Here is a 55,585-nt window from a genome sequence, read left to right as displayed (position 1 = left end):
CTGTTGATTGGGGGGGGGCTGGCGCCGCCGGACGACCGGCACCGCCTCGCAGGCCGCTGATTGCTTTTGCCGTTTCGCCGCTGGCGCCCCGGCGCTAGGGTCCGCGCATGAACGACACCGATCTCGACCGTCCCATGCTGGGCATTGCCCTGATGCTGGCATTCTGCCTGCTGGCCCCCTTTGCGGATGCGCTGGCGAAACTGCTGGGGTCCGAGATGGCGGTTGGTCAGTTGGTGACGCTGCGCTTTGCGTTTCAGGCGGCGATCCTTGTCCCGCTGAGCATCGCGACGCGCCGGGTCTGGCGGATGGATGGGCGCATCCTGTTCTTCGTCACCCTGCGCACGCTGCTGCATATCACGGGGATCTCGCTGGTCTTCACCTCGCTGCTGTACCTGCCGCTGGCCGATGCCATTGCCATCGCCTATGTCATGCCGTTCATCCTGCTCTTGCTGGGGTTCTGGTTCCTGGGCGAGGAAGTGGGCTGGCGGCGGCTGGCGGCCAGTGCGGTGGGTTTTGTCGGCACCTTGATGGTGGTTCAGCCTGCCTTTTCCGAGGTTGGCTGGCCCGCGCTGCTGCCGCTGGGTGTCGCCGTGGTGTTTGCGCTGTTCATGCTGGTGACGCGGCGTATCGCCGGAGAGACAGATCCCATCGCGATGCAGGCGGTCTCTGCCTTGATCGCCCTGGTGATCATGGTGCCGGTCATGGCGCTGACCCCGTCTGACACGGTCGAGGCTCTGTCATGGGTCGCACCCTCGGCCCGCGGTTGGTGGCTGATCACCGCGATGGGGGCGGCGGGGACGCTGGCGCACCTGCTGATGACATGGTCGTTGCGCTATGCGCCGGCCTCGACCCTCGCGCCGATGCAGTACCTGGAAATCCCCTTTGCCACCGCCGTGGGCTATGTGATCTTCGGCGACCTGCCGGGGCCGCTGGCGACGCTGGGAATCGGTGTGACCATCGCCGCCGGGCTGTACATCGTCATGCGCGAGCGGGCCATCCACCGGGCGCGTCCGCCAGTCCCGAAAGCAGTACATTCAGGCATTCCGCCGGCAGGATGAGCAGCATCTGCGGCCCGTCCATCGACAGGCGCACCGGCCCGGTCACCTCGTTCGAGGTGCCCACGGGGCCAGTTGGCGCAAAGTTCAGCCCGTCGATCGGCCAGCGAAGCCCCTGTGACCGCCCGGTGACCGGCGCCATCGGAAAGAGCGACAGCCGCGTGCCCGGCGCAAGGTCCAGCGCCAGGTCGGGCGGGCAGAGCATGGTCACGTCCTCGGCCCCGATCAGAATGCAACGCACGTCGCAGCGCGCGGCCAGCACCGTCATGGCCGCCAGTTGATGATCCAGCCGCTTGCCCAGGAACCCGTAGCCAAAGACCAACGGCGCCGAGATATGGCGCAGGCACTTGTCGAAATCGGTGCTGTCCTGTTCCGCGATGGGCCGCAGAACGCCGGGATCCAGCCGGGTCTGCACCTCTGGCGCCAGCGAATCCATGTCGCCATAGACGGCATCCGGCATCCGGCCCTGCGCCAGCACCGTTTCGGCGCCGCTGTCGGCCGCTACGACCACCTCCGCCGCCTGAACCGCCCGGGCCAGAACCGCGTTGTCGACTTCGCCGCCCCCCACGAGGAGGACTGGCGTGTCGCTATGAACAATTTTAGACTTCATGGCGAATTAATGGCTTTTTGGGAAACAGACCACAATCCGGTCACGAAATGATACCCTTCCGGGCACAGATTCGATCAGCTTTCGTCCCGGTCAGCGTGGTAAACACACTGTTGCAGAACGATAGAAAGTGAGCAGCACTATGGTGAGTTCGAGCAAGATCCTGACCGTGTCCTACGGCACCTTCTCCTGCACCGCCGAGGGGTTCGACGATCCGTTGGACGTGGTCAAGGAAGCCACGCATTTTTTCCGCGGCGTCGTCGGCGAGGACCGGTTCTTTGGCGCCGAACCGCCGCAGTTCGATCCCGAACTTGCCTCGGAATACCTGCGCGACCGCCTGGCCGAGCCGGGCAGCGGCACGCTGTCCATCGGCAGCCCGCCGCGCGTGATGGCCGCCGCCGCCTCTGCCGGGGCGATGGCCGCCGCGATGTCGGGCCGCGAGCAGGACGCCGTTGCCGATGACATGCTGCCCGATGACGATACCATCGAAGCCACCGCCGTTCTGACCGAAAGACCGGAGCCTGCGACCGCCGACCTCGTGCACGAGGCCGCGCCGGACGACGTGGCCCCCGACGGGACGGAGGCTGCGCCTGCTCCGCGGCCCTCCGCTCCCGACGATATCACCGCCAAGCTGGACCGGATTCGCGCCGTCGTCGCCTCTGCCGAGGAAGAGGACGAGGATGACGCACCGCAGGCCACGCCGGAGGACACACCGGAAGAGGCCCCCGAAGGCGAGGCGCTGGAAACTCTGCTGGATGAACTGGTCGTCGAAAGCGGCGACACCGAGGCGGCAGAACTGGACGAGACGCTGTTTGCCGACAACGAGGAGGACTCCGATCTGGCGGCGGACCTGAACGTCAACCTGGACGCGCCGGAAGAGGATCACGACAGCGCGCTGGATGCCGCCGTTGCCAGCCTGATGGCCGAAGACGACGACAAGGAAGACGCCCCCCTGCGCCGGACCGCGGCGACCGCCGCCGCTGCCGCGCTGGCCACCGGCCCGATGCGCCCGGATGCCGAGCCCGACGAGAGCGATGACATCGCCGAAGCGCCCGAGGATGACCCCGAGGCGGCGCTGGACCTGGCCCGGACGGCAGAGACGGCGCCGGAACCGGAGGCCGAGGGCCCTGCCCCCGCGCCCGTCGACGCGTTGCCCGCCGAGGATCAGCCCGAACCGGCCCCGGTGCGTGCCCGCATCGTCAAGGTCAAGCGCGCCGCCTTTGAACAGGCAATCGACGAGGGCACGCTGGAAGAGGTTCTGGACGACACCGCGCCTGGCGGTTTCACCCCGGAAGAAACCAGCAGCCTCAGCCCCGAGGAAGAAGCGGAACTGGCCCGGGAACTGGCCGCAGTAAAGGCGGAACTGGCCAGCGACTTCGGCGCCTGGGACGAGGACGACGATGCCGCGCTGTCCGATACCTGGGACACCGTCACGGACGAGGATGAAGACGAAGCTTTGGCGACTGCCGCGCCAGATGTGGACGCTGCACCGCTGCGCCTCGACAACCCGATCACCGCCCCCGAGGCAGAGCCTGCCCCGGACCTGGAAGACACGGTTGCCGAAGCGATTCAGGACAACGCGCGCAAGGCCGTCAAGCTGGCAAGCCCGGCCCGCGCCATGCTGACCGAGGGAGAGGTCGGCGACGGCGACACCTCGCGCCTGCTGGACCAGACCAACACCGAGATGGACGAACCCGAAGGCAACCGCCGCCGCAGCGCCATCGCCCACCTGCGCGCCGCCGTTGCCGCCACCAAGGCGGATCGCCACCTGAGCAAGAAGGCGGATGCCGCCGAGGAACAGGAACCCTACCGCGAGGATCTGGCCAGCGTGGTGCGCCCGCGCCGTCCGCAAAGCGTGAGCCACCCCAGCGCGCGCCCCGCGCCCCATGACGATGCGCCGACGCCGCTGAAACTGGTGGCGGAACAGCGTGTCGCCGCGGCCTCCGACGCCGGCGAGCCCGGCCCTGTCCGCCCGCGCCGCGTGCGCCGCACGGTTCCCGCGCCCGAAACCCACAGCCCGGCACAGGCCGGCACGGCCTCGGGCTTTGCCGCCTATGCCCAGGACGTGGGCGCCGCGGAACTGCCCGAATTGCTGGAGGCCGCCGCCGCCTACATGTCCTACGTCGAGGGCCGCGACCAGTTCTCGCGCCCGCAGTTGATGACGACGCTGCGCCAGGCCGAGGTCACCGACAGCTCACGCGAGGACCGGCTGCGCAGCTTTGGCCAGCTGCTGCGCGAGGGCAAGATCCGCAAGACCTCGGGCGGCCGGTTCACTGCCGCCGAGACGATCAGCTTCAAGCCTGCCGCCAACGGCTGATCCCGTCCATAGAAAACCCCCGTACCGGATCCCAGCCACCTGTCAGCTGTGACGAACGTCCAGCCGAACAACCTGAGGGCCATAAATGAACGCGCGCTTGCAGAAATCTGCGAGCGCGCTGGCCCATCGCGTGTCGGGTATGCCGGCATCCTGCCGTTCGCCTCGGACACTCCTTTCTCGCCGCGCAAGTGAAGGGCGTGGAAGGGGCGGATCGTGTTGAAAATCTCGGCCTTGATCGAGGAAGATTTGGTTGGTTCAAAACAGCGGGTAGGAGGATCGGCCAGGATGGGACCGCTTCTGGCGCTGTTCCACAAGGTCTCGCTCGAGGATCACATGCCGCAGGATCACCTGCTTCGCTCCATCGACCGATACGTGAACAACTCCGGGCTCCGCAGCCATCTCGCTGATTTCTGCGGCCAAACCGGAATCAACACTCGTGGTTACAACCCCTCAACAAAGAAGAATTTGAACAAAGCGCCTTCTTCAAACCTCCTCCTATCTGGTTTCGGCAGGCGATTGACGAACACGGTAAATCCAAGTGGGTAAACCAGCCGGAAAAAGGAGACGTAAAACGCCAGCCCAAGGAGCGAACTCAATAGGAGTTCACCTTTGGATGTTGGAAGATATATGAAAATATTTAAATCCACCCCACAAGAAGACCGAAACAGCCAGATTTCGCCGCAATGCACAGAGTTGGCGCAGACGCTACGTCACGGTGAGGGATTTCGCGGGGGGCAGGTTACCTTAGTGTGTCGCGTCTGGCTATTCTGGAGCTTCTGTTCGAGATCAAAGCAATGACGGTTGTTTGAAGCGTAAAAAGAATGGCCATTCGAAACATCAAATCGAATGGCCACCATATCCTGCATTTCTGACCTGTGGGCGGTCAAAATACTCCAGCAAGGCACGATCAGCACCACATCTGCCAAGGTCACCTGCCGCGCTCACCGCAAGCCTCAAGGAACGGAAAGCTGGGCACTGCTACCGCGGCCGACGAGCGTCCAGACCGCCGTCACTCCCTGTCATCGGGGTCGGCCTGGCCGACGCCCATGAAGATCGGCTTCAGCGGCAGGATCCAGGCCACGCCGAAAAAGACGTAGATCACGAATTCCACCGCCACCGGCAGGTGCCACAGGTCAAGGCGGCTCAGCACGCCCCAGGCCACCACGATATAGAGCGGGAACCCCACCAGCAGCACGAAAAGGGACCAGCGCCTGCGCGCCTTGTAGCTGAGTGCCATGTCTTGCTCCTTTCCGATCCTGCGAATGCAGTTAGTCCGCGAAGGGGTCCGTGACCAGAATCGTGTCATCACGCTCGGGCGAGGTGGACAGCAGGGCCACCGGACAACCGATCAGCTCTTCGACACGGCGGACGTATTTGATCGCCGCGGCCGGCAGATCGGCCCAGCTGCGCGCGCCTTCGGTCGATTCGCTCCAGCCTTCCATCTCTTCGTAGACCGGCACGCAACGCGCCTGTTCCTCGGAGGCGAAGGGCAGGTAGTCCAGAACCTTGCCGTCCAGCTCGTAGCCGACACAGATCTTGAGCGTCTCGAACCCGTCCAGCACGTCCAGCTTGGTCAGCGAAATGCCGTTCACACCCGAAGTCGCACAGGTCTGGCGCACCAGCACCGCGTCGAACCAGCCGCAGCGGCGCTTGCGGCCCGTGGTGGTGCCGAACTCATGGCCGCGCTCGCCCAGGCGCTGACCGTCCGCATCGTCCAACTCGGTCGGGAACGGCCCCTCGCCCACGCGGGTGGTGTAGGCCTTGACGATGCCCAGCACGAAATCGATGGCGCCAGGGCCGATACCGGTGCCGGTGGCCGCCTGCCCGGCGATGACGTTCGAGGAAGTGACAAAGGGATAGGTGCCGAAGTCCACGTCCAGCAGCGCGCCCTGGGCTCCTTCGAAGAGAATACGCTCACCGGCGCGGCGCTTCTCGTTCAGGATCTTCCAGACCGGGGCCGCGTATTGCAGGATCTCCTCGGAAACCTGCCGCAGCTGCGCGATCAGCGCGTCGCGGTCCACCGCCTCGATTCCCAGGCCACGGCGCAGCGGGTCGTGATGCGCCAGCGCCCGGTCCACACGCGCCTGCAGCGTGGCATCATCGGCCAGGTCGGCGACGCGCACGGCGCGACGGCCCACCTTGTCCTCGTAGGCCGGGCCGATGCCGCGACCGGTGGTGCCGATCTTGGCGCCCGGACGTGCGGCGGCCTCGCGGGCGCGGTCCAGCTCGCCGTGGATCGGCAGGATCAACGGCGTGTTTTCGGCGATCATCAGCGTTTCGGGCGTGATTTCCACACCTTGCGCGCGGATCGTCTCGATCTCGGACACCAGGTGCCAGGGGTCCAGCACCACGCCATTGCCGATGACCGACAGCTTGCCCCGGCGCACCACGCCAGACGGCAGCGCGTGCAGCTTGTAGACCGTGCCATCGACGACCAGCGTGTGCCCGGCGTTGTGGCCACCTTGGAAACGGCAGATCACATCGGCCCGGCTCGACAGCCAGTCGACGATCTTGCCCTTGCCTTCGTCACCCCATTGCGCGCCAACCACGACGACATTTGCCATCACATTCCCCTTTACGGCGTTGCAAACCCGCGCGTGTATACGCGCGCAATGCCGCCTGCGAAACCGCAAAATCGCCGCAAGAGACTGGACAGGCGCGCGCCGTCAGGGCAGCAAGGCGGCAAACCTCTGGAGGTGCCCATATGAGTTTCCTGCTGCGCTGGCTCTTTGCCTTCGTCCTGCTGGCCGCAACCTACAACCCGAGCCAGGTCAACTATGTCCGCTGGGCCATGAACAATGTCGACGGGAACCTGCCGCTGGTGGTGCTCTTCGGGATCGTGCTGCTGATCGGCTATATCATCTACCTGCGGGCGACGCTGCGCTCGATCGGGGTTTTCGGCATGGCGTTGGTGCTGGGGCTGGTCGCCGCGATTCTCTGGGCGCTGGTCTATTATGGATTGCTCGACCTGTCGGACCCCAAGCTGTCGACCTGGATCGGGATATTTGCCCTGTCGCTGGTACTGGGCGTGGGCCTCAGCTGGTCGATCATCCGACGTAAGCTGTCGGGCCAAATCGACATGGACGACGTCGAGGAGTAAGGCGCCAGCGGCGGCTCAACAGCCGTCGCGCCCCACCACCATGACCCAGCTGTCATTGGAACTGCGCACGAGCCCGTATTCCGTGGCACCCTGGGACAGCATGGTGCGCCGGTGTCCGGGCGACCCGGCCCAATCAGACATCACCTCGCCCAGCGTGCGCTGCCCCCGGGCGATGTTTTCCGCGATCACGCAGGGCCGGTAGCCGGCCCTTTGCACGCGGCTCATCGGGTTGCTGCCGTCCGGGCCGACATGGTCGAAAAAGCCCTTGCGGTCCATGTCCTGCGCGTGGCGGCGCGCGGCCTCTTCCAGCCGGGCGGAGCGCGTCAGTGGCGGCAGGCCGTTTTCGGCCCGAAAGGCGTTCAGCGCCGCGCCGCCCTGCCCTTCGGCAAAGCCGCCAAAACCGCGCGAGGCCGGTTCGGCGCGCATCGCGCCTTGTCCGGAAAACCGCCCCTGCGGCACCCAGCCGCAAGAAGCCACCGCAGCGCAGAGCGCCATCACCCAGACCAGCCGCATGTCATTTCCCCCTAAAGCGCCTCGGCCAGCTTGCGCGCCAGCGCGTTCTGCCGCGCCACCGCCGCGTCGATGTCAAAGCTGACGATCCGCCCGTCCTCGACCACCAACCGGCCTTCGACCAAAAGATACCGGACGCGCTGCGGTCCGGCCAGCAGCAGCGCCGCCGGATCCCAGCTACCGGCGCTTTCCAGCCCACCAACGTCCCAGAGCGCGATATCCGCGCGCTTGCCCACCGCGATTTGGCCGCAATCCTCGCGCCCCAGCACCTGTGCCCCGCCGCGCGTGGCGATCCACAGCGCTTCGCGCGCGCTCATGGCGTCGGCGCCGCGCGAAACCCGCTGCAACAGCATCGCCTGTCGCGCCTCTGCCGCGAGGCTCCCGGCATCGTTGCTGGCCGATCCATCCACGCCCAGCCCCACGCGCACACCCGCGTCTCGCATCGCCCGCACCGGGGCGATTCCGCTGCCGAGGCGGCAATTGGAGCAGGGGCAATGGGCCACGCCGGTTTTCGAACGGGCGAAGAGGTCGATCTCTTGCCCGTCGAGTTTCACGCAATGGGCGTGCCAGACGTCCTCGCCGGTCCAGCCCAGATCCTCGGCGTACTGGCCGGGACGACAACCGAACTGCGCCTGGGAATAGGCAATGTCCTCTTCGTTTTCGGCCAGGTGGGTGTGCAGGCGCACGCCCTTGTCGCGGGCCAGGATCGCCGCGTCGCGCATCAGCTCTCGGCTGACGGAAAAGGGCGAACAGGGGGCGACACCGACGCGCAGCATCGCGCCCTCGGCAGGGTCATGAAAGGCGTCGATCACCCGGATGCAATCGTCGAGAATCGCCGCCTCGCCTTCGACCAGCGGATCCGGCGGCAGGCCGCCGTCGCTTTCGCCGATACTCATGGCGCCGCGCGTGGGGTGGAACCGCAATCCCACCTCGCGCGCCGCGGCAATCGTGTCGTCCAGCCGGGCGCCATTTGGGTAGAGGTACAGGTGGTCCGAGGACATGGTGCAGCCCGACAGCGCCAGTTCCGCCAGCCCCACCTGGGCCGAGACGAACATCTCGTCAGGACCGAAGCGCGCCCAGATCGGGTAGAGCGTCTGAAGCCAGCCGAACAGCAGCGCGTCCTGTCCGCCGGGCACCGCGCGGGTCAGCGTCTGGTACAGGTGGTGGTGCGTGTTGACGAGACCGGGCGTGACCACGCAGGAGCCCGCCTCGACGATACGCCCGGAGGTTGTCAGCCCCTGCCCGATCTGCGTGATCACTCCGTCGCGGATCAAGATGTCTGCGTCGGTCAGTTCACTCGCGTCGTCGTCCATGCACAGGACGGTCCGCGCGTTGCGGATCAGGATTTCAGGTTGTGGATTTGTGGAATGTGCCATGTCAGCCCCTCACGAAAGCCCTTTTCGGTGAGAGACAGGGTGCGGCACGCCAGAAAAGGGAAGGACACGTGACCGCCCGGCCGCACATTAGCCCGCGTTGCGCAACAGGTCCAGCGCGGTGGCGTGCAGTTCGGGCGTCGCGGCGGCAAGAGCGCGGCCACCGTCATGCACCGGTCCCCCCTCCCAGTTCGTGACGATCCCGCCCGCCGCCTCGATCACGGCGATCGGGGCCTGGATGTCATAGGCCTGGAGGCCCGCCTCGATGACCAGGTCGATCTGGCCTGCCGCCAGCAGCGCGTAGGCGTAGCAATCCATGCCATAGCGCACCAGTCGCGTCCGGGCGGCGACGCGTTCGAACCCGGCGCGATCTTCGGGCGTGCCGACCTCGGGGAAGGTGGTGAAGAGAACGGCCTCGTCGATGGCCTGCGTGCCGCGCACGCCCAACGGACCCGCGCCATGCGGTCCGGTGAAGTCCGAGCGCGACAGTCCGCCGCGGAATCGTTCCTGCGTGTAAGGCTGGGCGATGATGCCGTAGACCGGGCCAGAGTCATCGCGGACAGAAATCAGCACCCCCCAGGTCGGGGTTCCGGCCAGAAAAGCGCGTGTGCCATCAATGGGATCAAGGACCCAGGTGAAACCGGAGGTGCCGGTCTGCGTGCCGTATTCCTCACCCAGGATCGCATCGCCGGGGCGCCGGTCGGCCAGGACCGCGCGCATGGCCTGCTCGGCGGCGCGGTCGGCTGCGGTCACCGGGTCGAACCCGGAGCCCGCGTCCTTGTTTTCGGCTGTCAGGCCGCGCTGGCGGAAAAAGGGCAGGATCGCCTTGCCAGCCGCGTCGGCCAAAGCCTCCGCCGTTTCGATCAGTTCTTGAGCTAGCTCTAACGAGATCCGGTCCATGCGCCCCTCCTGCAACCCTTGTGCGGGCTACAGCAGCGGCGCAAGGGGCTCAAGCCACGTCGGACAGAACCCGCGCCAGTTCGAAAAGGCGGCGGCGCTGGTTTTCAGGGATCGCGTAGTAGGAGCGAACCAGGTCCAGGGCTTCCTTGTCGCCCATGATGTCTGCGGGCACGGATTCCGCAGCCCCCTCTTCGGCGGCACTCTCGTTTTCGATGCCTTCGAAGAAAAAGCTGACCGGCACGTCCAATGCCTCGGCGATATCCCAGAGCCGCGAGGCGCTGACGCGGTTCGCGCCGGTCTCGTACTTCTGGATCTGCTGGAACTTGATGCCAACGCATTCAGCCAGTTGCTGCTGCGTCATGCCGACGAGCCAGCGACGGTGCCTGATGCGTTTGCCGACATGAACGTCAACGGGGTGCGCCATCTGTGTCTTCCTGTACTATGGGTGTGACCAGATGAGCCGGGACCGTACCCCAAATCCCCCAGAACCAGCATCATCCTACACGCTATAATCAAACGTGGTACATCATAACCATGTTCAAAATCAAGTCGTATGACCACCTACTGATGGTGCGCAGCGGGGAAAAACACGACAAAGTTGAACTTGACCGGAAAGCATTCGGTTACACTTTGTTTCAGCTGGACCACGGGCACAGGTACTTTGCCTTGGACGCAAACTCGGCTAGGCATTTGAAAACCCTATGCAGAGGATGGTATGCGCGCCTTTTTCCTGACCGATCACGACACGCCGGCCCGCCTGAGCGAGATTGCCGTGCCCGACCCGGCAGAGGGTCAAATCCGCCTTCGAATCGCGGCCTGCGGACTGAACTTCGCGGATCTTCTCATGCAGAAAGGCACCTATCAGGACACGCCGCCCCTGCCTTTCGTGCTGGGGATGGAGGTTGCGGGAATCGTGGATGCAACGGGACCCGGGGTTGAAGGATTCTCCGAGGGTGACCGAGTCGCGGTCTTCGGCGGCCAAGGCGGGCTTGCGGACTACGGCTGTTTTTCGGCCTCGCGCGCGGTCAAGCTGCCCGACACGATGGGATGGACCGATGCCGCCGGTTTCCAGATCGCCTATGGCACCAGTCACCTGGCGTTGGACCACCGGGCACGCCTGCAACCCGGTGAGACGCTGCTGGTGCTGGGCGCCGCGGGGGGCGTCGGACTGACCGCGGTCGAAATCGGCAAGCTGATGGGCGCCCGTGTCGTGGCCTGCGCCCGCGGCGCTGACAAGCTGGCGGCGGCGCAATCTGCCGGGGCCGATCACCTGATCGATGCCGAGACCGGCGACATCCGCGCCGAGATGAAGGCGCTTGGCGGGGCCGACGTTGTCTATGATCCGGTGGGTGGCGAGCAGTTCACCGCCGCCTTCCGATCCTGCAACCCCGAGGGCCGCTTGCTGAGCATCGGATTCGCAAGTGGAGACGTGCCGCAGATCAAGGCCAATCACCTGATGGTCAAGAACCTCTCTGTCATGGGTCTGTATTGGGGCGGCTACCTGGCCTTCCGGCCAGAGGTGCTGACCGGATCGCTGGCGCAGCTCATGGCCTGGCATGGCGAGGGTCGGTTGAAACCGCATATCAGCCACGTCCTTCCGCTGGAGCAGGCCGCCGAAGGGATGGAATTGCTACGCAGCCGCAAATCGACCGGCAAGGTGGTCATCAGCATCGCTGATCTCTGACGCCCGGCATTCTGCATCAAAAGAGAGGGCGGCCCTGCTCACCGGCCGCCCTCCCGGCCTCAGAACCGCAGGCTTGCGGTGAGGGAAATCGTCCGGCCCGGCTCGCTCAGGGGAACGACATTGCCAAGGCCAAGGCCGTCGGCGCTGCGGCTGGCATAGGTCTGATCAAAGAGGTTCTCGACGTCCAGCCGCACCTCCAGCCCCTCGACGCTTTTCGGCTTGTAGGCCGTATAGACGTTCACCACCTCGTAGGCCGGCAGGGTGACTGACCCCAGATCGTTTTCCAGCGCGATTTCGGCATTGCCACCAACGCGCCACTCTGACGTGACGTCGTACCCGGCCTCAAGCCCGATCAAATGCCCCACCGGCCGGCCGAAGTAATAGGCGGTCGACCCGATCGGTGCGCCGTCCAACTCGACATCGGCGAAGGTGTAGTTCACCCGCGCAAAGCCTCTTGTCCCGGTATACCCAACCGACCCGTCGAAGCCCTGCGAGGTCAGGTCCGCCAGCGTGCCCCGAGCCCCGCCCGAGGGCAGGACCGCCGCGATGTCGCGGATCTCTGTGTGAAAGACCGCGCCGCTGATCGCCCAGGGACCGCTTTCGTAGCGCAGGCCAAGGCGCGCGGTGTCCGAACGCGACGAGGCAAAGCCGGTATAGTCCCAGTCGCCGCCAAAGTTGATCAGCGCCGCCTCGCCCAGTTCGAACCCGCCCCAGCTGGAGGCAAGACCGGCGTTCAGCGACAGCGTATCGGACAGCGTTACGTCAACTGCCCCGTTGACGCTCAGGCCGTTTTCCTCGAACCGCGCCCCGTTCGCGCCCTTGAATTCCTGGTGATCGAGACGCGCGCCGTAGGAGACCGACAGGCGGTCGCTGAGATCCTGCCGCGCCTGCGCAAACAGGCCGATGCTGGACAGAGTCTCTTCGCCCGAGGAGCCGAAGGCACCCGGGCCGAGGCCCCGGCCCTCGGCGGTTTCATAGAAGAAGTCCAGCCCCGCGGTAAGGGTGCCGTTGCCCAATTGCCATTCGTTGCGGGCGATGCCGCTGAGGCTGGTGTTCAACCCCCAGACGCCGGATGCGTCGATTTCCTGTTCGTTGTAGCTGAGTTGCAGAAACGGCGCGAACCAGCCCTGCGGCGCCTCGTCCTGGTAGGTCAGCGTGTAGGAGGTTCGGCGCGACAGCCCCTCGACAAAGACGCTGGGCCGCCCGACGACCTCGGCGAAGTCGGGACGGGTAAAGAGAATCCCGCCAGGACCGGCCTGGGCCGACCGGCGGCCGGTGTCCTCGGTGTCCGAGGCCGAGAAGGACAGGCGCTTGCCGCTGTCCGAGGTAAAGGCGAACTTGAAAACGTAGGCCGACAGATCCGCCTCTGTCCCCGCCACGGTCTTGCCGTCGCCGTCCTTGTAGTCGTCACCGGTCTGACGGGTGCCGCTGAGCAACCATTCAAAGCCTTCCTCCTGCCCGAACAGGGTCAGCGAGCGCCGAAAGCCCTGACCGTTGCTGCTGCCGCGCAGCGTGGTCAGCCCGCCCATGCGTTCGCCCGGCTCCAGGAAGTCGCGCGCGTCCTTGGTGGTATAGGCCAGCCCGCCGGCCAGGGCATTCGGCCCGGCATCGGCGGGCGCGATGCCCTCGCTGACCTCGACCGATTTCAGCAATGCCGGGTCAAAGAGGATGTTGCCGGTATGGTGAAAGGCCGACTTGTTCTGCCGCGCGCCGTCGATGGTGACAGAGAGCAGGCTTTCCTCGATCCCGTTGACGAAGACCTTTTGCGCGATGGCCGCGCCACCGCTGACGGCGACCGAGGATTCGCCCCGGAACACATCGGCGACCGAGGCCGGGTTGCGCTGCTCCAGCTGTTCCTCGTCGATCTTGTGGTTGCCCAGCAGCGTCTGGGCGGATTCGGAGATGATCCGAAGCGTGCCCAGAAAGACCGGGTCCGTATCCTGCGCGGCAGAAGGTGTTGCAAAAGAAAAAAGGCAAGTGCCCAGCAGCAAGGCGCCGCGGCCAGTCGGTCCGGTCATGTTGTCCCCTCGGATCGTGATGTTCGAGCGGCTGGATGACCTTCAGGGACAGGCTGTCTGGCGTGCTATCTTGTTTCCCGGGCAAGTAGTCGACAAAAAGAGTCAAGTCAAGGAGGCCCGGGGCTCTGTCCGTGCTGGCCCCTGCCCCCGGGCGTGTTGGCAAATTCGATCAACCGCGCTCTTTGGCCCAGACCATGTCGATCATCGCCTGGGTCCCGCGCGAGAACTCCAGCGGACAGGGATAATGCGCCTTGTCCAGAATGCTGGTGTTGAAGGCCTCGACCTGGTGGACGTAGTGGTTGTCCGCCGGAAAGCGGTGGACCGTCTCGACCAGGTCCCGAGACTGCACGATGACACGCGCCTCACCGTAGACCTGGGCATTGAAAGGCGCGGTCAGCTTCATCACGCCCTCTTCGCCGTGAAAGACCACCTCTTGCCAGGGCGCCATCCGCATCGAGACCACCCCGGTATAATGGAACGACGGGAAGCGCGCGGTGATATGGGTCCAGACGTCCACGCCGTTCTCACGCTCGACCACGGCCGAGAGGATCTTTTCCGGTTCTTCGCCGGTCACGAAACGCGTCGCGCCGTAGATATAGACGCCGATGTCCGGCACCGCGCCGCCTCCGGTGTCAGGCCGATTGCGGATGTTCTGAACGTCGCTGCGGTTGTCGTAGGAAAAGGCCGCCGAGACACGCACCAGCTTGCCGATGGCCCCCTCCTGGTACAGTTGGCTCGCCTTTTGCCACTGGGGGTGGTGCACGATCATGAAGGCCTCTGCAGCCAAGAGACCGGTCTCATCGCGCTTGGCGATCACGGGGGCGAAATCTGCCGCCGTCATCGCAAACGGCTTTTCAGCCAACACATGCTTGCCGGCCTCCAGCGCCTTGAGCGCCCATTCGACGTGCATGTGGTTGGGCAGCGGGACATAGACGGCGTCGATCTCGGGATCGGCCAGCAGCGCGTCATAGTTGTCATGCACGGCCAGGCCCGGTGCCAGTGCCGCAAAGGGCGCGGCCTTGTCGGGCGAGGAGGTCGCCAGCGCCGCAAGCCGACCACGGCGGCCCATGTGAATTGCCGGCCCCATGTGTTCGCGCGCGAATTTTGCCGCGCCCAGAATGCCCCAGCGAACGTGATCGGTCATGTCTCTCTCCCAGATTTGTTAGCGCCAAACCTATCCCAAGCGGAGGGGACTGAAAACGCCGCATTGACCTCTGGCGGCGGCCACGGCATCCGATCTGAAATCGCCGATTGCTGAGGGCCTGACCATGCTGCGTAAACTTTTCATTGCCCTGTCCATCGTCGCGGGCAGCGTCGCCGGAACCGCCGGGGCGCAGGACTGCCTGCCCATTGGCGACAGTTGCATTTCGCCCGAGGACAGGCGGATCATCCTTGGTCCGGCGGAACTGGTCGAACTGCCGAAACTGCCCGGAGCCACATGGGTTCAGTCGCTGGAACTGGCCGGCAATGGCGATCCCGCCCTGGTCGTCGATCTGGCCGCGCTGAACGTGCTGAAAGACCTTGGCCACCTACGGGTTCAGGACCTGCCCGGCGCGCGCTGGGACGATCTGGACCTGCCCGCGCTGCAGGCCCTGAGGCTGCAGGACAACGACATCACCGATTTCACCTTTCTCGACGGGCTGCCTGCGCTCAGGGCGCTCTGGCTGAAAGACTCCCACGGTCTGTCGGACCTGCCCCGGGCGACGTTGGGCCGGGTCGAGAACCTGCGCCTGAACGGTCCGGACCTGCACGACATTCGTGCTGATGGTGCGATGACCAACCTAAAGATCCTGGGGTTCAACGATGTGTCCCTGCCCGACCTCTCGGGCCTTGGCCCGACCCCGGCGCTGGAACTGCTCAACATCGAGGGCGAGGACATCACCAGCCTCGACGGGCTGATCGTCGGTCCGGCCTTCCGCGAGCTATGGGCCGAAGGCGCCAGCCTGACGGACATTTCGGCCCTGGCTCCGGCGGAAAACCTGGAGATGCTCCGGGGAAAGAACAGCCGTATCGGGGATATTTCCGCCCTCGCGGGCAAGACAAAGCTGCAAACACTGTTCCTGACTGGCAGTCAGGTCAGTGACCTCTCGCCTCTTGCCGGCTTGCAATCACTGCAATTGCTCAGCTTTTCGGACACGCCCGTGACCGACATTTCCGCCCTGTCCAACCTGCCCGAGCTCGTCGCCATCTACATGAACGTGACGCGGGTCACGGATTTCACGCCGCTTCTGGACACGCCGACGGACATCATGCTGCGGATCAACAGCGACCGCATCCTGATGAGCAGCAAATTGCTCGGCTTCATCGCCGAGGAAGGCTGGAAACGCGGCCCGCTCTACGAGGAATGACCCCTAACCAGGGCGGCTGACATGAGAAAGGCGGGGCATGGCCCCGCCTTTCGCGTTCAACGGAGGGAGGAGCCCGTCAGAGGGCCGAAAGCATTCCCTGTTCCTTGGCAAGATCGCGCATCCGCTTTTGCAGTTTCTCGAACGCGCGCACCTCGATCTGGCGAATGCGCTCGCGCGACACGTCGTACTGGCCCGAAAGTTCTTCAAGCGTGACCGCCGATTCCGCCAGCCTGCGCTGGGTCAGGATGTCCTTTTCCCGGTCGTTCAGGACGTCCATCGCCTCTGCCAGAAGGGCGCGGCGCGCCTCCAGCTCGTCGCGTTCGGCGTAATCCTCGGCCTGGTCGGCATCCTCGTCCTCCAGCCAGTCCTGCCACTGCATGGTGCCTTCGCCCTCGGACCCCACGGTGGCGTTCAGAGAGGCATCGCCGCCCGACAGGCGCCGGTTCATGCTGATCACCTCGTCCTCGGTCACGCCGAGGTCGGTGGCGATCTTCTCGACATGTTCGGGGCGCAGGTCGCCATCTTCCAGTGCGCCGATGCGGCTTTTGGCCTTGCGCAGGTTGAAGAACAGCTTTTTCTGCGCGCTGGTGGTGCCCAGTTTCACAAGGCTCCAGGACCGCAGGATGTATTCCTGGATCGAGGCACGGATCCACCACATCGCGTAGGTCGCCAGGCGGAACCCCTTTTCCGGATCAAAGCGTTTCACCGCCTGCATCAGGCCTACGTTGGCCTCGGATATTACTTCGGCCTGCGGCAGGCCGTAACCGCGATACCCCATGGCGATCTTGGCCGCCAGGCGCAGGTGCGAGGTGACCATCTTGTGCGCGGCCTCGGTGTCCTCGTTTTCGACCCAGCGCTTGGCCAGCATGTATTCCTCTTCCGGCTCCAGAAGCGGGAACTTCCGGATTTCCTGGAGGTAGCGGCTCAGACCCGCCTCCGGCGAGGGCGCCGGGAGATTTGCATAGTTCGACATCTTGTCTGTTCCCTCCGTTCGGACCCGCATGTTACGGGCTTTAACATCAGGTAGGAACCTGAACCGAACAGTTCAAGTCCCGCATCCGTTGGTGTTGGTGCAGTTAAGCTCGATAGGTGACGGCGTCATCCTTTATGTCATAGCGTCACAGAGACGTGCTCGGTTCCCGATGAATTGAAACATATACGTTTACGCATGATTATAGTGCATATTTTGCGAATAATCAATTTTATTCGCATGGGATAAGAGGGCGCATCCGCCCATCGCCAAGAAGGACGCCGCCATGCAAGCCCTCGCTCCCTCACCTGTTCATGTCCGCACAGCCGGTGCGCTCTACCTCGTCATCATCCTCTGCGGCCTGACCGCAGAAATCGCCCTGCGTGGACCTTTGCTTGCCGGTGCGCCGGCAGAGATCGCCGGGGCCATCTCCGCGAACCTGCCGCAGTTCCGGCTGAGCCTTCTGGCGGATGTCGTCATGCTGCTGGCGGATATCGCGCTGGCGCTGCTGTTCTTCGCCCTGCTGCGCGACAGGGCCGAGGGACTGGCCCGCGCCGCGATGGTCTTTCGCCTGGGGCAGGCGGTGCTGATCGGCGCCAGCCTGATCGCCCTTGCCAGCGCCCCTGCCCTGCTGGCCGACCTGCCGCGCATGGCCGTCCACATGACCGACATGCATGCCCTGGGCTATGATATCGGGCTGATCCTCTTCGGCGTGAACAGTCTCTTGATGGCGCGCCTGCTGTCCCTCGGGGCCACGCCCCGGATCATCGCGCTTGGCATTGCGGCGGCGGGGCTTGTCTATCTCACCGGCAGCCTTCTGCGTCTGACCGCGCCCTTGCTGTCAGAGGCCTTTCAGCCCGCCTACCTTGTCTGCATCCTGGCAGAAAGCGCGCTCTGCCTCTGGCTCCTGATCACGGGGCGGCTCTGAGCGCGGCCAGCAGGCCCGCCATGTCCTCCGGCAGTTCGCTGTGGAACATCAGCGCCTCGCCGGTCACCGGATGGTCGAACCCCAGTTCCGCCGCATGCAGCGCCTGCCGATCAAAGCCCTTCGCAAGGTCAAATGCCGTGCCCAGCGCCTTTTCCGACAGTTTCCGCCGCCCGCCATAGACCGGGTCACCAATCAGCGCATGGCCCGCATGGGCCATATGCACGCGGATCTGGTGCGTGCGCCCGGTTTCCAGCCGGCATTCCACAAGGCTGACGCAGGGCGGAGTGCCAAACCGTTCCAGCAGCTTCACATGGGTGATCGCGTGCCGCCCCTGCCCGTCGAAATAGACCGCCTGCCGCTGGCGGTCGGTCTTGTGCCGCGCCAGCCCGCTGGTGATGGTCACGCCGCCTTCAGCCCCGACGGACACGCCCCGCGTGTTCAACAGGCGCGGATCGGCCAGGTCCGGCACCCCGTGGGCCAGCGCCACGTAGGCACGCCGAACGGTATGTTTCTCGAATTGAGCGGCCAGGCCGTGATGCGCCCGATCGGACTTTGCCACAACCAGCAAGCCGGTGGTTTCCTTGTCGATCCGGTGCACGATGCCGGGCCGCTTTTCACCTCCCACGCCGGACAACGCCCCACCGAAATGATGCAGCAGCGCATTCACAAGCGTTCCGTCCGGGGATCCGGGCGCGGGGTGCACCACCATGCCGGCGGGCTTGTCCACGACGATCAGGTCTTCATCTTCCCAGATAACCGTCAGCGGAATGTCCTGGGCGACAACGTCATACTCCTGCGCCTCGGGCACAGTGATCTCGATCTCGTCGCCCTCGGCGACCCGTGCCTTGGGGTTGGTCACGGTAACCCCGCCACAGCTGACCGCGCCCTCGGCGATCAGCCGGCCCAACCGCGTGCGAGAGAGGGCCGCAGCCTCTGGCACATCCCGCGCCAGCGCCTTATCAAGACGCACCGGCGGATCCGCCGAAATCACGATACGAAGGATGGTCATGGCCTCTCCCGATCCCGAAGACGATCTGCCCGAACCGCCCTCCCTGCGCTTCCTGCGCATTCTGGTCACGGTTCTGACGGCGGTGATGATTGCCGGGATCATCGGGATCCTCGGCTTGATCTGGAACCGCTATAGCAACGCGCGCGCCCCGCTGCCAGAGGTCATCACGCTGCCCGACGGCACCACGGCCAGCGCCTACACGCAGGGAACGGACTGGTACGCGGTGATCACTGCCGACGACCGCATCCTGATCTTCGACCGTGCCACCGGCAAACTGCGTCAGGATATGCAGATCGAACCGGCCGAGTGACAGATCGCAGCCGGGGTTGCCCGATTGGATTCAACTCATGAAATCCGTTGCCATCATGTCCTGCCCCCAGCCAGTTCCCGGATGACCGTGGCGGCCAGCATCACGTCGTCCCGGGTGCAGTCGAACTGCCCCACCTGAAAGCGGATCACCTTGCGCCCCGCGTGCATGCCCTGCGTGACATAGATCCGTCCGTCCGCATTGATCGCATCCACAAGCGCCTGTTGCGCCTCATCATCGCCCGGCCCACGGAAAGTGAACAGTGACAGGATCGGCTCCGTCACGATCTCGAATCCGTCCCGCCGCAACTCCTCGCATAGCTCGCCGGCCCAGGTCACATGGTTCCGGATCCGGCTCCGCAGCCCTTCCAACCCGTAGTAGCGGATCAGGAACCACAGCTTCAGCGCCCGGAACCGCCGGCCCAGCGGGATCGTCCATTCCGAGTAGTTCACCACCTCCGAACCAGAAGTCTTGAGATACTCCGGCTCGATCTTCAGCGTGTCGATCTGGCTCTTCGGGTCCTTCAGGAACTGCACCGAGCAATCGAACTGCGCGCCCAGCCACTTGTGCGGGTTGAAGACGATGCTGTCGCAGCCGTCCACCCCCGCCCAGAACCGCGCCCGCAACTCCGGGCAGATCATCGCCGACCCGGCCCAGGCCGCATCCAGATGCAGGTACAGCCCCTCGTCCCGCGCGATCTGCACCAGATCCGGCAAACGATCCCATGCGCCGACCCCGGTGGCCCCGGTCACGGCGATGATCCCGGCAGGCACATGGCCGGCGGCCCGGTCCTCTGCGATGCGCGCGCGCAGGGCATCCGCGTCCACAGCGAATTCCGGTGCGCCCCGCGTCGGCAGCTTCACCAGGTTCTCCTGACCGATCCCCGCCACCCAGCAGGCCCGATCGATTGAACTGTGCACCTGGTCCGAACAATAGATCCGCAATCGCCCCTTCGCCGACAGCCCTTCGCGGTTCCCGGTCCACCCGGTCGCCCTTTCGCGCATGGTCAGCACCGCCGACAGGGTCGCCGACGAGGCGGAATCTTGGATCACCCCGGAGAACCCCTGCGGCAATCCCAGCGACTGGCGCAGCCAGTCGATCATGACGCCTTCCATCTCGGTCGCCACCGGAGAGGTCTGCCACAACATGCATTGCGGGGCGAGCACGCTCACCAGCATCTCCGCCAGCATGGACACCGGCGCCGCGTTGGCCGGGAAATAGGCAAAGAAGCGCGGGTGCTGCCAATGGGTCAGCCCCTCGGGCACGATGCGCTCGAAATCCTCCCAGATCGCGCCCATCTCCTCGCCAGCTTCGGGCGGGACCGAGGCCAGCCGCGCCGCAAAACGCCCCGGTGCCATCGCCGGTCGCACCGGCCGTTCCCGCAGTCCCTTGTGATACCCCGCGCCGAATTCCGCCGCCTTCGCCCCCCAGGCCGCAAACTCATCCCAGTCCATCGCTGTCTCTCCACTCACCTGCGGCCCGTGTTTCTTTGGACCCAAAATACCTCCGGGGAAGCCCCGAAGGGTTTGGCGCTGCGGCCCCTTCAGATCCCCGCGGGCGGGCTCCATTCCCGGATCGACAGTCTGAATGTCGGAACAACAGATCTCGATCCAGTCCCCCCGGACCACGGACATACAAGAACAAGCATTGGAAATCCCGTGCCGCCACAGCCCGCGCTCGATTTCGTCGAGATAGCCGGTGGTCGATATCAGGTCCAGCAGGTCGATGACGTTCAGAGGCGTCGCCCCAAGGTCATTCCGGCGCGCATATGATCCTCCTCCGAGACAGTCTTGCAGGGCACGGAAGGCACGTCCGCCACCTCCGCCTTGCGTGCGGCCATGCAGTGATGACCGCCTACGACATGACTCAACCGCACAATGTTGAACTGCGGGCAATGGTTCTGTCCAGGGCTCCTGTGCACCCCATTCGCAAAGCTGACGCCGACGGTGTCCGCGCCGAAATCCAAAGACCATTCACCGCCACCGCCAGCGGAAAAACGCTGGTAGCCGGCATGACCACATGCAGGACGCCGCAGTGCTCTTGTATGTTGGCCAGCATCTCGAGACCCGGCGAATGCTCTCGCTTCAAATGCGGCAGGCTGCGCCCTCTTTCGCCAATTGGTTTGTGAATCGTTAATCTGACTGGCAAAGGAGGCTTCGATGACCCGATCCAGAGACGAACTTCCGTTGTCAGAAACGCAACGCACTTTGCCCATCGCGCTCTTGCGGGCCCGTGAGGCGGTGATGGAACGATTTCGACCGATGCTACGCGACATCGACGTGACAGAGCAGCAATGGCGCGTGCTGACCGTCGTACGGGAAGCCGAGGAGATCGACGCCACGCAATTGGCCCGCGCCGCATGCGTCCTGGCGCCATCGCTGACGCGGACCCTCAAATCGCTGGAGTCACGCGGCCTGATCACCCAGGGGCGGGACAAGAATGACCGGCGACGCACACTGGTCCGCATGACCGAAGCAGGCGACGCGCTGCTGCACCAAGCCGAGGTGGTCAGCGCCCGGATCTACGCCGACATCGAGGCGAAGCTGAGCGCGAAGCGGATTGCGCAGCTTCTTGAAGCGCTGGAACGCTTGACCGAAGACCTGAGGACGCAGGAAAACGCCCGGTCCGGCGACTGACCGCGTCACTGCCCCCTCACGACAGCCCACCCGGCCCGCCTCAGGCGGAGCGAGTCACGCGAGCAGCAAGACAAGAATGAATACGTTTGCAAATTTTCCGGAAACCCTTAGTATGCGCCCGCATAGACCATGCTTCTGAACACGAAAGGACAGAACGTGCCAACCTCGCAACCTCCGGTCGCTGGCGTCACCTGGCTCCGCGCACCGAGGCTTTCTTCCGAAAGCGGAACATCGGAGATTCAGAAAACTGTTTCAACAATATTATCAGAAGTTAAAGGCAAAGGAGACGCCGCTGTCGCCGACTTCGCCGCCCGGTTCGACAAAAGCAACCTGACCACCTTCGAAGTCACCGATGCAGAGCGGGAAGCCGCACTGAAAGCGCTCGACTCACAGACCCGTGCGGATACGGAGTTCGCAATTGCAAACGTAACCAAATTTTCCGAGGCGCAGCTTGCCACGATGCTGCCGCTCGAGGTCGAAATCCGCGACGGCGTGCACTTGGGCCATCGCATCATCCCGCTGGAACGGGTGGGCTGCTATGTGCCCGGCGGGCGATACCCGTTGCTCTCGGCCCCGGTGATGACCATCGTTCCCGCCAAGGTCGCCGGCGTGGATGAGATCATCGCCTGCCTGCCCCCCAATGCTCACGAGGCAATGATCGCCGGATGCCACCTGTCGGGGGCGGACCGGATCTTTCGCATCGGCGGCGCTCAGGCAATCGCCGCCATGGCCTATGGCACCGAGACGGTTCCTGCGGTCAACAAGATCGTCGGCCCCGGCAATGCCTTCGTCAACGAGGCCAAGCGCCAGGTTTTTGGCCCTATCGGCATCGACCAGCTGGCCGGCCCGTCCGAGATCTACACGCTGGCTGACAGCACCGGCGACGCGGCGATGATCGCCACCGATCTGCTGGCACAGGCCGAGCATGACGTGCGCACCCGTGTCGGCCTGATCACCACCGATGCCAAGCTGGCCGAGAGGGTCGAAGCCGAGGTGACCCGGCAGTTGGAAGAGCTGAAAACGGCAGAGACCGCACGGCAAGCCTGGGACGACTACGGCGAAATCGCCGTCTGCGCGGATGAAGCCGCGATGATCGCCTATTCCGATTACATCGCCGCCGAACACCTGCAGGTCCACACCGCCGACCCAAAGGCATTTGCGCTGAAACTGCGCAACTACGGCTCTCTCTTCATCGGTGAACTGGCAAGCGTGGTCTATTCCGACAAGTGCTGCGGCACCAACCACACGCTGCCAACCATGGCCGCCGGGCGCTATACCGGCGGGCTCTGGGTCGGCGCCTATGTCAAGGTGGCGACGCACCAATGGATGGAGCCCGAGGGTGTCCGGCAGGTGGCCCCGCCCGCTGTCCGCCAGAGCGCCAGCGAGGGGCTGGACGGCCATCGCCGCGCCGCGCAGTTGCGGCTTGACCGACTTCAGGCCAGCGGCGGCTGAAGAACGGAGTGATCGGTCGCCGCCTCGAAGGCGGCGCCGATCCGCAGGATGGTATTCTCGCCGCCTTTCGGTCCGACGATCTGCAGGCCCAGTGGCAAGCCATCGACAAAGCCCATCGGCACCGACAGGGCCGGATGGCCGGTCATGTTGAAGGGGATCGTGCGCATCGCCGTCCAGACGGGCTTGCCCGCCGCAAAGGCGGCAAAGAGCGGCGCCGGGGCCAGCGTGGTCGGCAGGAGCAGCGCCGCGTGCTCCGCAAACAGCGCATCCAGCGCCTCTGTCAGCGGTTTCACACAGGCACGCGCCTCGGCAAGCCTCTCGGCTGTCACCTGTTTGCCGCTGCGCAGGCTGGCGCGCGCCATGTCGCCAATGGCCGCCGGGTCGGCCTCGACCGTTGCGCCAAGCGCCGCCCACCCTTCGGCAAGCAGGATATCCGATCCCGCGGCCTCGACCGGGGCGTAGTCCGGCAGGTCAACCGGCGTGATCCATGCACCACATAGGCTAAGCGCCGAGGCGGCCTCATCCAGCATCGGCAAAAGCGCCGGATGCGCCGCCGCATCCTCGGCCCAGCCACGGCCATAGGCCAGCGACATCCCGTCGATGCCGCCCCCCTGCCACTCTTCCCCGGTCAGGGCCGCAAAGGCCAGCGCCGCGTCGCCCACGCTGCGCGCCAGCGGGCCGACGCAATCGAGCGAGGGGGAGAGCGGCATCACGCCCTCGCGTGAGACGGCATCATAGGTGGGCTTCAACCCGACCACCCCGCAATATGCGGAGGGGCTGCGCACCGATCCGCCAGTGTCCGTGCCCAATGCAATGCGCACCAGCCCCGCCGCCACCGCTGCCGCCGACCCAGAGGAGGATCCGCCCGTGATATGAGCGGCATTCCAGGGATTGACCGGAGCACGCCCTAGGGCCGTGCCATCCGGACCGACGGTCGCCATTTCGTAGGTCGCCACGACACCCAACGGGACCGCCCCCGCATTCAGCAATGCCGTGACGGCCGGGGCGCTTGCAGGGGCAATCCGCCCCGCCTCCGCGCGTGATCCCCATCGGATCGGCCAGCCCGCCACGTCAATGATGTCCTTGACCGCAAAGGGGATGCCGTGCAGCGGCCCCCGATCCCTGCCCTCTGCCAACGCCCTGTCCGCAGCCTCTGCCGTGGCCAACGCCTCGGCCTCGGCCACATGGGTGAAAGCGCCGATCACACCGTCGCGGCTGGCGATACGATCCAGATGCGCACGCGTCAGCGCCACGGAGGTCAGTCCGCCGTCGCGCAGGGCGGCGCCGGCCTCGGCAATGCTCAGGTCGCAGGGGTTGGTCGCAGGCACGTCAGGTCCGGGCTTTCTCGAATGCGGCCCAGGCCGCCTCGAACTTGGCGAAATCGAACCCCTCTTCCCGAGCAGGCCCAAGCACAAGGTCTTCGGTGCTCTGCATTTTTTTGATCGCCGCGCCGATCCTTGTGACGATATCCGCCGGGATCACCAGAGCGCCATGCCGGTCCGCATGGACCAGATCGCCGGGGTTTACTGTCAGCCCGAAAACCTCGACCGGAGTTCCCAACTCCGTCACATGCACGAACCCATGGCTTGGCCCGATGGATCCCGCCACTACCGGAAAGCCCGGCGCAAGGTCCCCCAGGTCGCGCATCACGCCGTTGGTCAGCGCGCCAGATACCCCGAAACCCTTGTGAACGGTCGTGTTGACCTCACCCCAGTAGGCGCCGATGCAGTTCGGATAGTCGATGTCTTCGACCACCGCGACAGAGGGTTTCGGCCCTTCGGCCATCGCCTTGTAATAGGCCATGCGGCGCGCGCGGATCACGTCCGCCGGTTCCGTCGGCGGGGCGAGGGCCGAGATCTTCGCCGTCACCGCGTAGCCCACCATCGCGCCGCCCTCGGGATCAGAGCACAGCATCGTGCCACGGGTGAAGCCGTCGAAGCCGCGCTTGCCCTGGGCAACTTCGATGGCATTGCAGACGGTTGGCGTGTCGACGCCGCGCAAGAGCGTCAGAAGGGTGTCATCCATCACATCTCTCCAGCCAGGCCGCCAGGGCGGCGCCGGTTTCTTCGGGTTGTTCCAGGGTGGGCAGATGCCCCGCGTTTTCGATCACGCGCAGGGTGCTGCCCGCGATCAGGTCATGCATCAGATCGTGCCGCGCGACAGGGCACAGGGCATCGTCACGCCCGCAGAGCACCAGAGCAGGGCCGTCATAGGCGCGCAGCGTCTCCTGCTGGTCGGGACGCCCGGCCAGCGCGCGGGACTGGTTGAGAAAAACCTCCGCCCCTAGCGACAGCGCCATATCCATGCACAGATCCAGGATCTCGGACCGATGCGGTCCATCGGTGAGGTAATTCGGCTTCATCTCGTCGCGCATCACCGCGTCCAGCCGCCCTTCGCGCACCTTGTCCATCTGCGGCACGCGGCGGGCGCGCACATCTTCCAGTTCCGCCTTGGGGTTGGTGTCGAGCAGCGCCAGCCCAACCACCCGGTCAGGCGCCTGCCGCAGGACCTCCATCGCGACGATGCCCCCCATGCTGAGACCCGCCAGCGCAAAGCGCGGCGGGGCATGGGCCAGCACCTCGGCCGCCAGGTCCGACATGGTGTCATGCGCACCGATCGGTGCACATTGAACCGTTCGCCGACCCGACAGCGCGGCGATCTGCGGCGCAAAAAGCCGCGCGTCGCACATCATGCCCGGCAGCAGGACAAGCGGGGTCATGAAACGCGCTTCGCCCCCTCGGACAGGGCCGAGAGCTTGGCATATGCGATGTCGGGATCGACCGCGCCAAAGCCCGCGAAGGTGCCAAAGCCGCAATCGGACCCGGCAATCACACGGTCGGCGCCGACGATATCGACAAAGCGCTGGATGCGCTGCGCCACAAGGTCGGGATGTTCGACGAAGTTGGTGGTCGTATCGACGACGCCGGGCACCAGCACCTTTCCTTCGGGGATGTCTGCCTTGCGGTCGCGGAACACGGTCCATTCGTGGCCGTGGCGGGGGTTCGAGGTCTCGAACAGGACGTATCGCGCCTTCGCCGACATCAGTGTGTCGAACATCTGCGCCATCGGAATGTCGCAGACATGCGGCCCCTCGTAGTTGCCCCAGCAGATATGAATGCGCACCTTGTCCTCTGGCACATCCGACAAAGCGTGGTTCAGCGCCTCGACATGGGCGGCGGCCACCTTGACGAATTCCGCGTCACTGAGTTCGGTGAACAGCATATGCCGCGACAGCGCGAGGTCGGGACAGTCCAGCTGCAGGTCAAGGCCCGAGGCGACGATGGTTTCGTATTCCGCCTTCATCGCATCGGCCAGCGCGGCGAGGTAGGCCTCGCGCGTCTTGTAAAAGTCGTTCTGCAGGAACAGAGAGATCACCCCGGGCGAAGCCGCGTTCATGAACCCCCGCTCCACCCCGTGCGCGGCCATCGCGGCCTGAAGGTTTGCGATGTCCTTTTCCAACTCTCCCTGGCCTTTCGATTTCACCTCTCCGACGCACATCGGGCGCGCGTATTGCGGCGTGCCACCATCGTCGGCGATGCGCTTGAGGAAAGAGGGAAACAGCTTCAGGTCGGCGGGCGCATTGCGCGGGCTGTCACCGTCGAAACCGGTGTAGCGGTCCTTGACGTAGGTCGCATAGCTGATCTTCGAGGTCTCGCCGTCGGAAACGATGTCGATCCCTGCGTCGGCCTGCTTGCGCACGGTCTCTCTCACCGCCTCTGTCATGGCGGCATCGAAGGCACCGGCGTCGTAGTCCTGCCCCTTTTCGCGGGCAAAGATGAAATCCACCACCTTTTGGGTACGCGGCAAGGACCCGACGTGCGTTGTCTGGATGGGCATAGTGCTGGCTCCTTCCGTCCCGGACTTGGCCGGGACCTCATGGTTCGAAAGAGAAGCCCCGGGTCAGGCCCGGGGCCGGTCCGTGCCGTGGCTCACCCCTTCCAGGTCTGGCCGGCCGGATCCTCGGTGGCGATCACCTTGTACATCGCGGCCTCGCCGGTCATCGAAGGCACGGCGGAATGCCCAAGATTTTCGGGAACGCTCATTGTGTCGCCCGGCGCCAGGATGGCGCTGCCGCCCTCCCAGTCGACGCGCCAGTGTCCCTTGACCGGCATCAGGACCGAGGGTTTGTCATGCGCGTGTTTTTCCGTGGCGGCATTGGCTCGGGTCAGGAAATCGACCTCGAACCCCGGCTTGTCGCGGATGATGCCGGTTTCGCCGATCACCTTGACGGCCCCGTCATTGGCCAGGGCCACCATGTCGAGATAGCGCCGGACGTAACCGCCGATCACCTGCGCCGTGGTCGGGCAATCTACCTTGGCCAGCTCCTCCTTTGTCAGAAGCGGCATCGGTTTGACGCCCTCGGGCAGGCTCTCGCCCTTCTTGCTGTCGTAGAGCTTGCCGTTCTCGCCCAGGATCAGCCCGTGATCCTTGGCATCCTCGATCACATGCGGCGCCCAGATCACGCCGCCACCGGCGTCGTCGCCGCCGAGGATCGCCATGATCATCCCGTAGTCGGTGCCGATGTTCTCGAACCCGCGGAAGATATTGGTGGGGATGTTGAAGATATCCCCTTCTTCAAGGATCACCTCGCCGGCATCGCCTTTTTCCCCCCAGAAGAAGCGCCAGCGCCCGGAAAGGATGAAGAACACCTCTGCCGTGCGATGGTTGTGCATCGAGTTGCGGCACTTCGGCGGCTGCCCCGCCGCGCCTATGTTGAACCCGTGCGGGATGGTGATGTGGACGTGCTGGTCTGGCGACTCGGAGACGCCGCCGCCGATGATGGTAAAGTTTTCCTTCTGATCAGAGCCGGGCGTATGGGCGTCGATGAAGGCGGTCTTGCAGGGTTGAAGTTCGCCGTAGCGAACGATGCGCGCGGCCATGTCTTGCGGTGTCATGTGGGTCTTCCTCTGGTTGCCGCGCAATGTCAGGCGCGGCGGGTTGAACAAATCCGGTGAGATCTGTTCAGCGCCCCCGGCGGGCGGTTGTTCAACCGCCGCGCGCGGCGGCTGGCCAGGAACCCGTGCAGGGGCCGCAGACGGTGCGCCAGGGCGATCATGTCCCGCGCCTTGGGTCCGGCCCCCGACAGACACCCCTCATATGAAGGGACGGCCGTCATCCCGCCTCTGCCAGCGGTGCAGCTCGGCAGGTCACGTCGCCGGTGTGAAGGTGGATCTGTTTCCAGATCGCCACCTCGTCGATCAGGGTGAATTCGCGGCGCAGGCCCCATTCGCCCCACTCGGCATGGGTGATGCCCATGACGTGCACCTCGGCCCCGGTGGGCGCCCCGAAATAGCCGTGTCCGGAATGTGTGCCGGTCAGCGACCAGCGCACGGCGGCGCGGTTGGGCGTGCCGGGGTCCGATCGGCCGATCTGGTGATGGATCTCGAATGTTGCGGTCGGAAAGGACGAGCGCAGGCGCATCCAGTCGGTTTCGGCAAAGTCATAGGACCAGCCGCCCCGCGCCCCCCAGTGCTCGGTGCGCACCGCGCGGTCGTACTCCTGCCGGATGACGGTGAAATCCTTGTCCATCATCCGGGTCAGGATGTCGGTCAGGCGCGCGCCCCATTCGTTGTCATTGCCGCGGCCGGTGTAGGGGCCCTGCACATCGTGGCTGGGATGGAAGGGGCGCTGGCAGGCATCCGGCCCGCCCTCTGTCTCGATCTGATAGCGGGCATAGTCCGCCGGGTCGTGGCCAAGCTGGCGCGCGATACCGCCGACGTCGCGGATCAGCCATTCATCGTCGATCACGTCCCCCTTGGCAGCGCAATCGGCGATGGCCCGAATGACAAAGCCGCGCCCCGTAGGCGCACCAAAGGCCCCGTGGCCGGTATGTGTGCCCATCGTCACCAGCCGGTGCGAGGACAGGTAGCGCCCCTCTTCCGGCCCTTCGGACCAGATCACGTCCTCGCCCAGCAACTGCCGGTCGGGGAACTCGGCCAGCGTGGCCAATGTCCCGTCGATGACACCGGCATTGCCGGTCACAAGCCCCGAAGGAAAGCGCATGGGGATGTCGCGGCCATAGTAGTGGTGCAGCGTGGCCAGCCCACGGTCTTCCCAGATTTCCCTAGTGATCTTGAGAATGTAATCGGGAAGGTCGCTGAACTTGTCGGAAAACCCCTTCATTCATGTGCTCCGGTTTGCAAGAGGATCTGTTTCCAGATCGCAGTTTCGTCGATCAGGGTGAATTCGCGGCGCACCGTGGGGTCCCCCCATGTGCCGCTGCCCGCGAAGGGGCCGAATTCCGCGTGACTGATGCCCATGATGTAGACCTCGGCGCCCGTGGGCCGCCCAAAGCGGCCCCATCCGGAATGCGATCCGTGCAGGCTCCACCGGACGGCAGCGCGCGGCGGCATCAGCGGGTCCTCGCGGCCCACGATATGCTCGATCCGAAACTCTGCCGAGGGAAAGGCGGCGCGCAGGCCCATCCAGAACCGATCCGCATCGCCCCAGCCAAGGCCATCCTGCCCGCCGGGGTAATGCAGGTTCACACCACGGTCGTAGGCACGGGGGATCACGTTCATGTCGGCGGCCATGATCGTCGAGAGCACATCGGCGTAACGCTGGCCCCATTCGTTCTCGTTGCCGCGCCTGTCATAGGGGCCGGCCACATCCGTCGCCGGGGTCATCGGTTGCACGCAGGCTTCTGGCCCGCCCTCGCGCGCGATCAGGTCACGGGTCCAGTCGATCACGTCAAAACCCATCTGGGCCACGATGGCGGACTGGTCGCGCACCAGCCATTCGTCATAGACGGCGTCGTCGCGGATCGCGCAATCGGCCAGAATGCGATAGGCCACGCGCCGCCCGGTGGGCGCGCCGTACATGCCGGGGTGGCTATGGGTGGCGGTACAGATCAGCCGGTGAGAGGACAGGAAAGCATCCGAGGTCTCGGTCGCCCCATCCGGATCCTCGCACCAGATCACGTCCTCGCCCAAGAGTTCACGATCGGGAAATTCGGCCAGCGTGGCCATCGTCGCGGCGATGACGTTGGAATTATCCACCACGACCGAGGCCGGAGAACGCACGATCAGCCCCGGCGCATAGCGGTGCCGCAGCGAACCGATTTCCCGATCCTCCCAGATCTCCTTGGTGATGCCGATGATGAAATGCGGCACGTCCTGCCATTTCGGATCGAATCCGCGCATTCAGGTCGCTCCAATGTTCTTGGTCGAGCCGCGCAACTTCAACTCGCCGTCCAGCGTGATGCGCTCGGGCGGTGTGTCACGGTCCTCGATCCGGCGCAGAAGGACCTTCACCGTCTGCGCGATCATGCGATTGATGGGCTGGCGGTAACTGGTCAGGTCATAGGCCGGCCAGGCGGCGATGGGCACATCGTCAAAACCCGCCACGGCCACATCGTCAGGGACGCGCAGGCCCAGCTTGAACCGGATCACGTCCATCGCGGCAAAGGCCATGTGGTCGTTGCAGACGAAGACCGCGTCGGGATAGTCGCGCCCGGCGAACATTTCCAGCGCCGCAGCCCGGGTCTGGCCATATTCGAAGTTGCCCAACTCGCGCGCCGACAGGGACAACCCCGCCTCTTCCAGCCCGTCGCGAAAGCCTGCCTCACGGTCGCGCTGCGTCGTGGCCTCTTCGAGCCCGGCGATATAGCCGATCTTTTGGTGCCCCGCGGCCGCAAAATGCGCGGCAACCGCGCGTCCGCCGAGATAGTTGTTCGTGGTCACGGAAGACATGCTCGGATCGTCCTGCTCGCGATTGAACAGGACCACAGGAATCCCGTGATCGTGGCAGCGCCGTGCCAGCACCGAGGACATCGAGACGGAGGCCAGAACGATGCCGTCCACCTGGTAATCGAGGATCTCGCGCATCACGTCCTGAACGTCGCCAACCGTGGGCGAGGACATGAAGACGAGGACGTGATAGCCCTCGTTCTGCAGCGCCACGGACAAGCGCTCGACCACTTCCGGGTAGAACTGATTTTCAAGGTAGGCGACGACCAGGCCGATGATGCGCGACCGGCCGGTGATCATGGCGCGGGCCAGGACGTTGGGCCTGTAGCCCAACTCCTCCGCCGCACGCAGCACCTTTTCCCGCGTCGCCTTGGACACGCTGGCGCCGGGTGTAAAGACCCGGCTCACCGCCGATTGGCTCACCCCGGCGCGTCGCGCCACCTGTATCGAAGTCACCCGTTCACTTGCCATCAGTCCGCCGTCCAGCCTCCGTCAATCAACATGGAGGTGCCGGTTACCAGAGCTGAGGCATCGGAGGCCAGATAAAGCACGGCCCCCATGATATCCTCGACCTCGCCCACCCGGCCCAGCTTGATCTTTTCCTCGATCCAGGCGACACGCTCGGGGTTGTCGAAGGTGCCTTCGGTCAGCGGCGTGCGGATGAATGTGGGGCAGATCGAGTTGATGCGGATCCGCTGCGGGCCCCATTCGATGGCCATTGCCTTGATCATGCCCTCGAGGCCGTGTTTCGACGCACAATAGACCGCCCGGTCAATGCCGCCGACATGGCCCATCTGGCTGCTGATGTGGATGATCGAGCCGCCGCCCTCGGCCATGGCCTTTGCCGCCGCCACCGACAGGAAGTAGGCCCCGCGCAGGTTGACGCTCATGACCGCGTCGTAATCCGCCGGGGTCGTCTCCAGCGCCGGGCCGTGGCGGGCGAGGCCCGCGGAGTTCACCACCACGTCGAGCCGTTGCCCCGCCAGGGCCGCCTGCATCGCGTCCAGGTCGCCGACGTCCAGCGACAGCGCCTCGGCGCTCCAGCCTTCGGCCCGCATCTCGGACACGGTCTCGTTCAGTCGGTCCGTCCCGCGGGCGGCGCAGACGACATGCGCGCCGGCCTCGGCCAGCGCCACGGCGCAGGCCTGACCGATGCCCGAAGAGGCCCCCGTTACCAGAGCGCGCTTGCCGTCGAGGCGCAGCGAAGGTGTGCGCGGCAGGGTCATTCCGCCGCTTCCACCAGGTGCGCGGGCGCACCGTAGGGCACATTCACCCCACCATATCGACGGACCCGGACGTTGCACTGTTCCGCATGGCCGACAAACCCTTCGAGCAGGCAGAGGCGCGAGCCATAGGCGCCGATCCGGGCTGCGGCCTCGTCGGTCAGGACCTTCTGATAGCTGTGGGTCTTCAGGTACTTGCCCACCCAGAGCCCGCCGGTATATCGGCCGGCCTTCTTGGTCGGCAGCGTGTGGTTGGTACCGATCACCTTGTCGCCGTTGGCCACGTTGGTGCGCGGGCCAAGGAACAGCGCGCCGTAGCAGGTCATGTTCTCGAGGAACCAGTCGTCGCGGTCGGTCATCACCTGGACGTGCTCGCTGGCGATCTCGTCAGCCATCTGCAGCATCTCGTCATAGGTATCGCAGACGATGACCTCGCCGTAGTCCTGCCAGCTGACTTTCGCGGTCTCTGCAGTGGGCAGGATCTCCAGGATGCGGTCGATCTCTGCCAGTGTCTCGCTTGCCAGCTTTTCGGAGTTGGTGATGAGAACACAGGGGCTGTTGTACCCGTGTTCGGCCTGCCCCAGCAGGTCGGTCGCGCACAGTTCCGCATCGGCGGCGCTCTCGTCGGCGATCACCATCGTCTCGGTCGGCCCGGCAAAGAGGTCGATACCGACGCGCCCGAAAAGCTGGCGCTTGGCCTCGGCGACAAAGGCGTTGCCGGGGCCGACCAGCAGGTGCACCGGGGCGATGCTCTCGGTGCCCAGCGCCATCGCGCCCACCGCCTGGATGCCGCCCAGCACATAGATCTCGTCCGCGCCGCCCAGGTGCATCGCGGCGATCACGCCCGGGTTCGGTTCACCGTTGAAAGGCGGCGTGCAGGCCACGATGCGCGGCACGCCCGCTACCTTGGCCGTGGCCACCGACATATGCGCCGAGGCGACCATCGGGAACTTGCCGCCGGGCACATAGCAGCCGACCGACTGCACCGGGATGTTCTTGTGGCCTAGGATCACGCCGGGCAGCGTCTCGACCTCGATATCCAGCATCGAGTCGCGCTGCGCCTGGGCAAAGTTCCTGACCTGCTCCTGCGCGAACTTGATGTCTTCGAGATCCTGCGGGCTGACCTTGGCGATGATCGCCTCGATCTCGGCCTCGGACAGGCGATAGCTTTCGCGGTCGTACTTGTCGAACTTCACCGCCAGTTCGCGCACGGCCGCGTCGCCACGCGTCTCGATGTCCTTGAGCGTAGAGGCCACGACGGACGCGGTCTTTGCGTCGTCCTCGGCACGATCCGCCTCGGGTTTGCCACGCTTGAGATAGGTGATGGTCATGTCGTTTCCTTTTCTGCACTCGGCGGCGTGAGCGTGCCGTCGTCAAAATGCTCCCAGCCTTGCCCATCGAAAACGTCCCGCCCCAGCTGGGCGAGGACAGAGGCGAAATCGACCGACACCCAATTGTCGGCGATGCGCCCCTCGGTCACCTTCCAGAAATCCATGTACGGGATCTTTACCCGCTTGCCGGTGGGCGCGATGCCCATGAAGGTCCCGGAATGGGTGCCCTCGATATGACCGAAACAGGACGCCCATTCACCTTCACAGATGAATTTCTCGGTCTTGTACTCCCGTTCGGTAAAGGCGGCGCGCAAGGGCAGCTGCCAGTTACGGCGGAAGGCGTCCAGCCCCGGTTTCGTGCCGCAACCCTGATTGCCCATCCAGCGGAAGTCCTCATGGAAATGCTGATCCATGTCGTTGGAATTGGCGCCCAGCGCCTCTTCCATGCGGATGATGACCTGGCGTGTGGCCTCGGCCTGTTCCTCGGGGGTCATTGTTGTGCGATCCTTTCTCCGCTTGCGGTGTCGAAAAGGTGGCAGATCCCGGCCGGGATGCTGGCGTTCACCGTGTCGCCGATCTCGGCCCGGTATTCCTTGTTGGTCTTGATCGAGACGAGCGATCCGCCCAGCCGCCAGGTGATCATCGAGGCCTCGCCCAGGAGCTCGATGGAATACATCGGCGCGGAAATCTCGCCCGCGCCCTCGACGATCTCGGCATCCTCGGCGCGGAAGCCGAGGGTCACATTGCCGGACGGGCCGGCAGCCAAGCCCTCGACCCGGATGCCGTCGCCCTCGAAGACGCCGTTTTCCAGCCTGCCTTCAACCAGGTTCATCGCCGGGGAGCCGATGAAACTGGCAACGAAGGTATTGGCCGGGTTGTCGTAGATGTCCGTGGGCGTGCCAACCTGCTGGATCTTGCCCTTGTTCATGACGACCACCCGATCCGCGAGGGTCATGGCCTCGATCTGGTCATGGGTGACGTAGACGGTTGTCGTCTTCAGCTTGGACTGCAGGTTCTTGATCTGCGCCCGGGTGCTGACCCGCAGCTTGGCGTCGAGGTTCGAAAGAGGTTCGTCCATCAGGAAAACCGTGGGCTTGCGCACGATGGCGCGGCCCAATGCCACGCGCTGACGTTGACCGCCAGACAGTTCGGCGGGACGGCGATCCATGAAGTCCTGCAATTCGACCATCTCGACGGCCTTCATGACCATCTCGTGATGCTGGTCCTTGGGCACCTTCCGCACCCGCAGCGGAAAGCGGATGTTCTCGTAGACGCTGAGGTTCGGGTAGAGCCCGTAGGATTGGAACACCATCGAGATGTCGCGATCCTTGGGCTCAAGGTTGTTCACCACCCGGTCGCCCAGCCAGATTTCGCCATCGGTCACCTCCTCCAGCCCGGCGATCATCCGCATGGTGGTGGATTTGCCGCAGCCCGAGGGCCCCAACAGGACAAGGAATTCCTGGTCCGCGATATCCAGATCGAAATTGTCCACGCCGACGAAGGAACCCCAGCGCTTGTTCACGTTCTTGAGTTGCAGTCTGGCCATTTGAAAAGCCCCTTATCCCTTGACGGCGCCAGCGGTCAGGCCGCTCACGATTTGACGTTGGAAGAACAGGATGAGCACGAAGAGCGGCACGATGGCCGAGACGACGGCGGCGACGGCATACATCACCTTGCCCTCTTCCTGGGTGGAGCCCAGGAACGAGTTGATCTTGGGGATCATCGTCGCGTTTTCCTGCGTAAGCAGCATCGAAGTGACGGCGAAGTCATTGTAGGCCAAGAGGAAGCTGAACAGCCCCGTCGTGACCACACCCGGCCACATCACCGGGATGATCGCCAGCCGGAACGCCTGGAACCGGGTGCAGCCGTCCACCATCGCCGCCTCATCCAGATCCTTGGGGATCGATAGGAAGAAGCTGTGCAGCATCCAGAGGGTGAAAGGCTGGTTGATCGCCACCAGCACGATGATCGTTGTGGGCAGATAGCCCCAGATGTTCATCTGGAAGAACGGCAGCAGGTAGCCCGAAACCAGCGTCACATGCGGCATGGCGCGGAACACCAGCGCCGCCATCAGCAGCCAGAAGGTGTACTTGAACCCCGACCGCGCCAGCGCATAGCCGCCAAGCGTGCCGAGTGTCAGCGAGATGATCACGGTAAAGAAGACGACGATGCCGGTATTGACGACCGCGCGCCAGAATTCCTGTTCGATCCAGGCGCCGCGATACCCGTCCAGCGTGAAAGGCGCGCCATGCTGGCGTTCCGTCACCGGACCCGTGATCGCGTTCATCCAGTCGGCGCGGGAAAAGAAATCCCCCTCGACCTTGAATGATCCCCACATCGTCCAGAGAAACGGGAAGGCGGCGACGATCAGCCAGAACAGCACGAAAATCGTCGACAGGGCCACCAGCGATGGCGGTTTCTTGTTGGCAAGATCGGACATGACCGGGCCCTCCCTCAGGTCTTGCGGTTGAATTCGCGCCAGTTGCGGCGCAGGACCGGCAACAGCAGGATGACGACGCCGACAATGGTCAGCATCGAGGTCGCCGCGGCAGAGCCGAACAGCGGCGATTCAGCGGCGCGAAGATCGTTGTAGATCAGGTAGCTGAGCGAGGTGGCACTGGCCGCGGCAGAGAAGCCGATGATCGGCTCGAATATGCGGAAGTTGTCCATCAGCTGCATCAGCGCGATGAAGGTCGCCAGCGGCATCAGGTAGGGGATGGTCACGAAACGCACCCGCTCCCACCGGCTTGCCCCGTCCACCATCGCCGATTCCAGCGTATCCTGCGGCACGGTCTGCAAACCGGCGTAGAAGACCACAAAGGCGAATGGCGCAGAGTGCCAGACCCCGTAGACGAAGAGCGTGATCCAGGTCAGCGTCGGAGAAGCCTTGAGCGACAGGGTCGGATCGCCAAACAGCGCCTGCAGCCCGGCCCCGATGATCCCGCGGCTGTCGATCATCCAGAACAGCACCAGCGACCCCACCAGGGGCGTCACCAGCATGGGCAGCAGCGAGAAGAAGATCACCGGCCCCTTGAGCATCTTGGGAATGGAATTGACCACCACCGCGATGATGAACCCCAGGATGATCACCAGCGGGGTCACGATAAAGGTATAGGCCAGCGTGAAGATCAGCGCCTTGTAGAATGGCAGGTTCATGATCCGGTTGCGGATCTCGCCGAAATTCTCGCTGGTGGCAAAGATCTCGCCGATCTCGTCAAAGGCAAGATGACTGGCGTTGGTGTAGGTCCCCAGCCCGTTGAACCGTCCAGCCGGATTTTCGGCCCGCAGTTCCGCCATCGCCTCGACGTCGACGGTGACCTCGTTCTTGCAGCCGAACGGCCCGCAGGTCTCGGACTCGATCAGGATCTGTTTGTGCTCGATGAAAAGCGACTGGTAACCCACCGACAGGATCGGCAAGGCGATGAACAACACCATCGCCAGGAGTGACGGCCATATAAAGGCCATGAACGTCTTGTGAGGCATGACTTTCCCCTTGTCGCGCCAGACAGAGGCGCGAGGTCATCCGTTCCGCTGATTGGGGTGAGCGGGGCCGCCCTGCGGCGACCCCGGCCGGATCGTCCCTAGTTCAGGAAGCCGGCTTCGGTGGCGGCGGTGGTATAGGCCGCGGTCACGTCGGCCAGTGCCTGTTCAGCGCTTTCCTTGCCCTGCAGGAACTCTGCCAGGTTGTCGCCAAGCGCGGTGTGCAGCAGGCCCATGTAGGGCAGCATCGGATAGGGGCGCGCGCCGGCCTGCAGGTCGGCGATCACGCCACTGGCCGCGGGTGTCGGTTCATAGCCGTCGATCAGCCAGACCGCAGCATCCATGTTGGCGGCCAGCATGTCCTGCGACAGGCCGTTCATCATCGCGCGGAACGACGCCTCGGCATCCTCGTCCGAGATGTTCTTGGCAATTGTGAACCCGTCCCACCAGAGCGCCGCCGAGGGGATGTCGTACTCGCCGATCGTGGGCGCGGCGGCAAAAGCGGTATTGGCTGCGATTTCCGGCGCCGGGTTGTCGTCGGCGATATAGGCGCCTGCGCGCGACCCCCAGGAAATCGAAATGGCCGCCTCGCCCGCCTCCCAGATCGGTTTCTGGGCGTTGCTGTCGAAGGTGGCCCAGTCCTGGCTCATGTAGTCCAGCATCTTCTTCATGTTGTTGAGAACGAGCAGCCCGTCCTCGTTGTCGATCGCCAGCTCGGCGCTACCGGGCACGAAGAAGTCGTTGCCGGTGGCAAGGTAGTTGTTCACGAACTCGGCCGCGATGTTCCAGCCCGGCATGTAGTTGGAGGAAATCGGCGTTTCCATCACGCCTGCCTCGCGCAGCTTTTTGGCGGCGGCAAACATCTCGTCATAGCTTGTGGGCACGGGAATGCCGTGCTCTTTCAGCAGGTCCTCGCGGTAGAACATGTGCTGGGCATTCGCCATGAAGGCGATCGCCATGATCTTGCCGTCGACAACGATCTTCTGGCTGTCCTGCAGCTGGCCGCCCCATTTCTCGACGTATTCGTCCAGCGGCCGGATCAGACCGTCGCTGAGCAGCGGCACGATGGAGTTGGTGGCGACAACGGCGACGGTGTAGCTGGCCGGGTTGGTCGTCAGCGCGGGCACCTGGATGTTCTTGTGTTCCTCGGTGTGGTTCTTGGTCACCTCGACCTTGTCGCTGGCGCATTTCGCGGCCCAGTCGGCCACCGCGTGCAGCGCGTCGAAGTCGTTCGACAGAATGCGGACCGAGCCGCTTTCGATGCCGCAGTCGGCCCAGGCGCCGCCTGCCGATGCAATCAGCGCACCCGCGGCGACCGTTGCCTTAACATTGAACTTCATTCCGATCTCTCCCGTTGGAACTGCGCACGCCCTCCGGCCACCCGGACAGCCTCCCGATTTCTACCCCGGCCTCTTTTCTGTCCGGGGTGGCGCGCTTGTCATGGTCATTTGCCTTCCGTCGCCCCGGACCCGTGCCCGGAACTCCTTTACCGTAGCAATGCATGAATACGATTGCAATATTTTCCTGCAAACGCCAGAATGCCCCCAAATGGAGACCAGCATGACCACTGACATCACCGCGTTGAAACTCAGCCTGCACAAGGACCTGTCAGCACTTTGCGAAGGTGGACAGGCAGATATGGGCGCCCGACTCGCGGCGCTCTACCACCCCGAGGTCGAGGTCCGCGCCGCCCATCCGATGAACGAGGGAGTCGGGCTGGACTTCCTCACCGATTCGCTCTGGCGGCCGCTGATGACCGCCCTGCCCGATCTCGAACGGCGCGACCTGATCGTCATGGGAGGAGAGTACGAGGGCCGCACCTATGTCGCCATGATGGGCCACTACTGTGGCACCTTCCGGCAAGACTGGCTGACCATTCCCGCGACCGGTCGCCCCGTCTACCTGCGCTACGGCGAGGTGCACGAGATCCGCGACAGCAAGATCTTCCAGACAAATTGCCTTTGGGACGTTCTGGACGTGATCCGGCAGGCCGGTTTCTGGCCGCTGGCCCCGAGCCTGGGAACAGAAGGCATGTGGCCCGGGCCGATCACCGGCGACGGCTTGATCTTTACCCCGCAGGACCCGGACGAAGGCGCATCCAGCATCGCGCAAACCCTTGCCATGCATGGCACTTTGGCCGCCTACGACGACTTCGAGAAGCGCGGGCGCGAGGGTTTGATGACCATGCCGCAAAAGGACCACTGGCACCCCAGGATGATGTGGTATGGGCCGTCGGGCATCGGCACGACACGCGGTCTTCAGGGATTTGTGGACTATCACCAGTTGCCTTTCCGCCGCGCATTTCCCGGGCGCAAGGGCGGTGGACAATGGGATGAAATCGCCGAGCTGAAGGCACAGCACAAGGGCGGCCACTATATCCGCGTGGGTGACGGCCCCTACTCGGTGACCGGCGGTTGGCCCAGTGTTTTTGCCACGCACGACGGGCCGGATTTCCTGGGCCTCGCGGCCACGGGGCGCCCGGTGATGATGCGGGTGATGGATTTCTACCTGCACCACCAGGGCCTGATTCGCGAAAACTGGGTGCCGCTCGATATCCTGGACCTGCTGATGCAGATGGGCGTGGACGTCCTCGACCGCATGCAGAGTCATTTCCGACGCGGCGCCGGGCTGGAGTGACACGAAGCTTGCAATCGTATGCATGTCGTGCTTCATTCCGCGCAAGTGAAACCGCAACGTCAGGACAAAGAAATGGCCACGAAGGACCAGCCAGCAAGCCAAACGGCCCCCGGGGGCGAGGACACGCCCCCGGGAAAGACCACCCCGGCATCCGTGCTGCAGGTCGAGCGGCGCGACTTTGTCGATCTCGTCCCCGAAGACCGCGCCCGCGCGCAGCCGATGCGGGGGTTCGATCCGATCTATACCGACATCGTGGATTACATCGTCCGCTGCACGCATCGCATCTGGGACGAACGCGATGTGGGGCTGATCTATACCCACTACACGCACAACTGCGTCGTCTATCATGCCACCGGCACGATCTATAACCGCGAGGACGTCGTGCATGACACGATCAAGCGGATGTTCATGCTGCCGGAACGCCGCGGCATGGCCACCCAGGTGATCTGGAACGGCAACGAGGACGACGGTTTCTACACTTCGCATCTCGTCACCGGCACCGGGCGGCACACCCAGCCGGGCATCTATGGCAAGCCCACGGGCCGGACCTTTGTCGCGCGCACCATCGCCGACTGCATGATCTACGAGAACATGATCTACCGCGAATGGCTGGTGGTCGACAGCATGGCGCAGGTGAAACAGATCGGGCTGGACGCCCAGGCTTATGCCGAGAACCTGGCCCGCCCCTATTTCGAAAAGGGCCTGCTGGCGGTCGACATGGGCGAAAACCGCCGCCTGATCGGCCAGTACCCGCCCGAGACCGCCCCCGATACCGAGATCGCCAATACGGACCTCGAACGCGAGGTCCTAGAGTGGCTGCACGAGATCCACAACAAGCGCATGTTCGGCAAGATCCGCGAGGTCTACGCACCCACGGTCCAGTACCACGGCCCGCTAATGAAAGAACTTTACGGGCACGGCGCGGTCACGCACCAGACGGTCGGCCTCTATGCCACTGTGCCCGACGGCTTTTACATGCCGCAGCACATTTGTTCAGTCCCCTGCGAGGAAGGCGGCACCAAGGTCGCCGTGCGCTGGCTGATCGAGGGGCACCATCAGGGCTGGGGCGTGATGGAGGAACTGGGCGCGCCCACCGGCAAGCGGGTGCAGATCATGGGCATGAGCCATTTCCACATCAAAAACGGCCGCATCGTCGATGAATGGACGAATTACGATGAAATGTCGGTGCTGATGCAAATCAAGCTGGCCCAGATGGCCGACCGCGACAGCGCTGTCTTGGACGACGGCGAGGCTTGAGCCCGCCTTCACCCAAGAACGTAGCGGGGCTGATAGGACAGCCCCGCTCTCGCCGGTCTCAAAAGCGCATCGTCGCGTCGACCGCGCGCTGCCAAGCCGCGTATTTTTCCTGGCGCATCGCCTCATCCATCGCCGGGGCAAAGCTTTTGTCCAACGCCCAGCCTGCTGCGAATTTAGCCTGCTCGGGGTAGATCCCGGCACGCTGACCGGCCAGCCAGGCCGCGCCCAATGCGGTCGTTTCCAGCACCTCGGGCCGGTCGACCCGCGCGCCGATGATGTCCGACAGGAACTGCATCGCAAAGTCCGAGGCGCTCATGCCGCCGTCAACCCGAAGGGTTGCATCTGACGTCTCGCGCAGCACCGCATCGCTGACCCCGCCCATGTCCGCCTGCATGGCGGCCAGCAGGTCGCGGGTCTGGTAGCCGACGCTTTCCAGCGCGGCACGGGCCAGTTCTGCCGGGCCTGAATTGCGGGTCAGACCAAAAACCGCGCCGCGGCATTCGGCGTTCCAGTAGGGCGCACCCAGCCCGGTAAAGGCGGGCACCAGAACCACGTTCTGGGCGTCATCGGCACCTTCGGCCAACGGCTGGGTTTCCTTCGCCTCGCGGATGATCTTCAGCCCGTCGCGCAGCCACTGCACCACCGCACCGGCAATGAAGATCGAGCCTTCGAGGGCGTAGGTCGGCTTGCCGTCCAATTGATAGGCGATGGTGGTCAGAAGGCGGTTTTGCGAGCGGACCGGCGTATCGCCGGTATTGATCAGAGCAAAACAGCCGGTGCCATAGGTCGACTTCAGCATACCCGGAGCAAAACAGGCCTGCCCCACGGTGGCCGCCTGCTGATCCCCGGCAATCCCCAGGATGGGGATCGGGCCACCGAACAGGTCCGGACGGGTCTGGCCGAAATCGGCGGCGCTGTCGCGGACCTCTGGCAGCATCGACATGGGGATGTTCAGCCGGTCGCAGATCGTTCGTGACCAGCCGCCCTTGCGGATGTCATAAAGCATGGTGCGCGCGGCATTCGTGGCGTCGGTGACATGCACCGCGCCCCCGGTCAGGTTCCAGACCAGCCATGTGTCGACTGTGCCAAAAACAAGCTCTCCGGCCTCGGCGCGTGCGCGGGCGCCGTCCACGTTGTCCAGCAGCCAGGCCAGTTTCGTCCCGCTGAAATAGGGATCGAGCAAGAGGCCCGTGCGGTCTGTCACCACGTCTTCGAACCCCTCATCCTTCAGCGTGCGGCACAGGTCGGCGGTGCGCCGGTCCTGCCAGACAATCGCATTGTGGATCGGTTTGCCCGTCTTGCGGTCCCAGACCAACGTGGTTTCGCGCTGGTTGGTGATACCGATGGCGGCGATCCCCGGCCCGCCCGCCTTTTCGATCGCGGCACGGCACGTGGCGGCAGTCGTCGCCCAGAGATCCGCCGGATCATGTTCCACCCAGCCCGAGGCCGGGTAGTGCTGGGGGAATTCCTCCTGCGCCGTGGCGACAATAGACATGGAAGGGTCGAAGACGATGGCGCGGGTGGACGTCGTGCCCTGATCGATGGCCAGGATATGGGTCATGACCGCCTCTCCTCAAAGCGATTTCAGGTTGCGCTGTCGCAGCGCCGAGTATGGGGGGAAAACAAGAGGTGGTCGAGGCCCCGAAGGGCCCCGACCTGGGAGGAAGGCTTATTGCCAGGACTTGATCAGCTCATCGTAGCTGACGGTCTTGGGCTCTTCGTCTTCGTCGTCGAGCTTGGCATAGGGCGCGCCGGGCTGGTCGAACCAGTATTCGGCGTCACGCTCGTCGTTCAGCTTGGGACCGATGTCGCCCTGGATGCCGGCACGCTCTAGGCGTTCCATCACGCGTTCCTGGTCCGCACAGAGCGCGTCCAGCGCCTCTTGCGGGGTCTTGGCGCCGGACATGGCGTCACCGATGTTCTGCCACCACAGCTGTGCCAGCTTGGGGTAGTCAGGTACGTTGGTGCCGGTCGGCGACCATGCCACGCGTGCGGGCGAGCGGTAGAACTCGACCAGGCCGCCCAGCTTGTCGGCACGATCGGTAAAGCTGTCGTGCTGCACGGTGGATTCGCGGATGAAGGTCAGGCCGACATGGCTTTTCTTCACGTCCACGGTCTTGGAGGTGACGAACTGGGCATAGAGCCAGGCCGCCTTGGCACGGTCGACCGGGGTCGACTTCATCAGCGTCCAGGAACCCGCGTCCTGATAGCCGACCTTCTGGCCTTCTTTCCAGTAGACGCCATGCGGCGAGGGGGCCATGCGCCACTTGGGCGTGCCGTCCTCGTTCATCACCGGCAAACCCGGCTTGACCGTGTCGGCGGTGAAGGCGGTGTACCAGAACATCTGCTGGGCGATGTTGCCCTGCGCCGGGATCGGGCCGGCCTCGGAGAAGGTCATGCCAGCGGCGGCGGGCGGCGTGTATTTCTCCAGCCACTCGATCGCCTTGGTCACGGCATAGACCGCCGCGGGCGCGTTGGTGGCGCCGCCACGTGCAACGCAGGAGCCGACAGGCTGGCTCTGGTCGTTGACGCGAATGCCCCATTCGTCGACCGGCAGGCCGTTGGGCTCACCCACGTCTCCCATGCCGGCCATCGACATCCACGCGTCGGTGTAGCGCCAGCCAAGCGACGGGTCCTTCTTGCCGTAGTCCATGTTGCCGAAGACTTCGCCATCGACACCCATGTGCGACAGGTCGCGACCGGTAAAGAACTCGGCGATGTCCTCGTAGGCCGACCAGTTGACCGGAACGCCAAGGTCGTAGCCGTAGGCCGCCTTGAAGTCCTCCTGGTTCTTGGGATCGTTGAACCAGTCATAGCGGAACCAGTAAAGGTTCGCGAACTGCTGGGTCGGCAACTGGTAGACCTTGCCATCCGGCCCGGTGGTAAAGCTGAGGCCGATGAAATCATCAAGGTCCAGCGTCGGCGAGGTCACGTCGGCGCCTTCGCCGGCCATCCAGTCGGTGAGGTTGCGCACCTGCTGATAGCGCCAGTGGGTGCCGATCAGGTCCGAGTCGTTGATGTAGCCGTCGTAGATGTTCTGGCCCGACTGCATCTGCGTCTGCAGTTTCTCGACGACGTCGCCCTCGCCGATCAGGTCATGGGTGACCTTGATGCCGGTGATCGCGGTAAAGGCCGGGGCCAGCACCTGCGCTTCATATTCATGCGTGGTGATGGTCTCGGAGACGACCTTGATTTCCATGCCCGCGAAGGGCTCGGCGGCGTCGATGAACCATTGCATCTCCGCTTCCTGGGCGTCGCGCGGCAGGGCAGAGAGATCGCCGATCTCGCTGTCCAGGAACGCGCGCGCGGCGTCCATGTCGGCAAAGGCCGGACCCGCGAGGATCAGCAGCGCTGCCGTGGTTGTCTTTAGGTTGAGGTTCATTTGTTGGTATCCTCCCATTTTGAACCATTAACTGAGGAACAAGCAAATCGCGGCCGGGTCTCCTCTGGTCCCGGCCCCGCGCCCGTCGCTACACCCAACGGAAGACCGCCGCGGCGTAGATCAGGCAGACAATCAGCGCGTAAGGTTGGTTCGCGCCGACCAGTCCAAGCCAGGCCAAGTTGATGAAGGCCGAGCCGAGAAGAGTGATGAAAAGCCGATCACCGCGCGTCGTCTCGATCCGCAGAATGCCCATGCGGGGCGTTTCCGGGAACTTGATCGCGAGGATCGTGAAGGTGATCAGCAGCGTGGCGATGACCATGAAGAAGATCGCGGTCGGCCAGGTCCATGCCATCCAGTCCATTGTTTTTCCTCCCTTTCCCGCGTCACACGCGGCCCAGGGCAAAGCCCTTGGCGATGTAGTTGCGGACAAAGTAGATCACGAGCGCCCCCGGCACGATGGTCAGGATACCGGCGGCGGCCAGAACGCCCCAGTCGATGCCCGATGCGCCCTGCGTGCGGGTCATGATGGCGGCGATGGGTTTCGCGTCCACGGTGGTCAGCGTCCGGCTCAGCAGCAGTTCCACCCATGAGAACATGAAGCAGAAGAAGGCCGCGACCCCGATGCCGCTGGCAATCAGCGGGGTAAAGATCTTCACGAAGAAGGTGCCAAAGCTGTAGCCGTCGATATAGGCAGTCTCGTCGATCTCTTTCGGCACGCCGCGCATGAAACCCTCGAGGATCCAGACCGCCAGCGGCACGTTGAACAGGCAGTGCGCCAGCGCCACGGCGATATGCGTGTCGAACAGCCCGACGCTGGAATACAGCTGAAAGAAGGGCAGCGCGAAAACCGCCGGCGGCGCCATCCGGTTGGTCAGCAGCCAGAAGAACAGGTGCTTGTCACCCATGAAGTGATAGCGCGAAAAGGCATAGGCCGCCGGCAGCGCCACCGCGAGGCTGATGACGGTGTTCATCACCACGTAGATCAGCGAGTTGACGTACCCCATGTACCAGGCCGGATCCGTGAGGATCGTGGCATAGTTGGCAAAGGTCAGGTCGCGCGGCCAGAGCGTGAACTCGTTCAGGATCTCGGTGTTGGTCTTCAGGCTCATGTTCAGCAGCCAGTAGATCGGCAACAGCAGGAACAGCAGGTAGAGCGTCATCACCACGGCGCGGCTGTTGATCCGGGGCAGCGCGGCCTTGCGGGACGAGCTTTGGTTGACGGTCGCGTCGGCCATGTCTCAGCCCTCCCGCTTATCGAGGTTGGTCATCACGGTGTAGAATACCCAGCTGATCAGAAGGATCACGAGGAAATACATGATCGAGAAGGCGGCGGCGGGTCCAAGGTCGAACTGCCCAAGGGCCATCTTGACCAGATCGATCGACAAGAGCGTCGTCGCGTTGCCCGGACCACCGCCGGTGACGACGAATGGCTCGGTGTAGATCATGAAGCTGTCCATGAAGCGCAGCAGGATCGCGATCATCAGCACACCCATCATCTTAGGCAGTTCGATGAAACGGAACACCTTCCAGCGGCTCGCCTGGTCGATCTTGGCCGCCTGGTAGTAGGCGTCGGGGATTGACTTCAGCCCGGCATAAGCCAGCAGCGCTACCAGCGAGGTCCAGTGCCAGACATCCATCACGACGATGGTGATCCACGCGGCAACAGTGTCCTGCGTGTAGTTGTAGTTCACGCCCAAGGCGTCCAGCGTGTACCCCAGCAGGCCGATGTCCACGCGGCCGAAGATCTGCCAGATGGTCCCCACCACGTTCCACGGAATGAGCAGCGGCAGCGACATCAGCACCAGGCAGAGCGAGGCCCAGAAACCGCCCTTGGGCATGTTCAGCGCCACGAAGATCCCCAGCGGGATCTCGATCGCCAGGATGATGCCCGAGAACATCAGCTGGCGGCCCAACGCGTCCCACATGCGTTCCGACCGCAGCATCTCTTCGAACCATTCGAGACCGGCCCAGAAGAACTGGTTGTTCCCAAAGGTGTCCTGAACGGAATAATTGACCACGGTCATCAGCGGGATCACCGCCGAAAAGGCCACCAGCAGCAGAACCGGCAGAACAAGGAACCATGCCTTCTGATTGACTGTCTTTTCCATTACGCGGCCTCCCCCTGCACGCGCCAGTCATCGGCGTAGACGTTGACGTGAGCCGCATCGAAGGTGACGCGGTTCATGTCGGCGCTGACGTGAACGTCCTCGCCCGCGATGATGTTGATGTCATTGCCGAAGAACTCGGCCCGGATGATCTTGTGCCGGCCGACATCCTCGACACGGCGCACCTTGACGGGCAGGCCTTCGGACTGGCTCAGGCGGGCGAACTCGGGCCGCACGCCGATCTCGACCTTGCCGTCCAGCGGCTTGTAGCCCTGGGCCAGCTGCACGAAAGATCCGTTGATATAGGCCTTGTTGCCATCAACCTTGGCCGGGATGACGTTCATGCCCGGCGAGCCGATGAAATAGCCGACGAAGGTATGCTCGGGCCGCTCGAACAGCTCTTCGGGCGTACCGATCTGCACGACGCGGCCATCGTACATCACCACCACCTTGTCCGCGAAGGTCAGCGCCTCTGTCTGGTCGTGGGTGACGTAGATCATCGTATGACCGAAATCGTGGTGCAACTTTTTCAGCTGGGTGCGCAGCTCCCACTTCATGTGCGGGTCGATGACGGTCAGCGGCTCGTCGAACAGCAGGGCGTTCACATCCTTGCGCACCATGCCACGGCCCAGCGAAATCTTCTGCTTGGCATCCGCCGTCAGGCCGCGCGCCTTTTTCCGCAGCATGTCCTCCATGCCGATCATGCGGGCGATTTCCTGCACGCGCTCGGCCACATAGACCTCGTCCCGGCCCCGGTTGCGCAGCGGAAAGGCCAGGTTGTCGTGCACGGTCATCGTGTCGTAGACGACCGGGAACTGGAACACCTGCGCAATATTGCGTTCCGCCGTCGGCGCCTGGGTCACGTCCTGCCCGTCGAACAGGATGCGGCCCTGGCTGGGATGCAGCAACCCCGAGATGATGTTGAGCAGCGTGGATTTCCCACATCCGGAGGACCCCAGCAGCGCATAGGCGGCCCCGTCCTCCCAGTCATGGTTCAGTTCCTTGAGCGCGTAATCGTCCTCGCTGGCCGGGTTCGGCAGGTAGGAATGCGCGAGATTGTCGAGCGTGATCTTGGCCATGGTCCCCTCCCTCAGGCCGCGAGCGCGTAGGCGGCGGGCGCGACCAGCCGGCCGTCCTGCCCGAATACATAGACATGGCGCGGGTCCAGCCAGACACTGAGCTCTGCGCCCAGCGTCAGGTCGTGGACGCCATGGATCAGTCCCACCCAGCGTTCGCCGTGATGGTCGAGATGCACGAAGGTCTCGGAGCCGGTCAGTTCGGTCACGCTGAGCCGCGTCTTGAACTCCATCGCGTCCGCCGCGTGCTTGCCGATTTCCAGGTGGTTGGGCCGGAACCCGGCCGTGTAGCGGCCATCGGCCAGCTCGGCGATCTTGCCCGTCGCGGGTGCCTTCTGCCCGTCGCCGAACATGATCCGGTCGCCGGTCTTGGAAATCTGCAGGAAATTCATCGGCGGATCGCTGAACACCCGCGCCGTGGTTGCATCGACGGGCTGGCGGTAGACCGATGGCGTCGGGCCGAACTGCGTGATCCGTCCTTCCCACAGCGTGGCGACATTGCCGCCCAACAACAGCGCCTCTTCCGGTTCGGTCGTGGCATAGACAAAGATGCTGCCGGAGGCCTCGAAGATCTTGGGGATCTCGACCCGCAACTCCTCGCGCAGCTTGTAATCCAGGTTGGCCAGCGGCTCGTCCAGCAACACCAGCCCCGCGTTCTTGACCAGCGCCCGCGCCAAGGCGCAGCGCTGCTGTTGCCCGCCGGACAGTTCCAGTGGCTTGCGGTCCAGCATCGGTGTAAGCTTCATCAGGTCGGCGGTCTCGCGCACGCGGCGGTCGATCTCGGTCCTGTCCACGCCCATCAGCTTCATCGGAGAGGCAATGTTGTCGTAGACGCTCATCGACGGGTAGTTGATGAACTGCTGGTAGACCATCGCCACCTTGCGGTCCTGCACGCGCTGGCCGGTCACGTTCTCGCCGTTCCAGATCACCTGCCCCGTCGCCGGAACGTCCAGCCCCGCCATCAGGCGCATCAGCGATGTCTTGCCCGACAGGGTCGGCCCAAGCAGCACGTTCATCGTGCCCTTTTCAAGCTTCAGGTCCGTGGGGTGGATATGCACCTGCCCCTCCACGGTCTTCGACACGCCTTTCAGTTCCAGCGTCATCGGGTTCTCCTCCTCATTCCGCTGCTGCGGGCGTGCTGTGGCGATTGCGGGCCATCCAGGCATCCAGGGCCTCGATCTGACCGGCGTCCAGCCGAAGCCCCAGCTTGTTCCTGCGCCAGACCACGTCCTCGGCGGTGCGCGCATATTCATGGGTCATCAACCAGGTGATCTCGGCCTCGGTCAGGGTCGCGCCGAAATCGCGCCCAAGGTCGGCGGCCGCTTTCGCATCCCCCAGCACCTTGACGGCCTCGGTTCCGTAGGCCCGCACCAGCCGCCTGGCCCAAAACTCGGTCAGGAATGGATAAGTGGCCCTGAGATCCGAAATCAGGCTGTCCACGCCAGGCACCGGGAAATCCCCGCCCGGCAAAGGTACGCCCGCGGTCCAGGTCCCCTTTGAGACTTCAAGCTGCGTGCCGATCTTTTCCAGCGCGCTTTCCGCAAGCCGGCGATAGGTGGTGATCTTGCCGCCAAAGACGTTCAGCATCGGCGCGCCGGCACTGGTATCGACCTTCAGCGTATAGTCCCGCGTGGCGGCTGTCGCGCTGCTGGCGCCATCGTCATACAGCGGACGGACACCGGAATAGGTCCAGACGACGTCCTCGGGCACCAGGTCGCGCTTGAAATAGCGATTGGCGAAATCCAGCAGGTAGTCGCGTTCCTGCGGGGTGCATTCCGGCTTCTCGGACGGATCGTCATGCTCGGCATCCGTCGTCCCGATCAGGGTGAAATCCGTCTCGTAGGGAATGGCAAAGATGATCCGCCCGTCGGTGCCCTGGAAGAAATAGCACTTGTCATGGTCATACAGTTTCTTGGTGACGATGTGACTGCCCCGGACAAGGCGAACCCCCTCGCGGGAGTTCAACCGCGCCTTGGTTTGGATGATGTCGCCCACCCAGGGCCCACCGGCATTGACCAGCATCCGCGCGTAGAACGTGCGGGTCGCGTTGCTTTCGGTATTGCGCGTTTCGATGCGCCAAAGCCCATCTTCGCAGGTCGCGCTGAGCACCTTGGTACGAGTCATGACATGCGCGCCGCGCGCCTCTGCATCGCGTGCGTTCAGGACCACAAGGCGCGAATCCTCGATCCAGCAGTCGGAGTATTCGTAGGCCTTCTCGAACCGGTCCTCCAGCGGGGCGCCCTCAGGCCCGCCGACCAGATCCACGGTCCTGGTCCCCGGCAGGATCTTGCGCCCGCCGAGGTTGTCGTACAGGAACAGCCCCAAGCGGATCAGCCAGGCCGGGCGCCGCCCCTTCATCCAGGGCATGAACAGACCCAGCAGTTTCGACGTCGGCGTCTCCGAATCGAACCGCATATCCTTATGATATGGAAGCACAAAACGCATTGGCCAGCTGATGTGCGGCATCGCCCGCAGCAACACCTCGCGCTCGATCAACGCCTCACGCACGAGGCGGAATTCGAAATATTCGAGATAGCGCAAACCGCCGTGAAACAGCTTGGTCGAAGCCGATGAGGTCGCCGAGGCAAGGTCGTTCATCTCTGCCAGGGTGACCGACAATCCGCGCCCGGCTGCATCCCGCGCAATGCCACATCCATTGATGCCGCCGCCGATGATGAACAGGTCAGTAACCGCCTTGTCAGCTGATCGTCCCACGCGAATCCCCCCATGCGCGTCTCTGCAAGAGTTATGACCAAAAACATGGCGCGGAGCAATGAAAGATTTTTCGTTTCCGTTCGTTTTACCCGAATCACACAGCTCTCGAAGCGTCAATTCGTTTCGCTTCTGCAGAAAACGAACCCAAATTCGCTGCTTTCCGATCCTATTGGTTGCCATTTCGCGCGTTTCGGGAAAGGCTGACGGGCACCACGCAATGAACACCCAGACCCGAAAGCCCTGAACGTGTCCCAATCCTTCCGGCAGCCAGAGATTCTCGACATCGCGCGGCGCGAAGGCAAGGTCACGGTTGAAGGGCTCGCCGCGCATTTCGGTGTGACGCTGCAAACCATCCGCCGCGACCTGACTGACCTGGCAGAGGCCGGCCGGCTGGAGCGCGTGCACGGCGGCGCGGTCCTGCCCTCGGGGACGACGAACATCGAATACGGCGAACGCCGGTCGCTCAACCAGGAGGCCAAGCGCGCCATCGCGCGGGCCTGCGCCGACGAGATCCCCAACGGCATCTCCCTCTTCCTGAACATCGGCACTTCGACCGAAGCCGTCGCCGAAGAGCTGAAACACCACGAGAACCTGATGGTGGTCACGAACAACATGAACGTGGCCAACATCCTCGCCGGCAATCCCGGCTGCGAGATCATCGTGACAGGTGGCCAGTTGCGCCGATCGGACGGCGGCCTGATCGGCAATCTCGCGGCAGAGACGATCCGCAAGTTCAAATTCGATCTCGCCGTGATCGGCTGTTCGGCGCTGGACCGCGATGGCGACCTGCTCGATTTCGACATCCAGGAGGTCAGCGTCAGCCAGGCGATTCTTCGGCAGTCGCGCAAGACCTTCCTGGTCTCCGACCACACCAAGTTCTCGCGCAGCGCCCCTGCCCGCATCGCCTCGCTGGCCGACCTCGACGCCTTCTTTACCGACGCGCCACTGCCCCCCGGCCTTGCCACGGCCTGCCAGTCCTGGGGCACCCGGGTCGTGACCACGGAGCAAAACAAGGGCTGACACACTGGCAACACGGCCTTGGCAGCGATCCTGTTACACGCAGAAGTCCAATGATGTCCGAGAGATGATGGTACCGCCTCCCCGGCTCGAACGGGGGACCTCTTGATCCACAATCAAGCGCTCTAACCTACTGAGCTAAGGCGGCACATCAGGTCTTGCAGGGCGACCCTGCCGGAAACCGTGCGGCTTCCTAGCAGCACGTTCCGAACAGCGCAAGCCCTCTGTGACCCAGAAATTCGCGCTGTCCGGAGGCTCATTTTACTGCACCTTCAGGATCAGCGCCATCGCGGAGTCGCCCGCCGCGCAGCCTTGGAAAAGACCATAACCGCCGCCCCGAATTTCCAACTCTTCGATCATCTCGATGATGGCGCGCAGGCCGGTCGGTCCCTGCGGATGTCCCCAGATCAGCGAACTGCCAAAGTTGTTCATGCCGCGCCAATCGATGCCAAAGGCCCGGGCAAAGGCGATGTCGTTGACCGCAAAAGGGTTGTGCGACTTGACCACGTCCATGTCACCGATCGACAGGTCCGACAGTTCCAGCGCGCGGCGCGCCGCACCGATGGGGGCCGCGGGCATATGGGCCTTTTCCTCGCGCGCCTGCGCCACGGCCACCAGTTCGACCAGCGGCGCATCCCCGCGCGTGGCCAGGTCCCGCGCCCGGGCCGGGTCGGACACCATGACCAGCCCGGCGTTGCCATCCGCCGGATGGGTCTGGGCAGCAAAGGTCACCGAGCCGCCTTCGCGCACCGGCCTCAACCCTGCCATCTTCTCGGGCGAGGCCGGATAGACGCCGCAATCGCCCGAGATCGTCCCGACCGTCTTGCGAAAGCGCGGGTCGGGCACTGCGAACTCCGCCGCCATATAGCGTTTCTGAAAGGCCCGGTCGTCTTGCAGCGCCTCCTGGTACTGGCTCTGCCGAAACAAGGTCAATTCATGCTGTTCGGCGGTCTCGATCCCCTCGCGACGCGCCACGTTGTCGGCCGTGTCGATCATCGCACAGCGGGCAAAGGGGTCCTTGTTGAAACTTTCCAGCACGATGTCCTCGCTCTGCCCTGTGCCACCTGGGGCTCCCGGCGCAGGATAGTAGACATGTGGACTGTTCGAGGTCCGGTCGCCGGACACCAGCAGCGCGGCAGAGGCCGCCCCGATGGCAAATTCGCCAGCGGCCGTGGCCAGCAGGCGCGCGCCCGTCGCGCAGGCCTGGTTGACGGTCGGCCCCGGCAGCCGTTCCGCCCCGATCATGCCCGTAAACCAGGGCAGGCCGTAGAAACTGCGGTATTGCGGCACGGTCAGACCGTAGGCCGCGAAATCGAAGGTCTCGACCGGAATGTCACGCTGCGCCAGTGCCTCGCGTGTCACATGCGCCGCGAATTCCATCGCGTGCAGCTGCGCGAACTCTCCCTGCCAACGGGCAAAGGGTGTGCTCCAGTAAGCGCCGTAAGGGATATAGGCCTGCATGGTCGCCTCCGTGTTGAATGGAATTATCAGGGTCGGTGCTCACACCGATCCACGAGGAACGGGAAGGACAGTTGCCCTGCCGTCAGGATGGCCCAGTTCAGCCCTGTCGAAGCCATGATACCCCCATCCGAATTTGTTATACTTCATTCTGATATGCATACTTAGCAAATTTTGTGCCTGAAAACAATCAACCAGGTTTGGCCGCCAGACTACTCCGAAACACCAGGCCATGACCCGCGCAAAGGGCGAAACCCTAGCCTCCCTGCCCTTCCAGTAGCCCCTGCGCCGCGATCAACCCGTGCAGGTCCTGCAAGGACTGCTCTACCGATCGGCCACTGGTGTCGAGGTGATGCTCGGCCCTGCGATAGCTCACCTCTCGCGCCTTCAGGATCTCGCGCAGTTGCAACATGGCGCGCGGGTTCCCTGCCATTGGCCGCGTGTCCCCCTGCGCCCGGACCCGATCCATGTGATCCCCCGGCGCGGCCTTGATCCAGACCGAGTGAAAGCCCTCCAGCATCCGTTCGAAGGTCTGCGGCTCTTCGACGATGCCGCCACTGGCGGCCAGGACGATCCGGCTCTGCATCGACAAGAGCCGGTCCAGCGCCTCTGCCTCGATCTGTCGATAGCCCTCCGGTCCGTACAACGCGATGATCTCGGACACTGCCATTCCGGCGCTGCGCTCGATCTCGGCGTTCATCTCGACAAAGGGCAGGCCAAGGTCGGCACCGATGCGCGCACCGAGGGTAGACTTGCCTGCCCCGCGCAGACCGACAAGACAGATACGCTCGGCCTTTTGCGCGCGCAGGCGGCCCGGATCCAGCACCCGAAATGCCTTTGCCCGCGTCGCCACGCAGGCATTGCGGTAAAGCTCTGCGAGCTGCGCCAGGTCCGGCGCCAGTGGATCCTCCTCGGCCAAAAGCTCTGCCATCGGACGACCAAGGACAAGCGCCGCGCGTTTCAGAAGGCCGATCGAGATATTGCCGTGACCACCTTCCAGCTTGGCCAGGTAGCGCGGCGAGACACCGGACAGCTCTGCCAGGTCCTGCCGCGTCAGGCCCGAAGACTTGCGGGCGGCCCGCACGCGGTCTCCGACCAACCGGTAAAGCGCCGTGGGATCCGCCTCGTCTGCCCCGCGCGCCGCTCCGGTCATGGCTCAAGCGCCCCGGCCTAGGCCGCGGGCAGCCGCGCTTCGATCGCGGCGCGCATATCTTCGGGCGGCGTGCGCTTGGCAAAGGCATCCGCCTCGATGAAAACGCTGACCGTCCGCGAGGAGAAACACAGCTTGTCGTCCTGTTCGCCATCGACCCGGAAAGTGATCGAGGTCTCGCCCAGGCGCACCGGCCAGACGTGGCAGACCAGTTCATGCCGGGGCGTGATCGGGCTGCGAAAATCCATTTCCAGCCGGACAAAGGGCGTGCCGACGTTACGGTCGATCTCCATCTGGAACCAGCCATCGCCGCCCAGATTCTCGACCCACCAGCCGTTGATGGCATCCAGCGCGAACCAGGGGATGCGCGCCGTGTAGACGATCCTTGCCGGGTCGCAATCGCCCCAGGTCACGCGGATCACATGCCGGTGGGCATTGTCGGGACGGTCTTCCATATCAGTATGTCTCGACGTGATAGCGGCCTTCTTCGCGAAGGACATCCCGCAGGTTGCGCCACTGCTGGCCGATGCTTTCGGCGATATTGGTGAACGCCCGCTCAACGCCCTCCTCCATCTCCTTCAGCCCGCAGATGTAGATATGGGTGTTGGGATCCTGCAGCATGTCCGCCACGATGTCCTCTTCGACGCGCATCCGGTCCTGGACGTATTCCTTGTCCTGGCCGGGCATCCGGCTGAACACCAGGTGCTTTTGCAAGAGGCTGGAGGGCACCTTGTTGAGCGGTCCGAAATAGGGCAGCGAGTCCGGCGTACGCGCACCGAAGAACATCACCATCCCCCCGGATTTCTTGCCCACGGTGCGCTGACGCGCCATCGTGAAGGACCGCATCGGCGCCGACCCGGTGCCGGTACAGATCATCAAGAGCCGCGCATCGGGATCGTTCGGCATCAGGAAGGTCGCGCCGAATGGCCCCGTCACCTGCACCTTGTCACCCTTTTTCAGGTCACAGACGTAGTTCGAACAGACGCCGTTTTCCTCGCGCTTCACCGTCAGAGAGACGTTGTGATAGCCCGCCCGTTCGCCGTCGCGGGGCGAGGACACGGAATAGAGCCGCGGCAGATGCGCCTTGCCCTCGGCATCGGTTCCCGGCGCGATGATGCCCAGCGACTGACCTTCGAGAGCCGGAAAGGGCTTGCCCTGGAAATCCAGGATGATGTGGCGGACGTCCGTGTCCGCGCCTTCGGCGGTCAGGCGATAGTTGCCCTGCACCACCGCCTCGACCGGGCTGGCAAGGTTGTAGAGGTTGACCGTCGGCTTGGCCGCGCTTGCCGGCGCCTTGGACTTGCCGCCGGCGCCCTTGTGCGCCTCTGCCAGCAGGGCCGCCACCGGGTCCTCACCGCTTTCGGTGCCATCCTCGGCGCTTTCGGCCACGGACACCTCTCCCTGTTCGGGCAGTTCCATCCACTCGTATTGCTCTTCGAGCGAATAGGGTTTCTCGACCACGCGCCATTCGTCGATGGATCCGGTCGGACAGACCGGGATGCAATCCATGCAGAAATCGCAGGTGTCCGGATTCACGACAACGTTGTTTTCGTCATGCTCGATCGCGCCCACCGGGCAGGTCATCTCGCAGGTATAGCAGCGGATGCAGATTTCCGGGTCGATCAGGTGCTGTTTCAACGGCTTGTTCATTGCGTCCCCCGGTGCAAAACGGCCTCGGGGACAGCTATGGCCTCGATCACGGCCTGGCACAAGCCGCGGCAATTCTCGCATCCGATGCAGCAGCCGATCTCGCCCAGTTCCTTCGCGACCTCGGTCACGCGCGGCGCATGGCCGACGTTACGTTTGGTGATCATCGCGTTTCCTCCTCCTGCTGGTCGGTCCGGGGGGGGGG

At 64.2% G+C, this 55,585-nt stretch carries 53 protein-coding genes, 1 tRNA gene and 1 pseudogene; 13 read left to right on the top strand and 42 right to left on the bottom strand.

Going from position 1 to position 55,585, the window contains the following annotated elements:
- Positions 1–107: 107 nt before the first annotated feature.
- The gene (locus RBB42_RS16900) at positions 108–1,058 is read left to right on the top strand and encodes a DMT family transporter (RefSeq protein ID WP_305970673.1); all 951 of its coding nucleotides are present in this window, start codon (positions 108–110) and stop codon (positions 1,056–1,058) included.
- On the opposite strand, the gene RBB42_RS16895 is transcribed toward RBB42_RS16900, so the two are convergent.
- A complete protein-coding gene (locus RBB42_RS16895; protein WP_305970674.1) occupies positions 979–1,665 on the bottom strand; it encodes a thiamine diphosphokinase in 687 nt (228 codons plus the stop codon). The genes RBB42_RS16900 and RBB42_RS16895 overlap by 80 nt on opposite strands.
- A gap of 139 nt (positions 1,666–1,804) precedes the next feature.
- Here RBB42_RS16895 and RBB42_RS16890 point away from each other — a divergent pair, with 139 nt between their 5' ends.
- Both RBB42_RS16890 and RBB42_RS16885 read left to right on the top strand, forming a co-directional pair.
- Entirely contained in the window at positions 1,805–3,979 is a 2,175-nt protein-coding gene (locus RBB42_RS16890; protein WP_305970675.1) for a midas domain-containing protein, read from the top strand.
- A gap of 231 nt (positions 3,980–4,210) precedes the next feature.
- On the top strand, positions 4,211–4,525 hold the full coding sequence (locus RBB42_RS16885; protein ID WP_306043733.1) for a hypothetical protein: 315 nt from the start codon (positions 4,211–4,213) through the stop codon (positions 4,523–4,525).
- Positions 4,526–4,988: 463 nt separating this feature from the next.
- Here RBB42_RS16885 and RBB42_RS16880 read toward each other — a convergent pair whose 3' ends face one another.
- Complete coding sequence (locus RBB42_RS16880; protein WP_305970676.1) at positions 4,989–5,216, bottom strand: DUF2842 domain-containing protein; 228 nt, start codon at positions 5,214–5,216, stop codon at positions 4,989–4,991.
- 31 nt (positions 5,217–5,247) lie between these two features.
- The gene (locus RBB42_RS16875; RefSeq protein WP_305970677.1) at positions 5,248–6,543 is read right to left on the bottom strand and encodes an adenylosuccinate synthase; all 1,296 of its coding nucleotides are present in this window, start codon (positions 6,541–6,543) and stop codon (positions 5,248–5,250) included.
- A gap of 140 nt (positions 6,544–6,683) precedes the next feature.
- On the opposite strand from RBB42_RS16875, the gene RBB42_RS16870 reads away from it, so the two are divergent.
- Positions 6,684–7,079, top strand: a complete 396-nt coding sequence (locus RBB42_RS16870; RefSeq protein ID WP_305970678.1) for a DUF6524 family protein — start codon at positions 6,684–6,686, stop codon at positions 7,077–7,079.
- Positions 7,080–7,094: 15 nt separating this feature from the next.
- Here the strand turns inward: RBB42_RS16870 and RBB42_RS16865 are convergent, their stop codons facing one another.
- The 4 genes from RBB42_RS16865 to RBB42_RS16850 form a co-directional block, all read right to left on the bottom strand.
- Positions 7,095–7,592 carry a CAP domain-containing protein gene (locus RBB42_RS16865; RefSeq protein WP_305970679.1) on the bottom strand — a complete coding sequence of 166 codons (498 nt, stop codon included), beginning with the start codon at positions 7,590–7,592 and terminating at the stop codon, positions 7,095–7,097.
- Between the two features lie 11 nt (positions 7,593–7,603).
- Positions 7,604–8,965: an 8-oxoguanine deaminase gene (locus RBB42_RS16860; RefSeq protein ID WP_305970680.1), complete on the bottom strand. Its 1,362-nt coding sequence runs from the start codon at positions 8,963–8,965 to the stop codon at positions 7,604–7,606.
- A gap of 87 nt (positions 8,966–9,052) precedes the next feature.
- On the bottom strand, positions 9,053–9,862 hold the full coding sequence (locus RBB42_RS16855; protein ID WP_305970681.1) for an inositol monophosphatase family protein: 810 nt from the start codon (positions 9,860–9,862) through the stop codon (positions 9,053–9,055).
- A 49-nt stretch (positions 9,863–9,911) separates the two neighbouring features.
- Complete coding sequence (locus RBB42_RS16850; RefSeq protein WP_305970682.1) at positions 9,912–10,286, bottom strand: helix-turn-helix domain-containing protein; 375 nt, start codon at positions 10,284–10,286, stop codon at positions 9,912–9,914.
- A gap of 291 nt (positions 10,287–10,577) precedes the next feature.
- Here RBB42_RS16850 and RBB42_RS16845 point away from each other — a divergent pair, with 291 nt between their 5' ends.
- Positions 10,578–11,546 (top strand): NADPH:quinone oxidoreductase family protein, encoded by a 969-nt coding sequence (locus tag RBB42_RS16845; RefSeq protein ID WP_305970683.1) that lies wholly within the window; start codon positions 10,578–10,580, stop codon positions 11,544–11,546.
- Positions 11,547–11,605: 59 nt separating this feature from the next.
- Here the strand turns inward: RBB42_RS16845 and RBB42_RS16840 are convergent, their stop codons facing one another.
- Positions 11,606–13,564: a TonB-dependent receptor domain-containing protein gene (locus RBB42_RS16840; RefSeq protein WP_305970684.1), complete on the bottom strand. Its 1,959-nt coding sequence runs from the start codon at positions 13,562–13,564 to the stop codon at positions 11,606–11,608.
- A gap of 169 nt (positions 13,565–13,733) precedes the next feature.
- Positions 13,734–14,708 carry a Gfo/Idh/MocA family protein gene (locus tag RBB42_RS16835; protein ID WP_305970685.1) on the bottom strand — a complete coding sequence of 325 codons (975 nt, stop codon included), beginning with the start codon at positions 14,706–14,708 and terminating at the stop codon, positions 13,734–13,736.
- 124 nt (positions 14,709–14,832) lie between these two features.
- On the opposite strand from RBB42_RS16835, the gene RBB42_RS16830 reads away from it, so the two are divergent.
- Positions 14,833–15,912: a leucine-rich repeat domain-containing protein gene (locus RBB42_RS16830; RefSeq protein WP_306043732.1), complete on the top strand. Its 1,080-nt coding sequence runs from the start codon at positions 14,833–14,835 to the stop codon at positions 15,910–15,912.
- A gap of 76 nt (positions 15,913–15,988) precedes the next feature.
- Here RBB42_RS16830 and rpoH read toward each other — a convergent pair whose 3' ends face one another.
- The gene (rpoH, locus tag RBB42_RS16825) at positions 15,989–16,885 is read right to left on the bottom strand and encodes an RNA polymerase sigma factor RpoH (protein ID WP_305970687.1); all 897 of its coding nucleotides are present in this window, start codon (positions 16,883–16,885) and stop codon (positions 15,989–15,991) included.
- Between the two features lie 283 nt (positions 16,886–17,168).
- Here rpoH and RBB42_RS16820 point away from each other — a divergent pair, with 283 nt between their 5' ends.
- Entirely contained in the window at positions 17,169–17,810 is a 642-nt protein-coding gene (locus RBB42_RS16820; RefSeq protein ID WP_305970688.1) for a DUF4386 domain-containing protein, read from the top strand.
- Here RBB42_RS16820 and RBB42_RS16815 read toward each other — a convergent pair.
- Positions 17,794–18,819: an RluA family pseudouridine synthase gene (locus tag RBB42_RS16815; RefSeq protein WP_305970689.1), complete on the bottom strand. Its 1,026-nt coding sequence runs from the start codon at positions 18,817–18,819 to the stop codon at positions 17,794–17,796. The genes RBB42_RS16820 and RBB42_RS16815 overlap by 17 nt on opposite strands.
- Here RBB42_RS16815 and RBB42_RS16810 point away from each other — a divergent pair.
- On the top strand, positions 18,818–19,129 hold the full coding sequence (locus tag RBB42_RS16810; protein ID WP_305970690.1) for a DUF6476 family protein: 312 nt from the start codon (positions 18,818–18,820) through the stop codon (positions 19,127–19,129). The two genes, RBB42_RS16815 and RBB42_RS16810, sit on opposite strands and share 2 nt — an antisense overlap.
- 53 nt (positions 19,130–19,182) lie before the next feature.
- Here the strand turns inward: RBB42_RS16810 and RBB42_RS16805 are convergent, their stop codons facing one another.
- The gene (locus tag RBB42_RS16805; RefSeq protein ID WP_305970732.1) at positions 19,183–20,580 is read right to left on the bottom strand and encodes a pyridoxal phosphate-dependent decarboxylase family protein; all 1,398 of its coding nucleotides are present in this window, start codon (positions 20,578–20,580) and stop codon (positions 19,183–19,185) included.
- Positions 20,581–20,634: 54 nt separating this feature from the next.
- A pseudogene (locus tag RBB42_RS16800) lies at positions 20,635–20,865 on the bottom strand (VOC family protein); the annotation flags it as partial.
- Between the two features lie 420 nt (positions 20,866–21,285).
- Between RBB42_RS16800 and hpaR the strand changes: the two are divergent.
- Positions 21,286–21,762, top strand: coding sequence for a homoprotocatechuate degradation operon regulator HpaR (gene hpaR, locus RBB42_RS16795; RefSeq protein ID WP_305970691.1), 477 nt, complete (start codon positions 21,286–21,288; stop codon positions 21,760–21,762).
- A gap of 129 nt (positions 21,763–21,891) precedes the next feature.
- Positions 21,892–23,214 (top strand): histidinol dehydrogenase, encoded by a 1,323-nt coding sequence (gene hisD / locus RBB42_RS16790; RefSeq protein WP_305970692.1) that lies wholly within the window; start codon positions 21,892–21,894, stop codon positions 23,212–23,214.
- Here the strand turns inward: hisD (RBB42_RS16790) and RBB42_RS16785 are convergent.
- The 15 genes from RBB42_RS16785 to RBB42_RS16715 form a co-directional block, all read right to left on the bottom strand.
- Positions 23,196–24,542 carry an amidase gene (locus RBB42_RS16785; RefSeq protein WP_305970693.1) on the bottom strand — a complete coding sequence of 449 codons (1,347 nt, stop codon included), beginning with the start codon at positions 24,540–24,542 and terminating at the stop codon, positions 23,196–23,198. The genes hisD (RBB42_RS16790) and RBB42_RS16785 overlap by 19 nt on opposite strands.
- 1 nt (position 24,543) lies before the next feature.
- The gene (locus RBB42_RS16780) at positions 24,544–25,239 is read right to left on the bottom strand and encodes an RraA family protein (RefSeq protein WP_305970694.1); all 696 of its coding nucleotides are present in this window, start codon (positions 25,237–25,239) and stop codon (positions 24,544–24,546) included.
- Positions 25,232–25,933, bottom strand: a complete 702-nt coding sequence (locus tag RBB42_RS16775) for an alpha/beta fold hydrolase (RefSeq protein ID WP_305970695.1) — start codon at positions 25,931–25,933, stop codon at positions 25,232–25,234. Before RBB42_RS16775 ends, RBB42_RS16780 begins: the two co-directional genes overlap by 8 nt.
- Positions 25,930–27,051: a cobalamin-independent methionine synthase II family protein gene (locus RBB42_RS16770; RefSeq protein ID WP_305970696.1), complete on the bottom strand. Its 1,122-nt coding sequence runs from the start codon at positions 27,049–27,051 to the stop codon at positions 25,930–25,932. The genes RBB42_RS16775 and RBB42_RS16770 overlap by 4 nt, the downstream gene beginning before the upstream one ends.
- 92 nt (positions 27,052–27,143) lie before the next feature.
- Entirely contained in the window at positions 27,144–28,109 is a 966-nt protein-coding gene (locus tag RBB42_RS16765) for a cupin domain-containing protein (RefSeq protein WP_305970697.1), read from the bottom strand.
- 217 nt (positions 28,110–28,326) lie between these two features.
- A complete protein-coding gene (locus tag RBB42_RS16760; protein ID WP_305970698.1) occupies positions 28,327–29,337 on the bottom strand; it encodes a nuclear transport factor 2 family protein in 1,011 nt (336 codons plus the stop codon).
- Positions 29,334–30,356 carry a nuclear transport factor 2 family protein gene (locus RBB42_RS16755; RefSeq protein WP_305970699.1) on the bottom strand — a complete coding sequence of 341 codons (1,023 nt, stop codon included), beginning with the start codon at positions 30,354–30,356 and terminating at the stop codon, positions 29,334–29,336. The genes RBB42_RS16760 and RBB42_RS16755 overlap by 4 nt, the downstream gene beginning before the upstream one ends.
- Positions 30,357–31,373, bottom strand: a complete 1,017-nt coding sequence (locus RBB42_RS16750) for a LacI family DNA-binding transcriptional regulator (RefSeq protein WP_305970700.1) — start codon at positions 31,371–31,373, stop codon at positions 30,357–30,359.
- On the bottom strand, positions 31,373–32,128 hold the full coding sequence (locus RBB42_RS16745) for an SDR family NAD(P)-dependent oxidoreductase (protein ID WP_305970701.1): 756 nt from the start codon (positions 32,126–32,128) through the stop codon (positions 31,373–31,375). Before RBB42_RS16745 ends, RBB42_RS16750 begins: the two co-directional genes overlap by 1 nt.
- Positions 32,125–33,456: a histidinol dehydrogenase gene (gene hisD / locus RBB42_RS16740; RefSeq protein WP_305970702.1), complete on the bottom strand. Its 1,332-nt coding sequence runs from the start codon at positions 33,454–33,456 to the stop codon at positions 32,125–32,127. Before hisD (RBB42_RS16740) ends, RBB42_RS16745 begins: the two co-directional genes overlap by 4 nt.
- On the bottom strand, positions 33,453–33,950 hold the full coding sequence (locus RBB42_RS16735) for an ester cyclase (protein WP_371931796.1): 498 nt from the start codon (positions 33,948–33,950) through the stop codon (positions 33,453–33,455). Before RBB42_RS16735 ends, hisD (RBB42_RS16740) begins: the two co-directional genes overlap by 4 nt.
- A complete protein-coding gene (locus RBB42_RS16730; RefSeq protein ID WP_305970703.1) occupies positions 33,947–35,002 on the bottom strand; it encodes an ABC transporter ATP-binding protein in 1,056 nt (351 codons plus the stop codon). The genes RBB42_RS16735 and RBB42_RS16730 overlap by 4 nt, the downstream gene beginning before the upstream one ends.
- Positions 35,003–35,014: 12 nt before the next feature.
- The gene (locus RBB42_RS16725) at positions 35,015–35,896 is read right to left on the bottom strand and encodes a carbohydrate ABC transporter permease (protein ID WP_305970704.1); all 882 of its coding nucleotides are present in this window, start codon (positions 35,894–35,896) and stop codon (positions 35,015–35,017) included.
- Positions 35,897–35,910: 14 nt separating this feature from the next.
- Positions 35,911–36,939 carry a carbohydrate ABC transporter permease gene (locus RBB42_RS16720; RefSeq protein ID WP_305970705.1) on the bottom strand — a complete coding sequence of 343 codons (1,029 nt, stop codon included), beginning with the start codon at positions 36,937–36,939 and terminating at the stop codon, positions 35,911–35,913.
- Between the two features lie 98 nt (positions 36,940–37,037).
- Positions 37,038–38,276: an ABC transporter substrate-binding protein gene (locus tag RBB42_RS16715; protein WP_305970706.1), complete on the bottom strand. Its 1,239-nt coding sequence runs from the start codon at positions 38,274–38,276 to the stop codon at positions 37,038–37,040.
- Positions 38,277–38,496: 220 nt separating this feature from the next.
- Here RBB42_RS16715 and RBB42_RS16710 point away from each other — a divergent pair, with 220 nt between their 5' ends.
- Together RBB42_RS16710 and RBB42_RS16705 are read left to right on the top strand one after the other, a co-directional pair.
- Complete coding sequence (locus RBB42_RS16710; protein WP_305970707.1) at positions 38,497–39,573, top strand: ester cyclase; 1,077 nt, start codon at positions 38,497–38,499, stop codon at positions 39,571–39,573.
- A 72-nt stretch (positions 39,574–39,645) separates the two neighbouring features.
- Complete coding sequence (locus RBB42_RS16705; RefSeq protein ID WP_305970708.1) at positions 39,646–40,830, top strand: nuclear transport factor 2 family protein; 1,185 nt, start codon at positions 39,646–39,648, stop codon at positions 40,828–40,830.
- Between the two features lie 58 nt (positions 40,831–40,888).
- On the opposite strand, the gene glpK is transcribed toward RBB42_RS16705, so the two are convergent.
- The 8 genes from glpK to glpD all read right to left on the bottom strand — a co-directional run bounded on the left by glpK (position 40,889) and on the right by glpD (position 50,108).
- Complete coding sequence (glpK, locus tag RBB42_RS16700) at positions 40,889–42,391, bottom strand: glycerol kinase GlpK (RefSeq protein ID WP_305970709.1); 1,503 nt, start codon at positions 42,389–42,391, stop codon at positions 40,889–40,891.
- Positions 42,392–42,499: 108 nt separating this feature from the next.
- The gene (locus tag RBB42_RS16695; RefSeq protein ID WP_305970710.1) at positions 42,500–44,212 is read right to left on the bottom strand and encodes an ABC transporter substrate-binding protein; all 1,713 of its coding nucleotides are present in this window, start codon (positions 44,210–44,212) and stop codon (positions 42,500–42,502) included.
- 88 nt (positions 44,213–44,300) lie between these two features.
- Positions 44,301–44,573 (bottom strand): DUF2160 domain-containing protein, encoded by a 273-nt coding sequence (locus RBB42_RS16690; RefSeq protein ID WP_305970711.1) that lies wholly within the window; start codon positions 44,571–44,573, stop codon positions 44,301–44,303.
- Between the two features lie 22 nt (positions 44,574–44,595).
- Positions 44,596–45,447 carry a carbohydrate ABC transporter permease gene (locus tag RBB42_RS16685; RefSeq protein ID WP_305970712.1) on the bottom strand — a complete coding sequence of 284 codons (852 nt, stop codon included), beginning with the start codon at positions 45,445–45,447 and terminating at the stop codon, positions 44,596–44,598.
- A 3-nt stretch (positions 45,448–45,450) separates the two neighbouring features.
- Complete coding sequence (locus RBB42_RS16680; protein ID WP_305970713.1) at positions 45,451–46,320, bottom strand: carbohydrate ABC transporter permease; 870 nt, start codon at positions 46,318–46,320, stop codon at positions 45,451–45,453.
- Positions 46,320–47,396 (bottom strand): ABC transporter ATP-binding protein, encoded by a 1,077-nt coding sequence (locus tag RBB42_RS16675; RefSeq protein ID WP_305970714.1) that lies wholly within the window; start codon positions 47,394–47,396, stop codon positions 46,320–46,322. Before RBB42_RS16675 ends, RBB42_RS16680 begins: the two co-directional genes overlap by 1 nt.
- Before the next feature lie 11 nt (positions 47,397–47,407).
- Entirely contained in the window at positions 47,408–48,496 is a 1,089-nt protein-coding gene (locus RBB42_RS16670) for an ABC transporter ATP-binding protein (RefSeq protein WP_305970715.1), read from the bottom strand.
- A 13-nt stretch (positions 48,497–48,509) separates the two neighbouring features.
- Positions 48,510–50,108: a glycerol-3-phosphate dehydrogenase gene (gene glpD, locus RBB42_RS16665; protein WP_305970716.1), complete on the bottom strand. Its 1,599-nt coding sequence runs from the start codon at positions 50,106–50,108 to the stop codon at positions 48,510–48,512.
- A gap of 246 nt (positions 50,109–50,354) precedes the next feature.
- Between glpD and RBB42_RS16660 the strand changes: the two genes are divergently transcribed.
- Positions 50,355–51,128 carry a DeoR/GlpR family DNA-binding transcription regulator gene (locus RBB42_RS16660; RefSeq protein WP_305970717.1) on the top strand — a complete coding sequence of 258 codons (774 nt, stop codon included), beginning with the start codon at positions 50,355–50,357 and terminating at the stop codon, positions 51,126–51,128.
- A 68-nt stretch (positions 51,129–51,196) separates the two neighbouring features.
- Here RBB42_RS16660 and RBB42_RS16655 read toward each other — a convergent pair.
- The 6 genes from RBB42_RS16655 to RBB42_RS16630 all read right to left on the bottom strand — a co-directional run bounded on the left by RBB42_RS16655 (position 51,197) and on the right by RBB42_RS16630 (position 55,547).
- Positions 51,197–51,273: transfer RNA gene (locus tag RBB42_RS16655), tRNA-His, on the bottom strand.
- A 113-nt stretch (positions 51,274–51,386) separates the two neighbouring features.
- Positions 51,387–52,586, bottom strand: coding sequence for a thiolase family protein (locus RBB42_RS16650; protein ID WP_305970718.1), 1,200 nt, complete (start codon positions 52,584–52,586; stop codon positions 51,387–51,389).
- A gap of 253 nt (positions 52,587–52,839) precedes the next feature.
- Positions 52,840–53,736, bottom strand: coding sequence for a helix-turn-helix transcriptional regulator (locus tag RBB42_RS16645; RefSeq protein WP_305970719.1), 897 nt, complete (start codon positions 53,734–53,736; stop codon positions 52,840–52,842).
- Positions 53,737–53,753: 17 nt separating this feature from the next.
- Positions 53,754–54,188 (bottom strand): acyl-CoA thioesterase, encoded by a 435-nt coding sequence (locus RBB42_RS16640; protein ID WP_305970720.1) that lies wholly within the window; start codon positions 54,186–54,188, stop codon positions 53,754–53,756.
- Between the two features lies 1 nt (position 54,189).
- On the bottom strand, positions 54,190–55,383 hold the full coding sequence (gene boxA / locus RBB42_RS16635) for a benzoyl-CoA 2,3-epoxidase subunit BoxA (protein ID WP_305970721.1): 1,194 nt from the start codon (positions 55,381–55,383) through the stop codon (positions 54,190–54,192).
- Complete coding sequence (locus RBB42_RS16630) at positions 55,380–55,547, bottom strand: hypothetical protein (RefSeq protein ID WP_157903837.1); 168 nt, start codon at positions 55,545–55,547, stop codon at positions 55,380–55,382. The genes boxA and RBB42_RS16630 overlap by 4 nt, the downstream gene beginning before the upstream one ends.
- Between the last annotated feature and the right edge of the window lie 38 nt (positions 55,548–55,585).

The organism is Mameliella sp. MMSF_3455 (assembly GCF_030733205.1).
Lineage (GTDB): Bacteria > Pseudomonadota > Alphaproteobacteria > Rhodobacterales > Rhodobacteraceae > Antarctobacter.
Note: the sequence above shows the minus strand (reverse complement) of the source record. Positions and strands in the feature narration are given on the sequence as shown.

What these genes read in the sequence shown, in the direction of transcription:
- hisD (WP_305970692.1), top strand. Translation starts at nt 21,892, where the DNA reads ATGCTTCTGAACACGAAAGGACAGAACGTGCCAACCTCGCAACCTCCG.
- RBB42_RS16680 (WP_305970713.1), bottom strand. Translation starts at nt 46,320, where the DNA reads ATGGAAAAGACAGTCAATCAGAAGGCATGGTTCCTTGTTCTGCCGGTT.
- RBB42_RS16710 (WP_305970707.1), top strand. Translation starts at nt 38,497, where the DNA reads ATGACCACTGACATCACCGCGTTGAAACTCAGCCTGCACAAGGACCTG.
- RBB42_RS16895 (WP_305970674.1), bottom strand. Translation starts at nt 1,665, where the DNA reads ATGAAGTCTAAAATTGTTCATAGCGACACGCCAGTCCTCCTCGTGGGG.
- hpaR (WP_305970691.1), top strand. Translation starts at nt 21,286, where the DNA reads ATGACCCGATCCAGAGACGAACTTCCGTTGTCAGAAACGCAACGCACT.
- RBB42_RS16640 (WP_305970720.1), bottom strand. Translation starts at nt 54,188, where the DNA reads ATGGAAGACCGTCCCGACAATGCCCACCGGCATGTGATCCGCGTGACC.
- RBB42_RS16730 (WP_305970703.1), bottom strand. Translation starts at nt 35,002, where the DNA reads ATGGCCAGACTGCAACTCAAGAACGTGAACAAGCGCTGGGGTTCCTTC.
- RBB42_RS16900 (WP_305970673.1), top strand. Translation starts at nt 108, where the DNA reads ATGAACGACACCGATCTCGACCGTCCCATGCTGGGCATTGCCCTGATG.
- RBB42_RS16690 (WP_305970711.1), bottom strand. Translation starts at nt 44,573, where the DNA reads ATGGACTGGATGGCATGGACCTGGCCGACCGCGATCTTCTTCATGGTC.
- RBB42_RS16850 (WP_305970682.1), bottom strand. Translation starts at nt 10,286, where the DNA reads ATGGCGCACCCCGTTGACGTTCATGTCGGCAAACGCATCAGGCACCGT.
- RBB42_RS16840 (WP_305970684.1), bottom strand. Translation starts at nt 13,564, where the DNA reads ATGACCGGACCGACTGGCCGCGGCGCCTTGCTGCTGGGCACTTGCCTT.
- RBB42_RS16805 (WP_305970732.1), bottom strand. Translation starts at nt 20,580, where the DNA reads ATGGACTGGGATGAGTTTGCGGCCTGGGGGGCGAAGGCGGCGGAATTC.
- RBB42_RS16745 (WP_305970701.1), bottom strand. Translation starts at nt 32,128, where the DNA reads ATGACCCTGCCGCGCACACCTTCGCTGCGCCTCGACGGCAAGCGCGCT.
- RBB42_RS16890 (WP_305970675.1), top strand. Translation starts at nt 1,805, where the DNA reads ATGGTGAGTTCGAGCAAGATCCTGACCGTGTCCTACGGCACCTTCTCC.
- RBB42_RS16645 (WP_305970719.1), bottom strand. Translation starts at nt 53,736, where the DNA reads ATGACCGGAGCGGCGCGCGGGGCAGACGAGGCGGATCCCACGGCGCTT.
- RBB42_RS16770 (WP_305970696.1), bottom strand. Translation starts at nt 27,051, where the DNA reads ATGCCCATCCAGACAACGCACGTCGGGTCCTTGCCGCGTACCCAAAAG.
- RBB42_RS16725 (WP_305970704.1), bottom strand. Translation starts at nt 35,896, where the DNA reads ATGTCCGATCTTGCCAACAAGAAACCGCCATCGCTGGTGGCCCTGTCG.
- RBB42_RS16835 (WP_305970685.1), bottom strand. Translation starts at nt 14,708, where the DNA reads ATGACCGATCACGTTCGCTGGGGCATTCTGGGCGCGGCAAAATTCGCG.
- RBB42_RS16830 (WP_306043732.1), top strand. Translation starts at nt 14,833, where the DNA reads ATGCTGCGTAAACTTTTCATTGCCCTGTCCATCGTCGCGGGCAGCGTC.
- RBB42_RS16650 (WP_305970718.1), bottom strand. Translation starts at nt 52,586, where the DNA reads ATGCAGGCCTATATCCCTTACGGCGCTTACTGGAGCACACCCTTTGCC.
- RBB42_RS16675 (WP_305970714.1), bottom strand. Translation starts at nt 47,396, where the DNA reads ATGGCCAAGATCACGCTCGACAATCTCGCGCATTCCTACCTGCCGAAC.
- rpoH (WP_305970687.1), bottom strand. Translation starts at nt 16,885, where the DNA reads ATGTCGAACTATGCAAATCTCCCGGCGCCCTCGCCGGAGGCGGGTCTG.
- RBB42_RS16670 (WP_305970715.1), bottom strand. Translation starts at nt 48,496, where the DNA reads ATGACGCTGGAACTGAAAGGCGTGTCGAAGACCGTGGAGGGGCAGGTG.
- RBB42_RS16810 (WP_305970690.1), top strand. Translation starts at nt 18,818, where the DNA reads ATGGCCTCTCCCGATCCCGAAGACGATCTGCCCGAACCGCCCTCCCTG.
- glpK (WP_305970709.1), bottom strand. Translation starts at nt 42,391, where the DNA reads ATGACCCATATCCTGGCCATCGATCAGGGCACGACGTCCACCCGCGCC.
- RBB42_RS16715 (WP_305970706.1), bottom strand. Translation starts at nt 38,276, where the DNA reads ATGAAGTTCAATGTTAAGGCAACGGTCGCCGCGGGTGCGCTGATTGCA.
- RBB42_RS16735 (WP_371931796.1), bottom strand. Translation starts at nt 33,950, where the DNA reads ATGACCCCCGAGGAACAGGCCGAGGCCACACGCCAGGTCATCATCCGC.
- RBB42_RS16705 (WP_305970708.1), top strand. Translation starts at nt 39,646, where the DNA reads ATGGCCACGAAGGACCAGCCAGCAAGCCAAACGGCCCCCGGGGGCGAG.
- RBB42_RS16720 (WP_305970705.1), bottom strand. Translation starts at nt 36,939, where the DNA reads ATGCCTCACAAGACGTTCATGGCCTTTATATGGCCGTCACTCCTGGCG.
- RBB42_RS16870 (WP_305970678.1), top strand. Translation starts at nt 6,684, where the DNA reads ATGAGTTTCCTGCTGCGCTGGCTCTTTGCCTTCGTCCTGCTGGCCGCA.
- RBB42_RS16780 (WP_305970694.1), bottom strand. Translation starts at nt 25,239, where the DNA reads ATGGATGACACCCTTCTGACGCTCTTGCGCGGCGTCGACACGCCAACC.
- RBB42_RS16875 (WP_305970677.1), bottom strand. Translation starts at nt 6,543, where the DNA reads ATGGCAAATGTCGTCGTGGTTGGCGCGCAATGGGGTGACGAAGGCAAG.
- hisD (WP_305970702.1), bottom strand. Translation starts at nt 33,456, where the DNA reads ATGACCATCACCTATCTCAAGCGTGGCAAACCCGAGGCGGATCGTGCC.
- RBB42_RS16765 (WP_305970697.1), bottom strand. Translation starts at nt 28,109, where the DNA reads ATGACACCGCAAGACATGGCCGCGCGCATCGTTCGCTACGGCGAACTT.
- RBB42_RS16845 (WP_305970683.1), top strand. Translation starts at nt 10,578, where the DNA reads ATGCGCGCCTTTTTCCTGACCGATCACGACACGCCGGCCCGCCTGAGC.
- RBB42_RS16760 (WP_305970698.1), bottom strand. Translation starts at nt 29,337, where the DNA reads ATGAAGGGGTTTTCCGACAAGTTCAGCGACCTTCCCGATTACATTCTC.
- RBB42_RS16755 (WP_305970699.1), bottom strand. Translation starts at nt 30,356, where the DNA reads ATGCGCGGATTCGATCCGAAATGGCAGGACGTGCCGCATTTCATCATC.
- RBB42_RS16815 (WP_305970689.1), bottom strand. Translation starts at nt 18,819, where the DNA reads ATGACCATCCTTCGTATCGTGATTTCGGCGGATCCGCCGGTGCGTCTT.
- RBB42_RS16820 (WP_305970688.1), top strand. Translation starts at nt 17,169, where the DNA reads ATGCAAGCCCTCGCTCCCTCACCTGTTCATGTCCGCACAGCCGGTGCG.
- RBB42_RS16860 (WP_305970680.1), bottom strand. Translation starts at nt 8,965, where the DNA reads ATGGCACATTCCACAAATCCACAACCTGAAATCCTGATCCGCAACGCG.
- RBB42_RS16775 (WP_305970695.1), bottom strand. Translation starts at nt 25,933, where the DNA reads ATGACCCCGCTTGTCCTGCTGCCGGGCATGATGTGCGACGCGCGGCTT.
- RBB42_RS16750 (WP_305970700.1), bottom strand. Translation starts at nt 31,373, where the DNA reads ATGGCAAGTGAACGGGTGACTTCGATACAGGTGGCGCGACGCGCCGGG.
- RBB42_RS16685 (WP_305970712.1), bottom strand. Translation starts at nt 45,447, where the DNA reads ATGGCCGACGCGACCGTCAACCAAAGCTCGTCCCGCAAGGCCGCGCTG.
- RBB42_RS16855 (WP_305970681.1), bottom strand. Translation starts at nt 9,862, where the DNA reads ATGGACCGGATCTCGTTAGAGCTAGCTCAAGAACTGATCGAAACGGCG.
- RBB42_RS16880 (WP_305970676.1), bottom strand. Translation starts at nt 5,216, where the DNA reads ATGGCACTCAGCTACAAGGCGCGCAGGCGCTGGTCCCTTTTCGTGCTG.
- RBB42_RS16630 (WP_157903837.1), bottom strand. Translation starts at nt 55,547, where the DNA reads ATGATCACCAAACGTAACGTCGGCCATGCGCCGCGCGTGACCGAGGTC.
- RBB42_RS16865 (WP_305970679.1), bottom strand. Translation starts at nt 7,592, where the DNA reads ATGCGGCTGGTCTGGGTGATGGCGCTCTGCGCTGCGGTGGCTTCTTGC.
- boxA (WP_305970721.1), bottom strand. Translation starts at nt 55,383, where the DNA reads ATGAACAAGCCGTTGAAACAGCACCTGATCGACCCGGAAATCTGCATC.
- RBB42_RS16695 (WP_305970710.1), bottom strand. Translation starts at nt 44,212, where the DNA reads ATGAACCTCAACCTAAAGACAACCACGGCAGCGCTGCTGATCCTCGCG.